General features: G+C 62.0%; 50 protein-coding genes and 9 pseudogenes (2 of these 59 running past the window's edge). 34 read left to right on the top strand and 25 right to left on the bottom strand.

The genetic code is table 11. The features are described 5' to 3' along the window. Positions 1-785 carry the 3' portion of a porin gene (locus QCE64_RS18515; RefSeq protein WP_310005358.1) on the top strand. It extends 358 nt beyond the left edge of the window, so the window shows 785 of its 1,143 coding nt (coding positions 359-1,143); its start codon lies beyond the left edge, outside the window; its stop codon occupies positions 783-785. Between the two features lie 63 nt (positions 786-848). Here the strand turns inward: QCE64_RS18515 and QCE64_RS37960 are convergent, their stop codons facing one another. Continuing rightward, positions 849-926, bottom strand: a complete 78-nt coding sequence (locus tag QCE64_RS37960) for a hypothetical protein (RefSeq protein WP_404987411.1) — start codon at positions 924-926, stop codon at positions 849-851. Between the two features lie 69 nt (positions 927-995). Between QCE64_RS37960 and QCE64_RS18505 the strand changes: the two are divergent. Both QCE64_RS18505 and QCE64_RS18500 read left to right on the top strand, forming a co-directional pair. Next, a pseudogene (locus tag QCE64_RS18505) lies at positions 996-1,781 on the top strand (type II toxin-antitoxin system HipA family toxin); the annotation flags it as partial. After that, a complete protein-coding gene (locus QCE64_RS18500) occupies positions 1,702-1,935 on the top strand; it encodes a HipA domain-containing protein (protein WP_310005356.1) in 234 nt (77 codons plus the stop codon). The pseudogene QCE64_RS18505 and the gene QCE64_RS18500, both read left to right, overlap by 80 nt. On the opposite strand, the gene QCE64_RS18495 is transcribed toward QCE64_RS18500, so the two are convergent. The 3 genes from QCE64_RS18495 to QCE64_RS18485 all read right to left on the bottom strand — a co-directional run bounded on the left by QCE64_RS18495 (position 1,833) and on the right by QCE64_RS18485 (position 2,969). Further along, the gene (locus tag QCE64_RS18495) at positions 1,833-2,180 is read right to left on the bottom strand and encodes a hypothetical protein (RefSeq protein ID WP_310005844.1); all 348 of its coding nucleotides are present in this window, start codon (positions 2,178-2,180) and stop codon (positions 1,833-1,835) included. The two genes, QCE64_RS18500 and QCE64_RS18495, sit on opposite strands and share 103 nt — an antisense overlap. Positions 2,181-2,453: 273 nt before the next feature. Beyond that, the gene (locus tag QCE64_RS18490; RefSeq protein ID WP_310005354.1) at positions 2,454-2,639 is read right to left on the bottom strand and encodes a hypothetical protein; all 186 of its coding nucleotides are present in this window, start codon (positions 2,637-2,639) and stop codon (positions 2,454-2,456) included. 135 nt (positions 2,640-2,774) lie between these two features. After that, complete coding sequence (locus tag QCE64_RS18485) at positions 2,775-2,969, bottom strand: CsbD family protein (RefSeq protein WP_310005351.1); 195 nt, start codon at positions 2,967-2,969, stop codon at positions 2,775-2,777. Between the two features lie 823 nt (positions 2,970-3,792). Between QCE64_RS18485 and QCE64_RS18480 the strand changes: the two genes are divergently transcribed. Continuing rightward, complete coding sequence (locus tag QCE64_RS18480; protein WP_310005349.1) at positions 3,793-4,197, top strand: hypothetical protein; 405 nt, start codon at positions 3,793-3,795, stop codon at positions 4,195-4,197. A 187-nt stretch (positions 4,198-4,384) separates the two neighbouring features. Here the strand turns inward: QCE64_RS18480 and QCE64_RS18475 are convergent, their stop codons facing one another. From QCE64_RS18475 to QCE64_RS18455, 5 genes are all read right to left on the bottom strand, one after another. Then, positions 4,385-5,923, bottom strand: coding sequence for a sulfite reductase subunit alpha (locus tag QCE64_RS18475; RefSeq protein WP_310005347.1), 1,539 nt, complete (start codon positions 5,921-5,923; stop codon positions 4,385-4,387). 71 nt (positions 5,924-5,994) lie between these two features. After that, positions 5,995-7,044 carry an FAD:protein FMN transferase gene (locus tag QCE64_RS18470; protein ID WP_404987391.1) on the bottom strand — a complete coding sequence of 350 codons (1,050 nt, stop codon included), beginning with the start codon at positions 7,042-7,044 and terminating at the stop codon, positions 5,995-5,997. Positions 7,045-7,051: 7 nt separating this feature from the next. After that, entirely contained in the window at positions 7,052-7,873 is an 822-nt protein-coding gene (locus QCE64_RS18465; protein ID WP_310005345.1) for a DUF4198 domain-containing protein, read from the bottom strand. Between the two features lie 27 nt (positions 7,874-7,900). Then, positions 7,901-8,434, bottom strand: coding sequence for a DUF2271 domain-containing protein (locus QCE64_RS18460; RefSeq protein WP_310005343.1), 534 nt, complete (start codon positions 8,432-8,434; stop codon positions 7,901-7,903). A 26-nt stretch (positions 8,435-8,460) separates the two neighbouring features. Beyond that, complete coding sequence (locus tag QCE64_RS18455; protein WP_404987410.1) at positions 8,461-9,111, bottom strand: PepSY-associated TM helix domain-containing protein; 651 nt, start codon at positions 9,109-9,111, stop codon at positions 8,461-8,463. A 520-nt stretch (positions 9,112-9,631) separates the two neighbouring features. Between QCE64_RS18455 and QCE64_RS37955 the strand changes: the two are divergent. Both QCE64_RS37955 and QCE64_RS18440 read left to right on the top strand, forming a co-directional pair. Further along, a pseudogene (locus QCE64_RS37955) lies at positions 9,632-11,997 on the top strand (catecholate siderophore receptor Fiu). A 68-nt stretch (positions 11,998-12,065) separates the two neighbouring features. Continuing rightward, complete coding sequence (locus QCE64_RS18440; RefSeq protein WP_310005337.1) at positions 12,066-12,752, top strand: Fe2+-dependent dioxygenase; 687 nt, start codon at positions 12,066-12,068, stop codon at positions 12,750-12,752. A 451-nt stretch (positions 12,753-13,203) separates the two neighbouring features. On the opposite strand, the gene QCE64_RS18435 is transcribed toward QCE64_RS18440, so the two are convergent. From QCE64_RS18435 to QCE64_RS18425, 3 genes are all read right to left on the bottom strand, one after another. Further along, positions 13,204-14,379: a hypothetical protein gene (locus QCE64_RS18435; RefSeq protein ID WP_310005335.1), complete on the bottom strand. Its 1,176-nt coding sequence runs from the start codon at positions 14,377-14,379 to the stop codon at positions 13,204-13,206. A gap of 74 nt (positions 14,380-14,453) precedes the next feature. Beyond that, a complete protein-coding gene (locus QCE64_RS18430) occupies positions 14,454-14,816 on the bottom strand; it encodes a ligand-binding protein SH3 (RefSeq protein ID WP_310005333.1) in 363 nt (120 codons plus the stop codon). Positions 14,817-14,834: 18 nt separating this feature from the next. Next, positions 14,835-16,256, bottom strand: a complete 1,422-nt coding sequence (locus QCE64_RS18425) for a UbiA family prenyltransferase (RefSeq protein ID WP_310005331.1) — start codon at positions 16,254-16,256, stop codon at positions 14,835-14,837. Between the two features lie 881 nt (positions 16,257-17,137). Between QCE64_RS18425 and QCE64_RS18420 the strand changes: the two genes are divergently transcribed. Further along, positions 17,138-17,692 carry a pentapeptide repeat-containing protein gene (locus tag QCE64_RS18420; protein WP_310005329.1) on the top strand — a complete coding sequence of 185 codons (555 nt, stop codon included), beginning with the start codon at positions 17,138-17,140 and terminating at the stop codon, positions 17,690-17,692. A gap of 47 nt (positions 17,693-17,739) precedes the next feature. Here QCE64_RS18420 and QCE64_RS18415 read toward each other — a convergent pair whose 3' ends face one another. From QCE64_RS18415 to QCE64_RS18400, 4 genes are all read right to left on the bottom strand, one after another. Further along, a complete protein-coding gene (locus tag QCE64_RS18415; protein ID WP_310005327.1) occupies positions 17,740-18,051 on the bottom strand; it encodes a type II toxin-antitoxin system RelE/ParE family toxin in 312 nt (103 codons plus the stop codon). Then, entirely contained in the window at positions 18,048-18,317 is a 270-nt protein-coding gene (locus QCE64_RS18410; protein WP_310005324.1) for a type II toxin-antitoxin system ParD family antitoxin, read from the bottom strand. The genes QCE64_RS18415 and QCE64_RS18410 overlap by 4 nt, the downstream gene beginning before the upstream one ends. Positions 18,318-18,684: 367 nt before the next feature. After that, positions 18,685-20,487: an ABC transporter ATP-binding protein gene (locus QCE64_RS18405; protein ID WP_310005323.1), complete on the bottom strand. Its 1,803-nt coding sequence runs from the start codon at positions 20,485-20,487 to the stop codon at positions 18,685-18,687. A gap of 277 nt (positions 20,488-20,764) precedes the next feature. Beyond that, positions 20,765-20,974: a dodecin gene (locus QCE64_RS18400; protein WP_309907899.1), complete on the bottom strand. Its 210-nt coding sequence runs from the start codon at positions 20,972-20,974 to the stop codon at positions 20,765-20,767. Between the two features lie 219 nt (positions 20,975-21,193). On the opposite strand from QCE64_RS18400, the gene QCE64_RS18395 reads away from it, so the two are divergent. Further along, entirely contained in the window at positions 21,194-22,087 is an 894-nt protein-coding gene (locus tag QCE64_RS18395) for an alpha/beta hydrolase (RefSeq protein ID WP_310005813.1), read from the top strand. 159 nt (positions 22,088-22,246) lie between these two features. Next, positions 22,247-22,450, top strand: coding sequence for a hypothetical protein (locus QCE64_RS18390; protein WP_310005320.1), 204 nt, complete (start codon positions 22,247-22,249; stop codon positions 22,448-22,450). A 27-nt stretch (positions 22,451-22,477) separates the two neighbouring features. Here QCE64_RS18390 and QCE64_RS18385 read toward each other — a convergent pair whose 3' ends face one another. Genes QCE64_RS18385 through QCE64_RS18375 form a run of 3 tightly spaced genes read right to left on the bottom strand, consistent with a single transcriptional unit; the run spans position 22,478 to position 24,207 of the window. After that, positions 22,478-22,792 (bottom strand): HU family DNA-binding protein, encoded by a 315-nt coding sequence (locus tag QCE64_RS18385; protein WP_310005810.1) that lies wholly within the window; start codon positions 22,790-22,792, stop codon positions 22,478-22,480. 39 nt (positions 22,793-22,831) lie between these two features. After that, entirely contained in the window at positions 22,832-23,143 is a 312-nt protein-coding gene (locus QCE64_RS18380) for a hypothetical protein (protein ID WP_404987390.1), read from the bottom strand. 47 nt (positions 23,144-23,190) lie between these two features. Further along, entirely contained in the window at positions 23,191-24,207 is a 1,017-nt protein-coding gene (locus QCE64_RS18375; protein ID WP_310005318.1) for a DNA-binding protein, read from the bottom strand. Positions 24,208-24,346: 139 nt separating this feature from the next. On the opposite strand from QCE64_RS18375, the gene QCE64_RS18370 reads away from it, so the two are divergent. Further along, on the top strand, positions 24,347-25,570 hold the full coding sequence (locus QCE64_RS18370; protein WP_310005316.1) for a tyrosine-type recombinase/integrase: 1,224 nt from the start codon (positions 24,347-24,349) through the stop codon (positions 25,568-25,570). Positions 25,571-25,655: 85 nt separating this feature from the next. After that, positions 25,656-25,925 carry a DUF1488 family protein gene (locus tag QCE64_RS18365; RefSeq protein WP_309839567.1) on the top strand — a complete coding sequence of 90 codons (270 nt, stop codon included), beginning with the start codon at positions 25,656-25,658 and terminating at the stop codon, positions 25,923-25,925. A 996-nt stretch (positions 25,926-26,921) separates the two neighbouring features. Here the strand turns inward: QCE64_RS18365 and QCE64_RS18360 are convergent. The 5 genes and pseudogenes from QCE64_RS18360 to QCE64_RS18340 form a co-directional block, all read right to left on the bottom strand. After that, positions 26,922-27,119 carry a hypothetical protein gene (locus QCE64_RS18360; RefSeq protein ID WP_310005314.1) on the bottom strand — a complete coding sequence of 66 codons (198 nt, stop codon included), beginning with the start codon at positions 27,117-27,119 and terminating at the stop codon, positions 26,922-26,924. Between the two features lie 276 nt (positions 27,120-27,395). After that, positions 27,396-27,783, bottom strand: a pseudogene (locus QCE64_RS18355) (DUF3175 domain-containing protein). 13 nt (positions 27,784-27,796) lie between these two features. Continuing rightward, entirely contained in the window at positions 27,797-28,420 is a 624-nt protein-coding gene (locus QCE64_RS18350) for a UdgX family uracil-DNA binding protein (RefSeq protein WP_310005312.1), read from the bottom strand. 219 nt (positions 28,421-28,639) lie between these two features. Next, positions 28,640-29,848, bottom strand: a complete 1,209-nt coding sequence (locus QCE64_RS18345) for a zinc-dependent alcohol dehydrogenase (RefSeq protein ID WP_310005311.1) — start codon at positions 29,846-29,848, stop codon at positions 28,640-28,642. Between the two features lie 96 nt (positions 29,849-29,944). Then, a pseudogene (locus QCE64_RS18340) lies at positions 29,945-30,604 on the bottom strand (flavodoxin family protein); the annotation flags it as partial. 213 nt (positions 30,605-30,817) lie between these two features. Here QCE64_RS18340 and QCE64_RS18335 point away from each other — a divergent pair. From QCE64_RS18335 to QCE64_RS18240, 20 genes and pseudogenes are all read left to right on the top strand, one after another. Beyond that, a complete protein-coding gene (locus tag QCE64_RS18335) occupies positions 30,818-31,135 on the top strand; it encodes a hypothetical protein (protein ID WP_310005309.1) in 318 nt (105 codons plus the stop codon). Between the two features lie 36 nt (positions 31,136-31,171). Next, positions 31,172-31,540, top strand: coding sequence for a hypothetical protein (locus QCE64_RS18330; RefSeq protein ID WP_309839558.1), 369 nt, complete (start codon positions 31,172-31,174; stop codon positions 31,538-31,540). Between the two features lie 948 nt (positions 31,541-32,488). Further along, the gene (locus tag QCE64_RS18325) at positions 32,489-33,187 is read left to right on the top strand and encodes a DJ-1/PfpI family protein (protein ID WP_310005306.1); all 699 of its coding nucleotides are present in this window, start codon (positions 32,489-32,491) and stop codon (positions 33,185-33,187) included. Positions 33,188-33,709: 522 nt separating this feature from the next. Beyond that, positions 33,710-33,934: a DUF2795 domain-containing protein gene (locus tag QCE64_RS18320; RefSeq protein ID WP_310005304.1), complete on the top strand. Its 225-nt coding sequence runs from the start codon at positions 33,710-33,712 to the stop codon at positions 33,932-33,934. 174 nt (positions 33,935-34,108) lie between these two features. Beyond that, positions 34,109-36,451 (top strand): annotated as a pseudogene (locus tag QCE64_RS18315) (membrane-bound PQQ-dependent dehydrogenase, glucose/quinate/shikimate family). A gap of 108 nt (positions 36,452-36,559) precedes the next feature. Next, positions 36,560-37,426 (top strand): glucose 1-dehydrogenase, encoded by an 867-nt coding sequence (locus tag QCE64_RS18310; protein WP_310005302.1) that lies wholly within the window; start codon positions 36,560-36,562, stop codon positions 37,424-37,426. A gap of 164 nt (positions 37,427-37,590) precedes the next feature. Next, the gene (locus QCE64_RS18305; protein WP_310005300.1) at positions 37,591-38,895 is read left to right on the top strand and encodes a cation:proton antiporter; all 1,305 of its coding nucleotides are present in this window, start codon (positions 37,591-37,593) and stop codon (positions 38,893-38,895) included. A gap of 495 nt (positions 38,896-39,390) precedes the next feature. Beyond that, positions 39,391-39,564 carry a hypothetical protein gene (locus QCE64_RS18300; protein ID WP_310005297.1) on the top strand — a complete coding sequence of 58 codons (174 nt, stop codon included), beginning with the start codon at positions 39,391-39,393 and terminating at the stop codon, positions 39,562-39,564. Positions 39,565-39,701: 137 nt separating this feature from the next. Continuing rightward, positions 39,702-40,076: a phage holin family protein gene (locus tag QCE64_RS18295; RefSeq protein ID WP_310005295.1), complete on the top strand. Its 375-nt coding sequence runs from the start codon at positions 39,702-39,704 to the stop codon at positions 40,074-40,076. Continuing rightward, positions 40,073-40,378, top strand: a complete 306-nt coding sequence (locus QCE64_RS18290; protein WP_310005293.1) for a hypothetical protein — start codon at positions 40,073-40,075, stop codon at positions 40,376-40,378. Before QCE64_RS18295 ends, QCE64_RS18290 begins: the two co-directional genes overlap by 4 nt. Positions 40,379-41,068: 690 nt before the next feature. Beyond that, positions 41,069-42,340, top strand: a complete 1,272-nt coding sequence (locus QCE64_RS18285) for a glycosyltransferase family 1 protein (RefSeq protein ID WP_310005290.1) — start codon at positions 41,069-41,071, stop codon at positions 42,338-42,340. Further along, positions 42,337-42,924 (top strand): annotated as a pseudogene (locus QCE64_RS18280) (D-glycero-alpha-D-manno-heptose-1,7-bisphosphate 7-phosphatase). The gene QCE64_RS18285 and the pseudogene QCE64_RS18280 overlap by 4 nt, the downstream one beginning before the upstream one ends. Further along, complete coding sequence (locus tag QCE64_RS18275; RefSeq protein ID WP_310005288.1) at positions 42,921-44,075, top strand: glycosyltransferase family 9 protein; 1,155 nt, start codon at positions 42,921-42,923, stop codon at positions 44,073-44,075. The pseudogene QCE64_RS18280 and the gene QCE64_RS18275 overlap by 4 nt, the downstream one beginning before the upstream one ends. A gap of 2 nt (positions 44,076-44,077) precedes the next feature. Then, a complete protein-coding gene (locus QCE64_RS18270) occupies positions 44,078-45,823 on the top strand; it encodes a carbamoyltransferase C-terminal domain-containing protein (RefSeq protein WP_310005286.1) in 1,746 nt (581 codons plus the stop codon). A gap of 32 nt (positions 45,824-45,855) precedes the next feature. Continuing rightward, positions 45,856-46,872, top strand: coding sequence for a glycosyltransferase family A protein (locus QCE64_RS18265; RefSeq protein WP_310005806.1), 1,017 nt, complete (start codon positions 45,856-45,858; stop codon positions 46,870-46,872). Then, positions 46,869-47,930 carry a glycosyltransferase family 9 protein gene (locus QCE64_RS18260; RefSeq protein WP_310005284.1) on the top strand — a complete coding sequence of 354 codons (1,062 nt, stop codon included), beginning with the start codon at positions 46,869-46,871 and terminating at the stop codon, positions 47,928-47,930. Before QCE64_RS18265 ends, QCE64_RS18260 begins: the two co-directional genes overlap by 4 nt. Beyond that, the gene (locus QCE64_RS18255; RefSeq protein ID WP_310005282.1) at positions 47,917-48,876 is read left to right on the top strand and encodes a glycosyltransferase family 4 protein; all 960 of its coding nucleotides are present in this window, start codon (positions 47,917-47,919) and stop codon (positions 48,874-48,876) included. Before QCE64_RS18260 ends, QCE64_RS18255 begins: the two co-directional genes overlap by 14 nt. Before the next feature lie 27 nt (positions 48,877-48,903). Next, positions 48,904-49,854, top strand: a pseudogene (locus tag QCE64_RS18250) (UDP-glucuronic acid decarboxylase family protein); the annotation flags it as partial. A 465-nt stretch (positions 49,855-50,319) separates the two neighbouring features. Beyond that, positions 50,320-51,489: pseudogene (locus QCE64_RS18245) on the top strand (zinc-dependent alcohol dehydrogenase). A 139-nt stretch (positions 51,490-51,628) separates the two neighbouring features. Further along, positions 51,629-52,166 (top strand): annotated as a pseudogene (locus QCE64_RS18240) (hemerythrin domain-containing protein). A 6-nt stretch (positions 52,167-52,172) separates the two neighbouring features. Here QCE64_RS18240 and QCE64_RS18235 read toward each other — a convergent pair. Further along, entirely contained in the window at positions 52,173-54,491 is a 2,319-nt protein-coding gene (locus tag QCE64_RS18235; RefSeq protein WP_310005280.1) for an FdhF/YdeP family oxidoreductase, read from the bottom strand. A 205-nt stretch (positions 54,492-54,696) separates the two neighbouring features. Between QCE64_RS18235 and coxB the strand changes: the two genes are divergently transcribed. The 3 genes in view from coxB to QCE64_RS18220 are tightly spaced (each overlapping or abutting the next) and all read left to right on the top strand, a layout consistent with a single transcriptional unit that may run on beyond the window. Then, positions 54,697-55,653, top strand: a complete 957-nt coding sequence (gene coxB / locus QCE64_RS18230) for a cytochrome c oxidase subunit II (RefSeq protein ID WP_310005278.1) — start codon at positions 54,697-54,699, stop codon at positions 55,651-55,653. After that, a complete protein-coding gene (gene ctaD, locus QCE64_RS18225; RefSeq protein WP_310005276.1) occupies positions 55,650-57,572 on the top strand; it encodes a cytochrome c oxidase subunit I in 1,923 nt (640 codons plus the stop codon). Before coxB ends, ctaD begins: the two co-directional genes overlap by 4 nt. Continuing rightward, positions 57,569-57,671, top strand: the beginning of a protein-coding gene (locus QCE64_RS18220; RefSeq protein ID WP_309839527.1) for a cytochrome c oxidase subunit 3. The gene runs 542 nt beyond the window's last position; only the first 103 of its 645 coding nucleotides appear in the window; its start codon is at positions 57,569-57,571; its stop codon lies off the right edge, out of view. The genes ctaD and QCE64_RS18220 overlap by 4 nt, the downstream gene beginning before the upstream one ends.

The following is a 57,671-nucleotide window of genomic DNA, read 5'->3' as shown; positions in this document are numbered from 1 at the left end:
ACGATCCGTTGCTGGATCTGGTCCAGCCGGTGCAAGGCGATTACTACCTCGGCAGCAACTTCTCCACGCCGGGCGACGTCGACGCCGCCGACTGGAACACGCGTTTCTCCAACACCATCAAATGGGCGAGTCCGACCTGGGGTGGCGTGAACATCGAAGCGATGTACGCGCTGGGCGGCGTGGCGGGCGCGACCGGTTCGGGACAGACCTATGCGGGCGCGGCGTCGTATGGCTACGGCCCGTTCCTCGCCGCTGCCGGGTATCTGCATATCGACAATGGCAACGCGCAGTTCGTCACGCGCGGCACGAGCACTGCCGATGTCAGCAGCCTCACCTACAGCGCGGTCAACAATGCGTATGCGTCCGCACGCAGCATCGATATCGCGCGGGGCGGCGCGCATTACGTGGTTGGCCCGGTCACGCTCGGCGGCTATTTCAGCCACACGGAATACAAGCCCGACAGCGCCTCCACCTACACCGTCACCGAGAAGTACAACGACGTCGGCGTGTACGGCTTCTGGCAAATCCGCCCGGATACGTCCCTCGAGATTGGCTACGACTATCTGAAGTCGAGCGGCGACTCCTCGGCACGCTACCACCAGGTGGGCGTGTCAGGCGACTACGTCATCTCCAAGCGCACCGACTTTTATGCGGTCGTCGGCTATACCCACGCCAGCGGCAGCAACGGCGCGGGCGCTGCGCAGGCCGTCGTCGGCGCCTACGACATCAACTCGGGCAAGAACTCGCAGGTGCTCGCGATCGTTGGCATCAAGCACGTGTTCTGACGCATGCAGCAGTGCCGCTGTGATTCCCCCAAAGTCGTGCGGTATCACAGCGGATGAGCTTGCTCAGGTGTTCGCCCCGCCATCGACGGTCAGCGTTGCGCCGGTGATATAGTCGGCATTCGCGCTCGCCCGGAAGACCACGGCCTGGGCGATATTCTTGCCGGTGCCGTAGTCGCCGGTGGCCGTCAGCGTTACCCGCTTGGCGACTTGGTGCCCCGGCGCTGCGGGACGCTCAATCTGATCGGCGGGCGACGATGCTTGTTTTCGTACGCTGAGCGCTGGCTGAGTGACCGGCGAGCCTTCCCGTTGTCGCCGGATTTGCCACTGCGCGCGGGTGCCTTTGAGCCGGAGACAGGGCTCGACCTACATCCTATCTTTGAGGACGCTGGCCCCGACCGATGGGGACGGCGCGTGATCGATACGGCCTTCCGACCGCAACGCAAATCGCCGATTGATTATCTAGCGCTCGCTGGCGAGGACCGCATCGGTGCGCTGGGTTTCTCGTGGTCAGCCGAGAACTATGAAACGCCCAAGGATCAGGCGTTCTATGCCGCCGATCTTGAAGCGTTGGTCAGTGCCGCCCATGCGGTTGAGGTTCATGAACCGATCGACGAACGGTTGCGACGACTCCTCCAGCCTGGCCGAAGCGTCGGCGGAGCGCGCCCCAAGGCAATCATTCAGAACGATCGCCGGTACTGGATCGCAAAGTTTCCCGCCGCCGGCGATGAGGTCGACGTCGGCGCCGTCGAGCACGCTTCGCTGCGCCTTGCGCAAGCTTGCGGCATCGAAGTGCCCGATTCGCAGCTGGTGACGCTACGCGGCAAAAGCGTGCTACTGGTCGAGCGCTTTGACCGCGCAGCCTCCGGCGTACGGCGGCACTTCGCGAGCGCGAAGACGCTGCTCGTCGCCGAAGGTCATGAAATCGAAGACGTCGCCTATGGCGATGTGGCGGAGGTGGCCCGACGCTTCTCACCTGATCCTCGCGCAGACAGTCGCCAGCTTTTTCAGACGCATGGTCTTCAACGTGTTGATGGAGAACACGGACGATCATGAGAAGAACCACGCGTTTTTGAACGACACGGCAAGTGGAAACGCTCGCCTGCCTACGACCTGCAGCCTCAGCTTCAGGGCATCGGCTATCAGCAATTGATCGTCGGCGCTCAGGCGCACGAGCCCTCGATTGAAAACGCCCTGTCGCACGCCGGTCGCTTCATGCTTACGAGCGCGGAGGCGAATGCCGAAGTCGAGCACATGCTGGTGGTGTTGTCGCGCTGGCCGGAGGCGTTTAGGCAGGCGGGCGTCAGTGACCGCGACATTGACGCGTGCCAACGGTTCGTTCTGGTTGATCGGCAGCTGGAAGCAGCATATGGAAGGCGCCCAATGCAGCAGTACCACCCAGCACTGCTCACGGCCAGTACGACGGCCGGATTGTCGCGCTGCGTCCAGATACGGTGTTTCAGGCATCCGATGACGGAGAGACGGTGGCCCACGCTCGCGACGCGCTGGCGAAGCTCGCGGATCTGAAGGTGGGCGCTGAATTACATGTGTCGTATCGAGATGGCCATCTACACAATGCGTCGATGGGCCGACCGGCGAAAACTCGCGGGGGCCGTCGGGGAGGATAGCGCGCCAGCATCCGATCGGTGGCGATACGCAAAGTCACTGCGGCTAATACACCTCGACATGATCAGGAAACACGCCGGTTTCCCGCGCCGCTTGCTCGACTGCCGCGGGACTGTCGCACCCGGCAACCGCGCCAATCTCCACCTCTCCGGCAAAGATGCGACCAGCCCATTGGCCCGAGGGTGCGCGGTAGATTCGTAAGGTGACGGTCCCGTCTGGGTCGTGTTCCATTCGAAGCTCCTTCTATAGGAAACGCGGCGGACTTCAATCGGAAGGGTAGCAAATGAAAGCGCCCGCTCAAAGCGGGCGCTGAAGGCGTCGCGCGCCAGACCACCGAGGCAGCTCGGCGGCTAGACGCAAATTGGATTACGGCTTCGCCGTATCGTCAGTGGCGTCTTTCAGATCCTCCTTGGCATCGCCGAGGTCCTTGCGCACTTGGCCTTCCACCTGTTGCGCGTCGCCCTTCGCTTCCTGCGCGGGATCGTTCGTCATCTTCCCGACGCCTTCGTTGATCTTACCTTTGACCTTCTCGCCGACGCCCTTCACCTGATCTTCGTTCATGATCGCCTCCGTTTCCCCTGCGGCATGCAGGTGTAACAAAGACAGCGCAAGGACGATGCCGCGTCGCGGTGGGTAGCTCGGACGCTGTGACCAGGGCCATTTTTACCGGTGAGAACGCCTCTCTTCCCGCGGTCCCGAAAACCGCACCGTTGATGACGAGAGAGTACTGATGCAAAGTAAATCTTATTGGTAGGTGTGTTGATTTGCACCGAAACCTGACCCACGGGCTGTTCGGTATAGGCTCACCCATTTGATGATCGCGTCGAGATGGGTTTGGTCGAGCTGGCTGCATGCAGTTCGCGAAGATCGCGGCCGCAACGTTCGGCGTGGTCGAAACCAAAGCCGTCAAACCGTGTGTCGTTGTTCGGTTTAAAGAGCTCCGTATGCGATACCATGGTCTCCCATCCGCTCTTGTGCAGTGCACGCGTCAGGCCACCGCTGCGTAGCTCGGATCTGCCTAAGCAGCAAGATCCACCTCCTCAAGTCGGGATTCGATCTTCGCGAAGAGTGTTGAGATTGAGGCTAGTTGCCCGGGCAGCAAATGTCGAGTGTCCAGAATTTGCGCGACGCGTCTATGCCAGTAGGCAGGCGGGAACACAGGGTGGGAGTTTGCTTAGTCTCGAAATACTGCTAGCAGCAGATGGCCCAGTTCCGCGTCGACGAGGCGGAACTCATATGCGCTCATAAGGGGATGATTTGGCGTGTCCATTCAACAGCTAACGGTATTCGACAACAGTTCTGAACGCAAATAGCTGCTTTTCCGCCACGGCGCAGTTGTCAGCGCGTTGATCAGTGCAGATCTTAGGGGCTGATCGCCGCACGGGTGAAAGGAAAATCGATTGGCGCTCAACAGGCTACCGCGCAGGCAATCTATGCGGAAGAACATCGGGCGCCCGCATGGCTCGCGTTGATGTGGCCGTCGGCCAATACAGTGACCGGTGCAGGCCACAAGGCGCCGGGCGGCAATGTGTCGGCGAACAACAGCGCGGGCATCGGCATCGGAAAATCAACTACCGGCGCGAAGCCCAAAGGACGCGAAGTCGCTCGCGGATATGCTGGCGACCGCACTGGACAAGGAACTCGCCGCAAGGTACGTTCGATCACGACGGCAGTTGCTTCGGAATCACACCAGACACACCATCTTCCCGCGCGAGTTCTTGAGACTGCGCCAGGCAAGCCTTACCTGACGCGAGTCCCGACCGACTCCGAAAGAGGCCGCGCGAAATGATCTGCCGACGTGGCGACTCTGGCCGGCCGGGATGGCGCCGACGGCGCGAAAATGAAGTTCGCTTCTCGCCCGGTGCCAGTGCACTAGAATGTCGTCCAGACGCTCGTCCGCCAGATATTCTCCCGCGCGCAGCGTGGACAAAAGGGCGTCGGCGTCTGTCGCCCGCAGCGGACCGACAGGCGTGGCCTCAATAAATATTGCGCCGATAGCGTCCGGCAACACGCAACGCGTCGAGTTCGGCACGCCCGAGAATCTCGGCGAGCGCCGTCTCCACGGAACGGCCCATGCGGGCTGCGCTGCCGCACACGTAAATCGCCGCATCGGCCAACACCCATTCGCGCAGCAGTGCGGCATGGATGCGCATAGCGTCGTGCACGTAACGCAGTCGGGCGCCATCGCGTGACCACACCAGGTCCAGCCGTTGCAGCATGCCTAGGTCCTGCCAGCGAGCGAGTTCGTCGACATGGAACGCATCGTGTGCCCGGTTGCGTTCGCCGAAGATCAGCCAGTTCGCGCCCCAGCCGCGCTCAATACGCGACTTGAGATGCGCCCGCAAACCAGCCAACCCGGTGCCCGCGCCAATGAGCACGAGCGGGCGATCATCGTCCGGCGCATGGAACGCGCGATTACTGCGCACGCGCACCTCGACGGATGCGCCCGGTGTCGCGTGCCGGGTCAGCCAGCCTGACGCGATGCCAAGCGAAACACCGTCGTAGGCGTCTGCGTCCGCATGCCGCGCCTGCCGCACCAGCAGTTCGATCCGCCCGTCCTCCGGTAGCGAGGAAATCGAGTAATCGCGTGTCGCAAGGGGTTTCAGCGTGTCGACCAGTTCCTGTGGCGTGTAACCGCGCAGTGCATCGACATCGGAGGGCAAAACGCGCGATGCCAGCGCGGCTTGCAGCGTCGTGAGCGCGCCTTCGCAGCGGATCGGCGCGTGCGCGTCGAGTGGCAAGCGGCGCAGCCAGGCCGACACCACCCCGGCCGCATGCCGCGGACGAATCTGCGCGATGTCTCCGGCCTGCCAGTCGAGCGCGCCGGCATTCATTGGCGTGAGACAGACGTGATAAGCAGGACCACCTACGCTGCCCGGGTTGAGCAACGTTCGCGCCTCGAGGGTCCAGGGGGAGAAGCCCAAGCGGTGCGAGGCCAAGTCGGGCTGCGCAAGGTTTCCCGCCAATGACGAGACCTGCGTGCTCCATCTGTGCAACGCGCCGGCATCGTTGTCGTCCACTTCGATCGACTCAAACAACGGCTTCGCGCCCTGCCCGCGCAGCCAGTCTTCGACCCGATGTCCGAACTCGCAAAACCCAGCATAGCGGCGGTCGCCGAGCGCGAGCATGGCGTAGTGAGGCATCGGTGGCATTGGCGGCGACGGCGGCGTCGCAGCGTCGGACGCGATTGCGCGGCCAGGAAAGCGCGCGGCGTGATCGGGCGCGTCGCCCTCCCCCGTCGTGCTGACAATAAACAGCGCGCGTTCATAGCCGCTCAGCCGGGCTGCGTCGATCACCTCCAGTGGTTCGAGGTCCACGGCAAGGCCCGCATAACGCAACGTCGCAGCGGACTGAGCGGCCAGTTCTTCCGAGCGGCCCGTCTGGCTCGCGTAGGCGACCAGCACGGACGCTGGCGTCTGTGATCCGTCGTTGGTCGCATGCGTCCGCCGATGCGTCGCGCGAACCGCCATGCACATTGCCGCGTACGAGAGGATCACGCCGCCTGCCATCGCCATGCGCGTCGGGCCGCAACACGCACCGACCGCGCCGCCGAGCGACACAGCGCCCCACGCCAGCGACGCCCGCATCATTCGAGCATCGCCGCGTAGGCGGGACTGACGCTTTCCGAGAAACCTTCGGGCGTACGCGCCACGCAACGCGCCGCCAGCCCCTCGCGCGCAGCGAACGCCATGCCCGCTTCGCGCCCGAGCACCATGAGCGCGGTCGAGTAAGCATCGGCGAGCATGCATTGCGGATGCAGCACGGTGACCGAAGCCAGTGCGTGACTCGCCGGATAACCGGTGCGCGGATCGACGATATGCATCTGCCGGCGCGCATCGGCGTCGAGGAAATAGCGGCGATAGTCGCCCGAGGTCGCTACCGCAAGCCCATGCAGCGCGATCAAGTCGTGTGCCGTCGTGCCTTCGCGTGCGCCGTCGCCAGGCGGCGTTTCGATTTCCACCCACCAGGGCATGCCGTCCGGCTTCACGCCTTCGCCGCGCAACTCGCCGCCGATCTCCACCAGCCGGTGCGCAATACCGATCTCGCCAAGCGACTCGCTCACGGCATCCACGGCATGGCCTTTCGCGATCGATCCGAGATCCAGCGATGCGCCGCCCGGTTGCCGCACTGCTTGCGCCGCGTGGTCCAGTTCAATGCGGCTCCATCCGCAGCGGCGTCGGACAGCTTCGACGTCGTCGGGACCGGGCGCGCGTATGCGCCGTCCCGACGGCCCGAAGCCCCACAGGTCAACCAGCGGCCCGGCGCTCGGATCGAATGCGCCGCCGCTCAGGCGCGCGGCGTTCAGCGCGGCCTCGACCACCTTGAAGCAGGCTGGCGGCAGGCTCACCCAACTGTCGAACAACGCGCTGTTGAAGCCGGAAATGGCCGAATCCGCGCGCCAGTTGCTCATCTGCGCAATCACCGAGTCCAGCACGGCGCGAATGGTCGCATCGATGACGTCGATCCGCTCCTGCGCCTCGCCTGCATCGACCACGCACGACACGCTCCGGGTCGTGCCCATCGTGTCGCCGCCGAAGCCGGCGATGCGCCCGTCCTCCGCCGGCGCGTCCGCACCGTTCATCGTCATCCAGGGCACGACGACTCGCCGTGCGTCCTCTGCTGCGTGTCGCCTCATCGCAACCTCATTGCGGCATCACTTCAAGCGTCGCCGCATAGGTCGCGCGGCGCGACGTGGCGCCTTTCACGTTCGTCTGCGCATCCTGCGTGCTCGCCTCCAGCCAGTACATGCCCGGTGCGGGCCACTTGACGGTGAAGCGTCCGTCCGCGTCCGTCGCGGTTTCGATGCCGCCCAACTGATCGCGATAGCGAATCCCGCCCGGCACCACCGACACCTTCACGTTCGCCGCCGGCCGGCCGTCGAGCAGAAGCCGGAAACGAGCAGGCGTCTGCGCCAGCAGGTCGTCAGGGTGCGTGTCCGGCGCCAGTTCGAGTCCATGCCCCGTGTTATGCAACGCGACAGTGGTCGGCTTGCCGCGCGTGACGAACGATTCGACGCGCGTCTCGCTTTCCGTCACCTTGAGTTCGTCTGAATTCGCGGGCACGTCCTTCGCGAACGATTCCGCCGTGCCGCGCCAGCGCTTCGTTTCGCCGTTCACCTTGTAGCTCGCGAACAGCGCATGCCCCGCGACCGCGATCCGATAGGTGCCTTCCTGCGTCAAGTGCACGTCGAATACGCTGCGATAGCGCAACGTGCTTGCGTTCTCCACCTTCACGGCGTTGCCATCGGGACCGGTGACGACAAGACCATCCAGGCGCAACGGAAAATGTTCGAAGTAAAAAAGGTCGTTCGAGACGGCAGCATCGACCGTGATCCACGGATCGTTGCCGGACAGGACTGTCGCGGACGGTAGCAGCCACATGCGATGCGCCTGCCCGGCGAGCGGCGCGAGCAGCGCTGACGCCAGCGCCGCCGTGAGCGTGAGTTTCTTCAAAGCAAAGTTCATGAGTTGACCTTGTCTACAGAGATGCAATTAAGGTTTGACCACCAGCGTGACAGGGCCGAGTTCATGCTCGCCCCGCGCCTGCGCGCTCGCCGATGCCGCTGCCGCTGCCGGCGGCCACGTGAACGGCACGCGCACGACTTCGTGTCCGCCGGTCTCGCGTGCCGCTTCCACGACCAGTTGATAGTCCCCCGGCGCCAGCTTGCCGAGCGGCGCGCGGCCGTCGCTGAAACTGATGACCTGTTCGGCGGGCGCGCGTGTTGCGCCGGAGATGCCGTCAGCGGGCATGTTCAGGTCGCGGCCCGCCTTGCGCCACCACTGACGCATGTCCTTCAGCCACTTGGTGCCTTCGCCGCCCTTCTTCTTGCCGTCGTACCAGACCGCGAGCGTCGCGACAGGCGTCTGGTCGGCTTTCTCGATCCACATCGATACATACGGCCGGTGATACTCGGCCACGCCGAGTGAAGGAATAGTGACCGTGACATTCATTTCAACCGCATGAGCGGCGCCGGCGAGCGGCGTGGTGGCCGCGCCCACGAGGGAGACGGCGAGCAATCGACGCATGTCGAACCTTTTTTCTGACTGAAGGGTTAGTGGATGAAAACGATGGCAAGCAGCAGCGGCACGACCACGCCCAGCCCGACCAGCGGCCACGTTGCGCCGCGATTGCGCGCATGCAGCTTGAGGAGGAACAGTCCGGTGACGCTGAAAACGAGGCAGGCGAACGCGAAGACGTCGATGAACAGATTCCACGCGCCACCCGTGTTGCGGCCTTTGTGAAGGTCGTTCAGGTACGACAGCCAGCCGCGCGTGGTCAGTTCGTATTGCACGTCGCCGGTCGCGCGGTCCACGCTCAGCCAGGCATCGCCGCCGGGCCGAGGCAATGCGATGTAGATCTCGCCGTCAGACCATTCGGCTTCATGGCCGGCGATATCGACGTTGAACCGACGCTCGATGAAGTCGGCCAACTCGGCCGGCACCGCACGCGGCTTTTGCCCGGTGTCATTGCTCATCGCATGCAAAAGAGCCGTCGGCAATCGCGCCGAACTGCGTGTCACGCGCGGATGTCCTTCGATACTGCTCGCGTGATTCAGCGTGAAGCCCGTGATCGCGAAACCCATCATGCCGATCAGGCACACCGCGGAACTGATCCAGTGCCAGCGATGAAGGTGACGCAGCCAGAATGCCCGGCGTTGCGAAGCATCGGCGCGTGCAGCGGTTTGCAGACATTGGGCGTTCATGATGGGCTTTCGAAGCGGCGTTCCGCCGGGTGTCATCTTGCTTCCGCGAGAGATGATAATCGTTCTCATTTGTAAGAACCAGACCAAATGATTACGAAATTTTTCGAAAGCAGCGCCGCTCAGCACCAACTGCGAACCCGCCAGACATTCTTGGAACTTTTCTTTTAAGGAGCTATTGACTTGCAAATGAGAACGACTTACATTTGTCACGCTTTCTTACAGCATGTTTCTGCAAGCATCGTGGGCGAGATGAAAGCGCTTCATCGTCGTCCGATGGGTGGCCGTTGACCGGCTACCAGGACCTGAATCACACCCGGACCCGTCTCGCATCGTCCGCACGCGTCCGGTCGCGCAGTCAGTTCTTCTGACGCCGATTCGCCGTTCAAATCCGGTCGCCAGCCATCGCGCGAGGGAACGCATCGACTGATCGCGCCCGGCCGCTTCAGCCAGCCACGCCGTGCCGGGGCTTATCCGGTCCATTGTCCTGCTCCCGCAGGATGACTAATCTTTCGAGCTGAAGATGGCCTACATTCGTAGTCGAAAACTCGCGCCCTGCCGCGCGGTTCCCACTGGTACGACCCTGAGCGGCGCAGCGGCACGCGCGACGATCGCAAGCGGAATCGCGCTCGGTTGCGCGCTGCCCGTCGCGGCTCAGACTGCGGACACGCAAACCCAGACGACCCTTGCCCAGTCCCAGGCAACAACGAGCCAAAACGCGACCCTGCCCGCCGTGCGCGTGACGGCGCAATCGAACAGCGACTACAAGAGCGAAACGTTGGCGTCGCCCAAGTTCACGCAGCCGATCGAAGACACGACGCAGACCATCACGATCATCAACAAGGACGTGATGCGCGATCAACAGGCAACCACGCTCACGGAAGCGCTGCGCAACGTGCCGGGCGTGGGCACCTTCTACGCGGGCGAAAACGGCAGCACCAGCACGGGCGACTCCATCTATATGCGCGGCGTGGATACGTCCAACAGCATATATATCGACGGCATCCGCGACACCAGCACGGTCTATCGCGACATGTTCAACTACGACCAGGTCGAGGTCATCAAGGGCCCGTCCGGTTCCGACTACGGCCGCAGCGCGCCGAGCGGCTCGATCAACCTGGTCACGAAACAGCCAAACCTCGACAACACTTTCGACGCCAGCCTGTCCGGCGGCACGTCGAACTACGCGCGCGGCACGCTCGACTGGAACCAGAAGCTCAACGACACTTCCGCGTTCCGCCTGAACCTGATGGGCCACAAGGCGGACGTCGCGGGCCGCGACGAAGTGGAGAACCAGCGCTGGGGCATCGCGCCCTCGCTGGCTTTCGGCCTGAACACGCCGACTACCGTCTATATCGATTACCTGCACGTCAAGCAGGACAACATTCCTGACGGCGGGGTGTCGACCATTGGCTTGCGGGTTATACCGCCCCGAGCGCGGCGCTCGGCGTGCTCAACACCGCGCCGAAGGTGAACACGCACAACTTCTACGGCACGGCATCCGATCACGACGATTCGACCACCGATATGGCGACGGTGCGCATCGAGCACAAGCTGAACAACGCGACGACCATCCGCAACATCACGCGCTGGGCCGAGACGAAGCAGGATTACATGCTGACCTCGTTCATGGCGGCGGCGACGAACCTGAGCTTGCCGAATCCAGCCAATCCCGCCACCTGGACCATGACGCGCACGCCGAATCTGCGCGACAGCAACAACCGCATCCTGACGAATCAGACGAACGTCACCAGCACGTTCAATACGGGTCCGGTCAAGCACGATGTGAGCGCGGGCTTCGAACTCACGCGTGAAGAACAGACCATCTACGGGCACACCACGCCGACCGAGCCGGCAGTCAGCATCTACTATCCGAACAGCGATGTGTTCGCGACTAACTACAGCCGCAACGGCGCGAATGCTACCGGCACGACCAACACCGTCGCGGCCTACGCGTTCGATACGATTTCGATCGGTAGCCGCATCGAGTTGAACGGCGGGCTGCGCTGGGATCACTACAACACCGACTACAACAGCGCGACTGCCTGCGGCGGCACGGGACGCACGGTGGTGGCTTGTCCGGGGGGCGCGGCTGCGGGCACGCCGGTCACGACCATTGATACCTCGACGAACGGCAACCTGATCGACTGGAAAGCGGGCGCCTTGTACCGGATCACGAACAACGGCAACGTCTACTTCAACTATGGCGTGTCGCAACAGCCGCCGGGCGGTTCGAACTTCGCGCTCGCCGCGGGAGGAACGGGCAACAGCGCGAATCGGATCGATTTCGCGCCGCAGAAGGCCAAGACCTACGAAGTGGGCACCAAGTGGGAGCTGTTCGGGCGCCGCTTGCTGGCGACCGCTGCGCTGTTCCGCACCGACATCACCAACGAAGTGCAGCTGCTCGATGACGGCACGTATGGACAGATTGGCAAGAAGCGCGTGCAGGGTGTCGAGTTGAGCGCGCAAGGCCAGATCACGCCGGCATGGTCGGTGATTGCCGGCTATACGTATCAGGATGCGAAGGTCGCGGCCGGTAGCCCCATCTCGCAGGACGGCTCCACGCTGCTGACCTACACGCCGCGCAATGCGCTTTCGCTGTGGACCACCTACAAGCTGCCGTACGGCTTTACGCTCGGCGGCGGCGCTCGCTACGTGAGCGGTTTGCAGCGCGGCACGGACGGCGCGGTCGGCACGCCCGATCACACCGATGCGTACTGGGTGTTCGACGCGCTCGCCACTTACAACGTCACCAAGCATCTGAACCTGCAACTGAACGTGTACAACATCTTCAACCGCAGCTATGTGGCGTCCATCAACAAGAGCGGCTATCGTTACTTCCCGGGCGCGCCGCGCACGGCGGTGGTCACGGCCAATCTGAGCTTCTGAGGCAGCACCCTCTCGTCGCGCATGCAGGCGCGCGGCGGGAGATGAAACATCGAACGGAGCAACGCATCATGATGCTGCATATCCCCGAGGTCCTGAACGCAGGCGAAGTGCAGCATCTGCGCACACGGCTCGATGTCGCGCAATGGGTCGACGGCCGCGCGACCGTCGGCTCGCAAGGGGCACAGGTCAGGCAGAACCGGCAATTGCCCGAAGACGCGGCCGACATGCCGCAACTGCGGCGCATCGTCGAAGACGCGTTGAAGCGCAATGGCTTGTTCTTTTCGGCGGCGCTGCCGTTGCGCGTGTCGCCGCCATTGTTCAACCGCTACGGGGGCGCCGAGCGTGAACACTATGGCTTTCACGTCGATGGCGCCGTGCGCGCGACGCCAGCGGATCCCGGCTGGATGCGCACGGATCTCTCGGCGACACTCTTTCTATCGGAACCCGACGAGTACGAAGGCGGCGACCTGACCGTACGCGATACCTATGGCGAGCATGAAGTTCGTCTGCCGGCGGGAGATCTCGTGCTGTATCCGTCATCGAGCCTGCATGGCGTATCGCCGGTTACGCGAGGTGCGCGCGTGTGCTCGTTTCTGTGGATTCAGAGCATGATCCGCAACGATCAGAAGCGCACGATGCTGTTCGAACTGGATCAGACCATCCAGACGCTGCGCAGCCGGCATGGCGAGAGTGAGGAAACCTTGTCGCTGTCCAATCATTACCACAATCTCTTGCGCGAGTGGTCGGAGATTTGATCTTGCTCGCCCGTCGCGGCATCAAACACGCACAACGCGCGTGTTGAGCAGACAAGCGCGTGCCCCCGTTTATCGCGACAGCAACCCCGAGCGCCTCCCGCTGGCTTTCAGTAAATCAACGGAAGATCAAAATGGACCCGTCGCAAGGTGCTCGGTTACGGTGACCTAAATCGAGTTGAACTGTCGTGTTGTTACGTGGACTTCGCGTAGATAAATGCCGTCTGCAGGCTTTCGCCAGAAGCAAGGGCTATCTCTGCATACGAAAGCTCCGCTGACTCCACGCCGCCTTGGCATGCCGCTCGAGAATCGCACTCGACCCTCCACCGCTCGAGCTGTCGGCCGTCTCAGCATCGAACGTCAGGGTCCGAGAGAAACCGCAGCGGCTGCCCAAAGGGTTATTGAGCCGGCCGATTTCCCGAAAAATACAGGAGGACCACCGCGTGCAGGCACCTTAGCGCGTGGCCACCGCCTGCTGCTTATGAGATATCCTCGATTCCAGATCCTCCAAGCTTGATTGCGACTTTGACTCGTTGTCGGCGCGCGCATGGGCTGCGGACAAAGCCACTGAGATTGTCGCGCAAACCGCGAGTGCGAATGTCATCCACATGAAGCTCAGGTTGCGAAGTTCGTCTCGGTAGCAGAAAGCGATGAATAGCGGCACGGTCAGGACGATACCAATCAAACCCTGCTGCCGAGCATGTCTCGGCAGACCCTGCCAGCCTGTCTTGAAAACCAGAGCGAACAATAGGAGATTAAGGAGATTGAATCCTTTGGTCGTCAACATTCCGTAGTTGATCTCCGTTCTCAGATAATTGCGCGGGTTGAGCAAATACTGAAGGTGTGACGACAACTGAAACTCAATGACGCCGCCGTTATTGAGCGCGTACTTGTGCTTGATTGCCATGTTCACCAAAGCCGCCAGGACAAGCAATCCCCCCGTAGTGACCGCCGTGCGTTTGATCGAGAAGCGCGTCATCATGAGCGGCATCAACGTCAGGAGAAAAAGGAGGTAGGATTCCTTGTTGAGCGTGGCGACGATCGTGACGATCGCGAGCATGACGGTCTTCCCCCTCGCGGCGAGCAAGGTACCCAGTGCCATGAACATCAGCTCCGGCATGTCATAGAAGTATCCGCCCTCCGTCTGGATGAGCGGAAAGATCAAGGCAATCACGAGCGGAGTCAGCGTCGCGGCCGTCTTGTCGAATTTCATTTCCAGACACACCGCGCGGACCAGGAACATGGCCATGAACATCGAAACGAAAGACAGCGCATAGACGACGAAGTAGCGCAGTGCGTAACGCGGATTCGCTGCATCGCTGGCATTCGGAAAGTATCGATGGATCGGGTTCGACACGGGCGGATCTTCTGCAAGCTTGTTCAAGAAGCTCGCTTGTACTCGCTCCGGAATCAGCGCGCCGACCTCATTGGCGACCATGGGCAATAGCTGGCGATAGACGAAGGGACGGTCCGCTGTTCCGTCGAGCATCATCGGGAGGGTGTAGCGTGTGCCTTCCGAGAATTGCCACTTCAGCATGAACCCGCCGAACGACGACGCGGCGGCGATGTAGTAGATGAAAACTAATAAAATCCAACCGCTGAGACGCGAAAATCTGGATTGCTGCAACATTGGAACGCCCTCGTTTTCTGTTTGTTATTCAAAGAAAGACGTGAAACGGCTTGCCGGGATAGGCTAACGACGCGTCATGCCGTCGCGGAACTCGGAGCGTAAAGCAACAACACGCTCACGATGAGAAGCGCGGCGCCGGCGAGTGTGCGTGGCGAAGCGCTCTCCCCCAACGCCGTGCCCAGCAGCATGATCTCGAGTATCGTGACAGCGACCATCATCGGATACGCGACGCTCAGTTCCAGGCGTTTCAACGCGATAGCGTACAGAATGAATCCGGCTCCGTAAGCACCAAGTGCGCCCAGTCGGTACAGCATCGGCCGAGTGACGAGGTCGAAAAACATCGTGCCACTATTCGCCGGCAGTTTCCCGGCAACTCGAAGAAGAATACTGGCGAGCGCACTGCAAGAGCCGCTGAGTAAGAGCGTGATATATGGCATGGTGATTTGGATCGGCAATTAGGCAGCCACAACGACCGTGGCGACGCACAGGAAAAAAACGAGCAGACTCAGACGGTTCTTGACCGCGTAGACAATCGGGTCGTCATGCATCTCGCCGCGGAATGCGAGCATCCACGCACGACTGATCCAGTACAGCAACAGGCCGAAGAGGATCCACAGCGCATGTGGGTGGTGATACAGAATCCGCACATCGGATGAGTTCACATAGAGCGCGAGAACGAGCACTGCGACATAGCCCGATGCAGTTCCAAATGAACGCAAGATGCCGAGGTCCTGCGTAACGTAGGCCCGGCCAGAAGCAAAGACCTTTCCGTTACGGAGCAACGCATCGAGTTCGGTGTAGCGTTTGATCATTGCAAGGCTGAGGAACATCAGCACGGAGAACATGATGAGCCAGTCCGACAACGGAATGTTGCCTGCAGAACCGCCAGCGACAATGCGGATCGTGTAAAGGCCGGCAAGGGCGAAGACATCGACGAGCAGGAGTCGCTTGAGTTTGAGCGAGTACAGAAGCGTGGCCGCGAAATAGCCTGCGATGACAAGCTGTAATTCCTGATCAAGCAGCAATGCAAGCGCCGCAGCAACGGCCAGCAACAGCACGGTGAGTACCATGCCGTATTTGAGCGGCAATTGCCCCGATGCGAATGGCCGGTTTCGCTTTTTCGCGTGCCGGCGATCTGCGTCCAGGTCGAGCATGTCGTTCAACAGATAGACCGCCGAAGCGCAGAAACTGAAGGAAAGAAAGGCGATCACCTCGGCGAGGACTGCCTTTGAGTCCGTGAAGCGATGCGACGCGAGCAGTGGAACGAAGATCAGCAGGTTCTTCACCCATTGATAAACGCGCATCTCCTTCAGAACAAGCCAAAGGAGCGAGCGTCTCTGTTCAAAAAAGACAATCCTAGTGTTTACTTTTTTAGCCGCTGCGGCGATATGACGATTACCGACTACGATCGCCTGACGTGCCTCTTTCCAGACCGGCAAGTCGGCTTTCTCGTTGCCGCAGTAGTCGAAGCCGCGCGGGCCGAATTTTTCAGTCAGCGCATGAGCCTTCTTTGAACCCTTGAGGTTGAGCTTTTCGCCGCTTGCGAGCACGCCCTTGAACAAGCCAAAATAGCTTGCGATCTGATCGACGAACTGTCGGTCCGACGCGGAGCAAAGGTAGAGATCCCGTCCGCTTTGACGTTGCTGTTGAAGATACTCGATGAAGGTCGCGTTGTAGGGCAGCACGGACACATCGATGGAGATGCGCCTTGCAATCTCGGATTTAAGGTAAGCCTTGCCGCGTAACAGCCAGACGACGCACAGAAACACGTACATCGGATTCTTCTTCATCAGCACGAGGAAGGACTCAACCAGCAAGTCAGTTGGTGTCAGTGTCCCGTCCAGGTCCACGCATAATGGAACGCCTGCTCCCGCCATTTCAGCTCCGTCTCACGAGTTGTGACACTCACGACATGGTCCGCGAGTCGTCTGATTGCTATTCTTTAAATTGATGCCAGAGGTCTCGCCGGCATCGGGATACCTTTCGGATCAAGGCGTCCGCGAGGAAGCCGCTAGGCAGGAGGTGCGGCCTTATAGCGGAATAGGGTCCTGAGAATCACAAGCGCGGCCAGCAGCCAGATCCAGCTCCCGACAAAGCGCCATGCGGGAATCCTTAGTGCCTCGAGAATCGTCAAGAATGTGGCGACCACAAGTAATACGTCGACGGCGCTCGATAGGCCGGGGGTGATTGACCGGGCTAAGGCGTGGCAGGCATATGCTGCGAATAAAAGTATTGCAAGGCTAGCAACTCTTAGACGAAGCGCCGTGGTAGTAACCCGCTGCGCGATGAAGCTTTGACTTTCCGTCGGCGCAGCAAAACCGTCTATCACCTGCCGCGAACGTTGCAGGCACTCCCCGTGATCTCGCCTCATATTCTTTTATCTCTTTCTTTTTATGAATTGTGTGCTTACCTATTTTCTCCATCAGCGCGCTGGCGCACGTTCCAGACATCAATATTCGCAGGCGTTGGCGATTGCGGCTGGCTCACGCAGAGTCAGCGCGTTCGTTCTTGAAAGCCACAGCAAGTGGCACGGCGTCGCGCCACCAAGCAGGTTGTTTGCAAATGAGATTTACAAGGGTGTCGTCAGACCCGGCTCCGCCAGCCTTAGACTTGCCCAGCAAATCCGTCGCGCTCGACAAGCGTCTAGAACGGAACAGCGGCTGAAGCAAGCGCACGGCGGCCGCGCGAGCTTTCTGCGCACGACGTTCACGCGCGCGATGTTATCTAGCGCGCAGTTCGGAGGGAGCTTGTTCGAAACATGCAATCTGTCGGGCGTGCGCTTCGACGCAGCGCGAGTGTTCCGTTGCGACGCAGTCGATTGCACGTTCGAGGAAACGAACTCAAGCGATGCGGATCTCACGCGCTTCACCGCGCGCAATGCCTCTCTGACGGGCGCGGTGTTCTCCGGCACGGCGCTCGCCCAGACGCTCTTTCTCGACGCCGACCTGAGCCGCCAGCGCTTCCCCGACGCGATCTGTCGCTGTGCCAGTTCACCGGCGCGACGCTTACCGGCGCGGACTTCAGGGATGCACGTCTCGTCCAGACACGCTTCGAAGGCGCTGTGCTCGAAGGCGCGTGCTTCGCCAACGCGACCGGCCGCTATGCCCGCTTCGGCGGCGCGCTGCTCGCCGCCGCCGACTTCACCGGCGCGGTCTTCACGGTGGCCGACTTCAACCGCGCGATCCTGACAGGCGCACGCTGCGACGCCGTGCAATGGGAGCAGGCCAATTTCACAGGCGCGCAATGTCAGCGGTCCACGCATGCGGGCGCGCGTTTCACTCCTCGCCCGCATGGTGCTCATTGTGTCACGTAAACCTGCTCGCCTGATGCATTGACCTCTACTCGCTGCTGGTTCACCCTCTACTCGTCATCCTGCGCAAGCGCCGCCTCGTAGTCTTGGCCCCCGTAGAAGACACCCACGACAGAGACGAGCTCCCTCTCCAAGATATAGGCGACGATCGCCTGCTTGCGGAGATGAGTGATCCGCAGTCCAGGCAGCAAGTCGTCGCGCGCAACACCTCGCGCTGCAAACGTCTCGAGCTTCATGCAGAAATCGACAATCGAATCAACGTATCGTGCGGCGGCCATCGGAGCGCCCGCGTCGACGATACGCTTTTCAAGTTTACGCAGTTGATCTAGCGCTTCGGGTGCAAACTGGACGCGCCAATTCATTCGTGGCGGGTGCGAGATTGTTTCAGCTCGGCACGTACCTGGTCGCCTGACAATGCACGGCTTGGATCGTCTCGAAGTGCTTGCGCTGCGGGAACCACTTCGTTTTGCAACCACGCTTCAACGGCACGGTCACGCTCGCGCAGCGCGCGAAGGGCATCTCTCAGCACTTCGCTGTCTGACGCATAGTCGCCGCTTGCGACTTTTGTGCGAACGAACTCAGCCATCTCGTTGGGCAAAGTGATGCTCATTTGCTGCGTCGTTCTCATGGCGGCCTCCAATCAGTAGGATTCAATCCTACTCGCTTCGACTAGGGTCTGCAACCGTCTTGCGCCGCGAACCCCTCCTCACCGAACTCCCGCAACCGTCGCTCGAAATGGGGTCAAATATCATCACTGCGGGCCGTTTTTCTCCCGCTAAAGTCGTTCGATGATGAACTGGCGGTGTTCGACCATCGCTGTGGCGGCACGCACACAGTTTACAGTTGCCGACGCGCATAGCTTCGCAACTGCTTAGTAGCCACAATCGGAAACACTGATAGTCGTTGGGCTCACCCTTTCTACGTCGTTCGTCGGCTCAGACGACATGCATTCAGACGCGCGGACGCATGAAATCTTCGAATCGCGACGGAATAGCCTACTGATAACCCTTAGCCTGCAGGCCGAATAAGTGCGCGTAGCGGCCGTTCCGGGCAAGCAGTTGCGCGTGGCTTCCACGTTCGAGTATCCGCCCTTCGTCCAACACCACTATCTGGTCGGCGCCTCGCACGCTTGAAAAGCGATGCGAAATCAGAATGGACATTCGCTGTCCGGACTGTGCCTGAAATTGCGCGAACACTCCGGCTTCGGCTTCGGGATCGAGTGCGGCGGTCGGCTCGTCGAGGATCAGGATATCGGCGCTCTCACGCATGTATGCCCTCGAAAGCGCAATCTTCTGCCATTGCCCGCCCGACAATTCCCGGCCGCCCGCGAACCATCGTCCAAGCTGGGTCTCATAGCCGTTCTCCATCTGCTCGATGAATGCGGCGGCCATCCCCTTGCGAGCCGCCTCACTCCAACGCGTCTTGTCCGAGAACGCTTCGATATCACCGACGCCTAGATTCTCCCCCGCCTTGAACTGATAGCGAATGAAGTCCTGGAAGATGACGCCGATCCGTCGGCGCAGCGCATATTCGTCCCACTCCCGAAGGTCTGTCCCATCTAGCAGGATGCGCCCGGAAGACGGGGTATAAAGTCGGGTCAGAAGTTTGATGAGCGTCGTCTTGCCAGAACCGTTCTCACCTACGAGGGCGAGAGTCTGCCCATGCTTCAATTCGAAGCTGATGTCCGTGAGCGCGGGGCGCTCGACTCCAGGGTAGGCAAACGAAACCCGGTCGAACTTGAGTCCCGAGCCCGGATGAAGCCCTCGTGTTAGATGCCCGATGCCAATGGTTTCCGGTTGCGCAAGAAACTCGAACAAGTCGCTCAGATACAGCCCATCTTCGTAGAGCCCTCCAATTGACGACAAACTGCTGCTAACCGCACTCTGTCCTTGTCTGAACAGAACCAGATACATCGTCATTTGCCCCAGCGAGATCGCTCCGTTGACGGTCTCGAGGACGATCCATGCATAGGCCGCATAGAATGCGATTGTCCCCAGCACGCCGAGGAGGAAGCCCCAACCGTCGCGCCGCAGTGTCAGCGCGCGGTCTTCTGCGTAGAGCTTTTCGAAAGTGTCCCGATAGCGTTGCAGAAGAAGCGGCGCGAAGCCGAAGAGCTTGACTTCCTTGATGTTGGCTTCGTGCGAGAGCAAGGACTCGATGTAGTTTTGTTGCCTGCTCGCGGGCGTCCGCCGCCCAAACAAGCGGAAGGCGCTTCCCGAAAAACGGGCTTCGGAGATAAAACTCGGAATGGCGCCCACCACCAATATCACGAGCGCCCACGGTGAAAACCTCACGAGCAATACCGCAAAGCTCGTCACCGCGATGACATTCTGAACCAGTCCGAGTGACTTCATTACGAGCGATAGGGGACGTGATGACGCATCGCGCCGTACCCGTACAAGGCGATCGTAAAACTCTGCGTCTTCGAACTGAACCAGGCTCAGCTTCTGAGCCTTCTCCAGGATGAGGAGATTGACTTTCTGCCCGAGGCGCGCGCGAAGTAGATTTTGCAGCAACGACAGAGCCCGCTGACTCGCCGCGAGGGCGACCAGAAGCAATGCCTCGAGCAGCAGATAGCGCGCGACAGGCCAGTGTAGGCCATGTACTGAGCCACGCGTCGCCGCGACGACGGCGTCCACGATCCGCTGCCCAATGACCGCCGCCACGGCAGGCAGCACGCCGGCGATAAGGGTCGCGATGAGCAGCCCAACGAGAAATGCGGGCGACGTGGCCCAGACGAGCAGGAGCGCTCGCCCGGCCCGCTTGAAAAACTCGCCAGTCTGCTGGAGAAGTTCCATGATGTCAGTCAGCCACAGCGACGGAGTGCGCCCGGATGCCGCCTACACCTCTTGCTCAAGGAGCTAGCGATGATGCCGGTGATGCGGATGGTGACGATGATGCGGGTGCCATTATGATGTCGGTGATGAGGGCGAGCCATGGCCACTGCCGTATCCGCGCAAACGGCAACCAGCAAGGCTGCCAAGCAGGTTTTCAAGGCGTTCTTCACCAGGCTGTACAGGACGAGAAAGATGTTGCGCACGATGCTTCGGCGGAGGCTTTACGTAGTCGCCGAATTCAGTCGTCGACCCGGAAGCCGAGCTTCAAGGTTACCTGCCAATGGAGAATCTTGCCGCCCTCGGTGTGTCCCCGGGTTTCCGTTACCTGGAACCATTCGATGTTCCTCACTGTGCCCGACGCCTTCTCGAGCGCCACCGCGACAGCGTTATCGGACGAAATGGGCGATGAGCCCGTGACTTCAAGCAGTTCATAGACGTGTTCGGACATGGAGCCTCCAAGGGGGATGTAGGGATCCGACGACTTGACCGGGTTCGCCGGGTGCCGGAGCAAAAGGTGTACCTCGCCAGTCTTTCGGATGGGTTCTGCGCGTTGACGATAAATGGCCTGCACGGCTGCGCAACCGCGCCGTTCGCGAGAGTTTTACTGGGATGACGCGCAAATCTTCTCGTTTGATGATCCCTTATGGAGTCGGTACTCTTCTCCACCATGCTCAAACACATCACCACCGATCTGCTGAAAATCGCCTACGACGAGCAGGGTGAGCCTGACGGCTGGCCAGTCATCCTGCTGCACGGTTTTCCATACGATGTCCACGCGTACGAGCACGTGGCGCCTCGCCTGACAGCACAGGGCGCTCGCGTCCTCATCCCATTCCTGCGGGGATACGGGCCCACGCGTTTCCAGTCCTCTGCCACGCTGCGTTCGGGCCAGCAGGCGGCGCTCGGCGCGGATCTGCTGGCGCTGCTCGATGTAATCGGGATCGAGCAGGCGATCATCGGTGGTTATGACTGGGGTGGCCGGGCGGCATGCATCGTGGCGGCGCTCTGGCCGGCGAGGACGCGCGGGCTGGTGTCCGTCAACGGCTACAACATCCAGAACATCGCGGCTGCTTCGCGGCCGGCCGATCCCGAGAAGGAACATCGGCTGTGGTATCAGTACTATCTTCATGGAGAGCGCGGCAGGACCGGGCTCGAAGGCAACCGGCGCGCATTCTGCCGACTGCTGTGGACACAATGGTCGCCGATCTGGTGTTTCGACGACGCAACCTTCGCACGCTCGGCTGCCGCTTTCGACAATCCCGATTTCGTCGATGTCGTCGTGCATTCGTATCGGCATCGTTTCGGGCTGGAAGACGGCGATCCCCGCTACGACGATATCGAGCGCCGCCTGTCCGTCCTGCCGCCCATCGCCGTGCCCACCATTACGCTCGAAGGCGAGACGGACGGCGTCTCGCCGCCCGGCGGCCGGTTGACGAACGCGACGCGCTTCACCGGCCGCCATGAGAACCGAGTCGTCGCCAATGCTGGTCACAATCTTCCGCAGGAAGCACCCGACGCCTTCGCCGAGGCGATCCTCAACATTCACGCCTGGACCGCCTGAGCGACCGCATTCGGCAATGACACTATTTGAACCTCCGGCCGAGAACCAACGGCTATGCGACGCACGTTGATGCCTTTAACTGTAGTTCAGAGATCACGCCTACGCGGGTAGCAAACGGGCCTTGGCATAATGGGGACGACGCAACAGCATTGACTGGCTATGCTCTCTTCGACCGAACGTCGCCCCATCAAGCGGAAGCCGCCGCGCGGCACCATCGCGCGTTATCGTGATCGCATCGTCGAAGTGCTGGGTGAAGCGCGCGGACAGCGCGTCATGATCAGGTCCATCCACGCAGACGGATCCGAACGCCTCACCGCGGTCAAGCTAATCAACCTTCTGCCGCTAGAAACTCAGCTTTTTTGACGTAGCTGGTTGGCAAACGCCTTTATTCTAGGAGTGGTTGACTGCGTCCTTGAACGCCTTGCCTGCCGTAAATTTGACTGTCTTAGCCGCAGCAATTTCAATCGTCTCGCCCGTCTGCGGATTTCGACCAGTCCGCGCGGCGCGTTCGCCGGTCCCGAACGATCCAAAACCGATCAGCTGAACAGCGTCTCCTGCGGCCACGGTTTTCGATACTGTCTCGAACACCGCATTGACTGCCTCTTCGGCTGCGATCTTGCTCATACCCGACTCGGACGCAACCGCGTCGATCAGTTCCTGTTTGTTCATTGATCTCTTCCTTTCTCTGTTGAAAACGAACGCGATCGTACCGAATTGCTTAAAAAAACTGAATGACCGCCGCTGCTAAGAAGCCGCGTCAGTCGCATTCAGGTCGAACAGATCTGCTGTCGTGCCGTATGCAGCGAGCAGTTCGGGCAAGTCACCCTGGCGAACCTTGGCCAGCGTGTCTGGCGCCAGCCACGTTTCTTCCATCGCTTCAATGCCTTCTTCGATCATCCGTTGCAAAAAGAACGACTGTTTGCGCCCTGAGGCCTGTGCCAGCACGCGCAACCGCTGTTCGATGACAGGGTCGATGCGTACCGCAACCACCTTCAACTTGTTCTCTGCTGATCTTCTCACCTGTTCCTCCTTTCGACCGTCGGCGCGGCTGGGCATCAGCCCGTCGTGGGCTGCGCCACTCGCCGGCGCCACTCGGTCATTATCTACGTGCGAGCTTTCGTCCTCGTCGTCTTGCCGACGACGGCCTTTCGGGCGGCTCGCCTGACTGGCGGACTCGATTCTGTCGTGGGCGAGCGCCGCGCCGACGGCCGCGCCGTTCCGTGCAGCGACTTCAACTGCGCTTGAAGCGACTGGTGAGCCGCTTCGAGCGCGCCGAGCTTGCCCTGCAGTATTCCGGTCTGATGGCGGGCGTCGCCCTGCTGCGCCTGCAGCGCTTCGATGGTGCGACGATGTTCGGCCTCTCGCTTGTCCGCGCGTTTGCCTGCCTCCGCCAGTTCTTTTTGAACCATGGCCACCGCGCCGCGTTCTCGATCGATCTCCAACAGCGCACGCTTCTCCGAAGCGCGTGAGCGCTCTTCGGCGCGGTTTGCCGTCTCCCGAAGTTTTTCCAGATCACGCGAGAATGTGTCGCGCACTTTCTCCAGTTCTCGCTCGCGCGCCACGGCCTCTTCGCCGAGACGCTTGATCTCTGCCTCCAGCGCTTTGCGCGTGGCGACCTCTTCCGCCTGCCGACGCTCCAGTTCGCGGATCTCGGCCTGGGCCGTCAGCAAAGCCGCGGTGCGCTGCTCGAGCGCCGTCTCGGTCCGACCTAACTCCTCGCGGGCTGCGATCAGCCTCTGTTCGGATTCAACTCGATGCGTTTCGACTTCGTCTCGCAGCGCGGTCAGCTCGGCGTGGGCGGACGTGGTCGCCCGCGTCCACAGGGTTCCAATCAGTTCGCCTGCGGCGGCGCTCAGATCCGTGGGTAGATCCGGATGCTCGATACGCACCCGGCTCTTCTCGCGCAGCTCCGCCCAGAACTCGCTCAATACCGACGCTGGTGTGCTCATCGTGCCGCGCCGCACCAGGTTGTAGAGGCGATTGGCGGTCGGCGCCACGCCGAAGCGGAAGAACAGCAGTGCGCACACCTCGCGATAGAGCTCCCGCGTCTTGGGGAATTCGACCTTGAGGCGCGCGATATCGGCCGCCAGGCGGGTTTCGTCGGAGAGAACGTCGGACATAAGCGCAAAAGGAGGACCCAATGTTCACATACTACAACGTATTCCAGCATGTATCTGACGCCGTTGCCGGCACAATTTGACATTAATCCTATAATGTCGAGGCTAGCGGTTTAGAATAGCGAAAACAAATGAGGTGATCTTGAGGCCCGCCCTCCCCCCGCCGACATCCCATGCACTGCAGCCTGCGCCGCTCGAAACGCTCGTCATCCCGCATGATTTGGATGGCAGCGCGGGCTTGAACCGCGCTTCGACGGGGCGCGCGCAGATCGCCGCGAACAACGACCTCGATGCGATTCGCGCGTGGCTGTCCCGCTTCGTCGATACGAAAACCACCTTCGAGAACTATCGCAAGGAAGCTGAGCGGCTTCTGCTGTGGTCGGTCGTCATGCTCGGCAAGCCGCTGTCCTCACTGACGCACGAAGACTGCCTGCGCTACCAGCAGTTCCTCGCCGATCCGCAACCGGCAGCCACATGGGTCGCGGGCCGCGGCCGCAAGCACGCGCGCAGCGACGCGCGCTGGCGCCCGTTCTATGGGCCGCTCTCGCCCGCCAGTCAGCGTCAGGCGATCGTCATTCTGAATGCGTTGTTTTCGTGGTTGGTCCAGGCAGGCTATCTCGCGGGCAATCCACTCTCGTTGTCCCGACAGCGCGCCAAACAGGCCGCGCCACGTATCACCCGTTATCTGGAGCCCAGCGTCTGGCAGGAGGTCAAGGACACCATCGCGGCGATGCCGCGCGACACCGATCGAGCAACGGCCCATGCGGTCCGGGCGAGATGGCTTTTCACCCTACTTTATCTGGGCGGCCTGCGCATCGCGGAGGTCGGCGCCAACACGATGGGGCAGTTCTTTGTCCGGCGTGATGCAGATGGCGCAGTTCGTTGGTGGCTGACCGTGCACGGCAAAGGCGGCAAGGAACGGCTGGTGCCGGCCACCCAGGAAATGATGACGGAACTCTCGCGGTACCGACAGCACTTGGGCTTGAGCGCGCTTCCGTCTTCGAACGAAGATACACCGCTCGTCTTGCCCATTGGCGCCACCGCAGCGAACCACGGCGCGCAGACCTGTGCGCCGTTGACCCGGGCTGCCTTGCACGCGATCGTGAAAGCGGTGTTCACGAGCGCGGCGGCCAGACTGCGTGAGCGCGACCCGTCTTCTGCCGCACGGGCCGAAATGCTCGAGCAAGCGTCGGCTCACTGGCTGCGTCATTCCGCGGGCTCTCACATGGCGGACCGCCAAGTCGACTTGCGGCTCGTGCGCGACAACCTCGGGCATGCGTCGTTGACGACGACAAGCCTTTACCTCCACATCGATGACGACCGACGTCATCGAGAGACCGACGAAAAGCATCGCATTGACTGGTGAGGTCGCTCGCAGCATCAACGAACGTATTCCCAAAACGTGCGACGCCATGCCAAAATCGTTTGCCCCCCGAGTCCGATCACTCGCCATGGAATCACTCGACCTTGACTCTCAAATTTCGGCGAATCAACGCGGCGTGAGTTTCGTTCTCGCCTCCAAGCTCGGCGCCATCGAATGCCTGATTTCGCGGGCTGTCCTAGAGGCATATTTTTGGCTGCCGGCCCAAGCGGACGATGCCAGGATGCTGAAGACTTTTCACGATGGCGAAAACCGCATCCGCGCGATTGCCCATCGAAAGCTGCTGGCACATCCCACGACGCGCTTTGAGCTAACGACGGCTGACTTCTCGCGAGGCTAGGTCAAGTGGCGTTACGGCGTCAACATTGCTTGGCGCGTTGCTGACGGCGCATTCGGTGAGGAGAACTTCGGATCGACAGTTAGTTGCGCAGTTTCGCTTCGGACGTTTTTAGCGCGGCTCATACGAAAAAGCGCAGCGAGGGGCAGTCCGTTGAATGCCGACCCGCCCGATTGCTGCGTTCGACGTGATAGCGTGCGTCCGCGGGCGGGCTCGACGCATCCACGGAGACCATCACGCAGCACGATCCCGATCTGCGTCGCGCATTAGCGCGTGAAGCGCGCCACCGCCCACGGTATGGACGAACCCGTCGGCCGCGACGAAACGCCGGATACGCCAGCCTCGCCGACCACCGACACGAGGCAGACGCAGTTAGACCCGGCGCGTAAAGCGCGCGCATGAGGCGGCGGACAACGAGTTGCCATCGACGCAGGACAAGAATCCGCATCCGCCCGGCTCCACGAAGCCCTAACCCTGATCCGACGCCGTGATCCCATGGCGGGACCTAGCACGCGAACGCGAAGGCCGACGCTGCGCTCCGGCAGCGCGGCGTGACGCAACGGCGTAGCGAGCCCGCCTCATCACACGCTCTCCGGCCGCGCCCGGTTCGGTGGATCTCCGATCGACGTACAGCTGCCTGGCCAGATGAGCGGCGTCGATCTGGCCGAGCAGATCCTGAAGCGCCTGCCATCAACAAGCATCGTGCTGATGACCGGCTTATGCGGACGAGCTCCAACGCGCGAAGCACCTCGGCATGCTGATACTCGCGAAGCCCTTTGAAATGGACGACCTGATCGCGCCGGCGTGCCGCATTGATGCATCGATGATGTCTTCAGCGCTTGCCTAACCCCAACGCGCGTGCGCCGACGAGCGGATTGAAAGCCTCCAGTCGATGCCGCTGCCCGCATAGGCCGCGACGACATGGTGCAGTACGGCGGCGACATCACGCCTGCATCGTAGAGCGCGACGATCTGTCGTTCCGCGAGCGCGGCCATCGGATCAACCGCCGCCGATGCCCTGTATGACCTTGCCCGTGCCGCCACAGGTCTTGCACTCGCTGCCATCGAGCTTGCCCGAGCCGTTGCAGTCCGGACAGATACCCTCGCCTGTGCTGGGCGCGCCGAGCTCGGCCTCGTCGCCGGGATTGAGTGGAGGTTGCTGCGCCATGGCCGTCTCCTTGCTCGAAGAGGTTTGCATCGCGTTCCGACGGCAATCGGCGTTCCTCGTCCCATTGCAAGGCTTACAGACCGGTGACATTTTTAGGCGAACAGTGCGATGGCCTGTACGCTGGAGCACGGCCAACGAGAAAGGTCACCGGGGCAATCGCAACAACAAGGCCAGCAGACCGGCCAGCGACAGGAGAATCAGCGGCTGCCACAGCATGAGGGCGGCCAGCGTCCGCCTTGATCAGTTTGAAAAGTGGGAGTAAGCAACGCGCGCGGTCTCCCTTTGTGGGCCGTGCGCGATTCGCATTCAGGGCTTGCGTCCGAACGCCTCGCGCAAGCGCTTCTTCGCGCGCTCCGACGTGCTCTTGCGCGACTTCGGCAGATTGCGTCCCGCGCGATTAATATTGAAGTTCAGCATCGACATCGCCGATTGAAACGGAGAGCCCTTGCGGCGCGTGCTGCGCGTCGCCGAGCGCTTGAGCGAACCCGTGATTTCCTATGCACTGCCGGCCGATATCGCGCTCGATATCCATCGCATCGCTCGTTTCCATCACATGATGCGACCAACGCTTCGGCGTCGATTGGCTCGCCTTCTTGCGGTCGCTCGCAAGCGTGTGCCGTTGCCGCGTGCTCGCATGCTTGCCGCCGCGTGTCTTGCGTGACGCGCTCTTCGTAGCTCGGGTGCTCGTTGCCATTGCTTGCTTTTCCTCAACGCGCTTTGTGATGACGCGAAACGAGCCGATGCGCCTCGCGCAACGCATCGACGATCGCCTTGTAGACCCGTTCGCGCGTTTCGGGGTCCGGTGCGCGCAACGCGAAGGAAGGGTGGTAGGTCGCGACGATCGCGTGGCCTTCATGCTCGACCGCATGACCCATCGTAGCCTGCAGCGTCGCCTTCGAGTTGCGCAGCACGGACTTGAGCGCGGTCGCGCCGAGCGCGACGATAACCTTCGGCCCGACATCGCCGGTCTCCTGCTCGAGCCAATAGCGACACGCATCGATCTCGCGCTGCGCGGGCGTCTTGTGCATGCGCCGCTTGCCGCGCGGCTCCCACTTGAAGTGCTTCACCGCATTGGTGACATACACCTCCTGGCGCGCGACGCCGGCCTCGACCAGCGCGCGATCGAGCATCGCGCCAGCGGGACCGACGAAGGGCTCGCCCTGCAGGTCTTCCTGATCGCCGGGCTGCTCGCCGACGATCATCATCGGCGCATGACGCGGCCCCGCGCCCGGCACGGCCTGCGTCGCATCTTTCCAGAGCGCGCAGCGCCGGCACTCATCGAGCGATTCGGGCGTCTGATCCGGCTCGACGCCGGGTTGCTTCGTCGCCATGTCCGATCATGCGTTGCCGACGCGCCGCGCCGCGCCCAGGCGCGCGACTCTTTTCAAGGTGGGGGACATCGCACTCTCCGCTGGGTGAAAGCATTGAAGCCAAACGAAAGGCGTATAGCAATTATCGGGCCGTGAGAAAGCGTTTTATCAAGGCACGTGTAATGATCGAGCGCCAGCAAAGACACCTCAGCCACGTCGGGCCTTACGAAAAAAGACGCTTCACGCCACCGGTTCCAGGGCAACCTTGATCCAACCAGGCTGGCGCTTGTCGAAGGCCTTATACGCGTCGATGACATGCTTCAGCGGCTCGCGGGTGGTCAGCACGCGCAGCGGATCGAAAGAACCGTTACGCACACGCTCGATCAACGCGGGCGTCACGGCGCGGTGGTTGCAGTTGCCCATCTTGATCATTACGTTCTTGTTCATCGCCACGCCGATCGGAAAGAAGCGATCGGTCAGCGGATAGACACCGATGATGCCAAGCGTGCCCGCTTTCGCCAGCGCAGCTATGCTCCAGTCGAGCGCTTGTGTGGGCGCGTCGCTGGGAATCCAGTTTCCGGCGGACACATTGCGTTCGGGCGTGACGGCGCGGCTTTCCGATTCACCCTGCGTGACGTTGTCAGCCGACGCGGCCGGGCCCTGCTGCGCGTGCACCGCATCGACTCCGACGGCGTCGATGGCGCGATCGACACCGACTCCGCCCGTCAGCGCGAGGATCGCCTGCACCGGATCTTCTTCGTCGAAATTCACAGCTTCCGCGCCTTGTGCACGCCCCATATCGAGCCTGTCCTTCAACCTGTCGACGACAATCACTCGCCCCGCGCCTAGCATGAATGCGCTCGCCACCGCGAACTGGCCGACGGGCCCCGCGCCGAACACGGCGACCGTATCGCCTTTCGTCACTTCGGCGAGTTGCGCGCCGAAATATCCGGTCGGGAAAATGTCTGACATGAGAATCGCCCGCTCATCGTCGACACCCTCCGGCAGCTTGATGAGACTCGCGTTCGCATGCGGCGTGCGCGCGTATTGCGCCTGCAAACCATTGATTGGATCGGTCGATTGCGGACCGCCGAAAAACGCCGTGCCTGCCGCTGCACCGTTCGGGTTCGCTTCATCGCATTGCGCCGTGTAGCCCTTGCGGCAGTAGGAACAAAAGCCGCATGAAATCGTCGACGGAATCAGCACGCGGTCGCCGCGTTTAAAGTTGCGCACACCTTTGCCGATTTTCTCGATAACGCCTACCCCTTCATGACCGAGAAGCGTGCCGGGTTTCATGCCGGGTAACGTTCCGCGCACCATATGCAGGTCCGTTACGCAAACCGCGCTGGCTGTCAGACGAACCACGGCGTCCTGGTCGTGCTGAATCGTCGGGTCGGGAACGGTGTCGAGCGAGATGTTGCCGACTGAGTGAAAAACGACCGCTTTCATCGCGTGCTCCTTTGCTCGGTGTGGACATGGTGCGCTTCGAGCGAGCGCTACGCCCGCGTCTGGACCCGCCTGCCTGCCTGAGTTCTCAGTTCGAATCTACTTGGACCTCGGCTGTTCAAGATGCTCATCAGGCTCGAATTCTCCTCTGCGTATCTGCGCGACTTTCGCAGCCAACGCGAAAGCGACGTTGTCCACTTCCGCTTGCACGCATGTGTCGGCGGCGAGTGATTGGTGAATCGTCGCATACGGCTCGTAGTACCCGATGAACCGATCCAGACAAGAGAGTGCGCCCGATTCGACGAAACCCATCCAGTTCAGCCAGTCCGTCAGCGAGCGTCGCGATCCCTCGATACCCGCGACGTCGCCGTGAACAACAAGTCCATAGGCGCGACCCGCTAAATGCTTTGGATAGTCCCAACCGTCGAGTTCGAGTTTCTTGGCTTCCGCTGGCGTCTTGCCGTGCGTCGAGCTCGAATCGGGATTGCCTCCGTCGGCGCACACGAGTCGATCCATCATTAGCTTGATCAGACTGCTTACCTGGTACCAATAAACCGGCGTAACAATTAGCAAGCCGTGGCACGCAGCGATTCGCTCGTAGATCTCGTTCATCCAATCGTTCACAAGCCCGAGGGAATGATTTGGATACTAACTGCACGGCCAGTGGCACAGCGGCATCGCGGTCGAAACACAGCCTTTGCACGGATGGATGTGCAGGTCGTGCTCGGAGTTCAGACGCGAAAGGTCAAGCATGTCGACTTCGTAAGAGGCGCGGTGTAGCGCGGCCTCAGCACGTTGCCCCAGGCAGCGGCACGGGGTGAAGCGTTCTGCTCTTTCGACTTGACCATGATGTTCCCGCTCAAGTGATGCAGCAGCGAAGCATGCCGCGTTCCTCCGTGCGGGGCACGTGCGTTGCGCTTTTCTCGACCTCAACTCGCAAACGCGCGAAGCTGGACGACTAAGGATGCGGCCATGAACATATATGACGATGATCAGCACGTGAGGCGAGTATCGGCCGAGATTGCGGTGTTGGCCGAGCGCATCCGACGACAGCTCGGGGACGTTGAGGTCATGAAGCTCGACAGTCGGGAACGCGAGATAGCACTGAGGCGCCTGTTCGTACTACGCGAATATCATTACGTGCTGGTCGAAGACAAAGCGATGATGCTTCGGCGCATGGCACTCGGCGCAGTTCAATCACACGCGATCTTCGACATCAGGATCACTGAATGGCGATGCGGACTGAAGAGAACAGCGCGTCTGCGGGGCATGTCGATTGCAAGGACGTAGCGCTTATCTGATGGTTCATGTTCCGGAGAGCGAAAGATGGAGAGCGGAAGTGCGGGATATGTGTACCTCGGAATCCCAGAACGATTAGCCGAGGTGCTGTGGACAACGGTACATGAGATGCAGGGAAGTCTGTCTGCTAAGGACGATCGAGCCTCACAACTGGCCGGCGCAGCGCTCAGTCGCTGCGTGCAACACTTTGCCTGCGTGCATCGCGAGCATGGCGAAATTGACCTGTACCCGGAAGTGTCGTGCTCTGAAGTCTTTCACTTGTTTGCCGAACAATTGATGCAAGACACGACCGCGGACGAATGGTGCGTACCGCGTCACATGGTTCCGGTGGTGTCGAGCATTCTGGTCGCCTGTGGGCAGCTCGTCGTGGATCGAATGAGCCACGACGTGAAGTGAGCCGTACTGCACTAGGACGACGCGTCGCTCATGGTGAAATGCTGCTGGCTCGCGGCGGCAGCGACATAGGGCAATGGCGCGTGCTATAGGCGGCCGTACACGGGCGCATCAATAGCGGACTAGCCGAGCGAAAAAATCGAGACGCTTTTTGATCGGGACGCTAAACAAAACGGGGCGAAAAAACCGCAGCAAAGACAAACTAATGACCGCAAGACAGCCATATCCATGAAACGTTAGATCGGTGCCTAACTTCAGTTAAGCCTCATCCGGGAAACGGATGCCGCCCTAGCTCTCGCCTGCACGCGCTACCTCAGAGCTAAGCGCTTTCTGTCCTTCGGTTTGTTCTATCCCGTATTCGATCGCGAAACGCTTCGCTTCGCACGGGCTCTCGAAGATGCCAAGTACACCGCTAGCGCGCTGAATACCGCTCGGAAATTTTATGATCAACATCGCAGCGAAAGCGTTGCCCTCGGGCACGGCGAGCCCTGTCAGAACGTGTTGCCTGAAAGCGAGCTCATAACAGCCTTCCATAATCTTTCTATCGCTGGTCACCCTTGCGATCATTGTTCGCGTCATGACTGACGATAGAAAGCGGGTTTACCGCCGTCGGGAGGCGTACTCTTACCATGGGTTTTTGAACGCCCTCATCGTCAAGGCGGCCGGTGGACGGCTGCGGCAATTCAACGCCACGGCGTCCGGTCGGTGGGCTTTTTAGCCAGCCGGCCTATCAGGGTAACTGCGCGCTATAGGGCGACGCTGCCGACTGCTCAAGGCAAACCAAATCGAATAGCGGCTCTCGCGCCGCCGGCGGCCGTGCCGTGACGGCTGCGTCGCCTCAGACCATTCGACGTCGATGAAGAGATCGACCCGCGCAAACTGGCGGACGCCGTTTACTGACAGCACCGTTTCTCTCCGACATCGATCGAGTTCATCGGGCGCCGCGAGCAGTTGAACGAACTGTCGTCCACGTTGCGGCGCCAACGCAAGGCGGGCACCATTGTGGCGGCTTGTTGCACGGCCAACTACCTGCTCGCCGAGGCCGGCCTGCTGGATGGCCGTGCCGCAACGACGCACTGGGCGAGAGCGTCGGACTTTGCACGCCGTTATCCGCCGGTCGAAGTCCGCGCCCGCGAACTGCTGATCGAACAAGACGGCATCATCTCAGGCGATTCCGTGACGTCGTACCTGAACCTCGCGGTGCGGCTCGTGGAAACATGTGCGGGCGAAAGACTCGCCACGACGACCGCAAAGGCGCTGTTGATCGACATGAACCGGACTTCCCAACGTCTTTTGCCACCCTTGTCGACAACATGGGCAGACCGACAAGCTCGTCCCACCGCCCAGCAGCAGATGGAGGCCACGCTGCAGCAAGGGTTCCGGTTGAGCGATCTGGCAGCCGCCCTTGTGGAAGCGAACGCACGTTCAACCGTCGTTCCAAGGAAGCCGTCGGGATCCCACGCTCGCGCATCTGCCGAATCTGCGCATCGAGGTCGCGAAGCGCTTGCTGGAAACGCGGCCAATTGGACCCATCGCCACGTTTCATCAACGTTCCGGTCAGCGCGCACACGTCGCTCGCCGCGCGCGAGTGCAGGAACGGGAGCAGGCCGCTCAGATCGGTGCCTATTGCCGAAAAGGCAAATCGCCTAAGTTGGCTCCTGAGATTGATCGAGCACCTCGCGCCAACCCGGCACTAATTCGGTAGTTTATCCAAACGCTTGCCGCGGCGCGATTGCGGGACTATGCGTCACTGGATCGGCGGCACGACGCCGTGCTTTTCGGCCAACATCCGCTCGTAGACACCGCAGTGCAGATCGACTTCCTCTTGCGTGACCACGGTCACCGAAATCTCTATCAGCGCGGGCTGTGGCTTTTTCCGAGCGGGACGCAAAGGTGCTATGGCCCTCACGCACAGCTTCCAATCCGACGGTCGACCCGCCGAATGGTGCGCATATAGGGCGTCCTGTCCCGCGGCCCCCGAGTCCATCGGCGCGCGTGCCGCAATCTCAGTTGGCGTGCGAGCCGTTCATGCGAAGGCTGCGCTCGAGCACCTTGCAGGCAACAGAGATGTTTGGTCGATCCTGGGGACCCGCTAACGAGGACTTCTAACCGACGGACACAACGACTGCTTTGGCAATTCGTGCGTCGATCTTTCTTCAGGGAGCGAAGACCATGGCAAGCGGAAGCGGAACATCCCGCGCGGCTCCAACAGTGTTTATCGAGATGCAGAAGGCATTGAAGGGCGTTGACTATCCCGCGGACAAACAGACACTCGTCGAAATGGCGCGCAGCAATGGCGCAAGCGACGATGTCCTTTCGGCGCTTGATGGGCTGCCTGAGGGGCAGTTTCAGACCCCCGCCGAAGTCTCGAAGGCAGTCGGCCAAGAAGAAGACTGAGTCAAATTTTGGCCATCGCGGTCTCTTTAGCCGGCGGCACGCCTGCAGTCGGCGTCCGCACTTATGGGTTACCGAATGAACAGTTCATCTTTGCCGCCTCACGCACGGCCGCACGCCCCGTTTCCTGTGGCGAAGTGGATCACCTTCGCTTTCTCCGTGCTGTCGGGTGCTTACATGATTATCGGCGGCGGGTGGCTCGTGGCCATCGGCGGTTCGCCGTATTACGTCATTGCCGGCATCATGATGCTGGCGATCGCCCTCCTCGTCGGGCGCAACGATCGCCGTGCGCTCTGGCTTTACGCGCTGCTGCTGCTCGGCACGCTGATATGGGCGCTCGCCGAGTCCGGGTCTGATTTCTGGGCGCTCGTTCCGCGGCTGGACGTCCTGATCGCCGTCGGCATCTGGATGGTTCTGCCGTTCGTCTGGCGCTCGTATGCAGCACCCGCGGCAGCGCCCCCGCGGGGCGGTCTTATCGCAATCGGGGTGACGGTCGTGCTGTGCTGCATCGCGTTGGCCTATGCGTGGTTCAACGATCCGCAGCAGATCAATGGCACCGTCCAGGCGGCCGCATCGCCGTCCACGACGGCGCCGGCAGCTTCCGTTGCGCGTCCGGGCGACTGGCTCGCCTATGGAAACACGCAGGCGGGCACGCGCTATTCCCCGCTCGCGCAGATCAACGACAAGAACGTGCACGAGCTGAAGGAAGCATGGCGCTTTCGCACCGGCGATATGAAAGGCCCGAACGATCCGCTCGAAATCACCGATGAAGTGACGCCGCTTGCCGTCGACGGCGCGCTCTTCTTCTGCATCAGAACGCGATCGCGCTGGATGGCGCGACCGGCCAAGAACGGTGGCGCTTCAATCCGGAGCTCAAGCCTGACCCAAGCTTCCAGCATGTGACCTGCCGCGGCCTCTCCTACTTCGAGACGCCCGCCGCAACCCACGCGCGCAACGCCGGCAATGTCGCGAATCTGCCGCTGTGCGTGCGCCGCGTCCTCCTGCCCGTGAACGACGGCCGCCTGTTCGAGCTCGACGCCGCCACGGGCAAACGCTGCCCCACCTTCGGCGCGAACGGCATGCTCGACCTGCAACATCTGCAGCCGGTCACGACGCCGGGTCAATACGAGCCGACATCGCCGCCCGTCGTCACCGCGAAGGTGATCGTAGTCGCGGGCGCGGTCACCGACAACTTTAGCAATCACGAGCCTTCCGGCGTGATACGCGGTTTCGACGTGGACACCGGCAAACTGCTGTGGGCCTTCGATACGGGCGCGGCCGATCCGAACGCGATTCCCGCCGATCAGCGCAGCTTTACGCCGAATTCCCCAAACTCGTGGGCACCCGCGGCCTATGATCCAAAGCTCGATCTGGTCTACCTGCCGATGGGCGTGAAGACGCCCGACATCTGGGGCGGCGACCGCATGCCCAATCTTGAGCGCTATGCAAGCGGCCTGCTCGCGCTCAATGCATCGACGGGCAAGCTCGCGTGTTTTATCAGACCGTGCACCACGACCTGTGGGACATGGACGTGCCCGCGCAGCCGACGCTCGCCGATATCCGCGACCAGAGCGGCAACATCGTGCCGGCGATCTATGTGCCTGCAAAGACCGGCAACATCTTCGTGCTGGACCGGCGCAACGGCAAGCTCATCGTGCCCGCGCCGGAGCAGCCCGTGCCGCAGGGCGCGGCCAGGGGCGATCGTGTGTCGCCGACGCAGCCTTTCTCGCAGCTTACGTTCCGCCCCCAAAAGAACTTGACTGGCGCCGACATGTGGGGCGCGACGATGTACGACCAGTTGATGTGCCGCGTCATCTTTCACCGGCTACGCTATGAAGGACCGTTCACGCCGCCTTCTGAGCAGGGCACGCTTGTCTTCCCAGGCAATCTCGGCATGTTCGAATGGGGCGGCCTCGCCGTCGACACCGACCGGCGCCTAGCCATCGCCAATCCGATAGCGCTGCCGTTGGTCTCGAGCCTCATCCCGCGCGGGCCGGGTAATCCGATCGAGCCGACGCATGCGGGACAGGGCGGCACCGGCACTGAGTTGGCATCCAGCCGCAGTACGGCACGCCGTACGGCGTGGAGCTGGACCCGTTTCTTTCGCCTGTGCGCCTACCGTGTAAGCAGCCGGCTTGGGGGTATGTGGCCGCGCTCGATCTGAATACAAACAAGGTGATCTGGAAGAAGCGCATCGGCACGACGCGCGATTCATCGCCGATTCCGCTTCCGTTTAAGATGGGCATGCCGATGCTCGGCGGACCGGTGACGACGGCGGGCCATGTGTTCTTCATCGGTGCGACGGCGGACGACTATCTGCGCGCATTCAGCACCGATACGGGCGAGAAGCTTTGGCAGGCCCGGTTGCCCGCCGGCGGACAGGCGACGCCGATGACGTATGAGGCGAATGGCAAGCAATACGTTGTTATCGCGGCGGGCGGACATGGATCGTTCCTGACCAAGCTCGGCGACTATGTCATTGCCTATACGTTGCCAGCGACCACTGACAGCTCTCGCTGAAATGACGGGACGAAGGGTAATCAAAGTCCCATCGCTTGGGCTGTCCCCGATCCGGGCCTAGTGCTTGCTGGACGAGGCCAAGCCCCGACTCTCTCAGTGAGAACATCCATGAACGCCGATGCCTATCCGACCCCACCTTTTGCCGAGCAGCAGCAAAGCCGAATCCCCGGTCTGACCGAACCGATGGATCCCAAGCCCGACCACGGCGAGCGGACCTACAAGGGTAGCGGCAGGCTGACCGGAAAAGCGGCGCTGATCACGGGCGCCGACAGCGGCATCGGGCGCGCGGTCGCGATCGCCTATGCGCGTGAAGGCGCGGATGTCGCCATTGCTTATCTGGACGAACACGACGACGCGAAGGAAACCGCGCGCTGGGTCGAAGAGGCCGGGCGCAAGGCGCTGCTCCTGCCAGGCGACATCACCGATCGCCAGCATTGCAAGACTCTTGTCGAAAAGACGGTGGAAGCATTCGGGCGCATCGACGTGCTCGTGAACAACGCGGCGTATCAAATGACTTACGACCGCCTTGAGGATATCAGCGACGACGAATGGGACAAGACCTATTCGACGAATATTGGCGCGATGTTCCGCATCACCAAGGCGGCGCTCGCACACATGAACGCAGGCGGGGCGATCGTCAATACGACGTCCGTGAACGCCGACAATCCGAATCCGGGCCTGATCGCATACGCAAGCACAAAGGGCGCGATCCAGAACTTCACGGGCGGCCTTGCGCAACTGCTGGCCGAGCGCGGTCTCCGGGCGAACTGCGTCGCACCGGGCCCGATCTGGACGCCGCTCATTCCGTCGACGATGCCGCCGGAAAAGGTCAAGAACTTCGGCTCGCAGGTGCCCATGAAGCGCGCTGGCCAGCCCGCCGAACTCGCCGCCGCCTATGTGATGCTCGCGTCGGACGAGGCCAGCTACATTTCGGGCGCGACCGTCGCGGTGACGGGCGGCAAGCCGATCATTTAAGAGGTTTGCCGAAATCTGCCTGAGCCCTATATGCTCGTGGCGCCATGACTTGCTAAGGCCTTCCGGCCTGACGTGCGAGCGTCCGCCCGTGCTATCGCACAGCGACTGAGCCCTTTCATCGCCGCAGAGGTACTGCGCGCACTGAACCGTGCACTGGGGGCAATTTGACCGTTGAAGCCGTTTGGTTCCTCATAGTCGGGACCCTACTGATCTTGATGGCGGTCGGCCGTAAGATCGTGGAACAATTGCCGATGACCGGCGCTATGGTCTATCTCGTCGTCGGGTTTCTGCTTGGACCAGCGTGCGCGAATTTGCTCGCGATCGACACTCAACGCGACGTCACGCTGTTGCGCATGCTGACTGAGGCGGGACTGGTAGTCTCGCTGTTCGCGATCGGCATGTACCTGCGCATCAAACTTTCGGATCCGCTTTGGCGACTGACTGTTCGACTCGCTGTTCCCGCGATGCTTCTCACGATCGCTATTATGTTCGTCGCCGCCCGGTGGGGCCTTGACCTCCCCGTCGGTCCGGCCTTGTTGATGGCCTCCGTTCTCGCACCGACCGATCCGGTTCTGGCCAACGAACTCCGGGTCGAAGAGGCGGGCGACGATGAACCGCTACGCTTCGCCTTATCATCGGAAGGCGGTCTGAACGACGGCACCGCGTCGCCGATGGTCTTTGTTGCATTGGCGCTGTGCGGAGTCGAAAGCGTAGGCAGCGCGAATCCGTGGACGTTTTCGCTGGCGATCGCCTGGGGGCTAGTCAGCGCGGTGTTCATCGGCTGGGCCTTGGGAACGGGCATCGTAATCCTGGTGACCTGGCTTCGTACGCATTATGACCACGCGCTCGGGCTCGAGGGCTTCCTCGCGCTGGGCCTCGTTGCGCTGGCGTATGGTGCGACGTCGATCGTCGATGGTTATGCCTTCATCGCGGTGTTTGTCGCCGGCGTCTCCCTTCGGCGTCAGGAATTGAAGGCGACTGGCGAGAAACTGCCGAGCGAGGCGCTCGACTCAGTAGAACGCGGCGAGCGGGAAGAAGCGGCCAAGGATCCCGAACTGGCTCACGCGTACATTGCCGAGAAGATGATGGGATTCTCGGTCGAGGTGGAGCGCTTCATCGAGTTGGGCCTGATGGTCATCATTGGCAGCATCGTTTCGGCTCACTGGCGCGATCTCATTCACTGGTCGATCGTCTGGCCGGTCCTATTTTTGTTCGTCGTCGCTCGTCCGCTCAGTATTGGCGTCTCGCTCATTGGCTCAACGATGCATCGTCACCAGCGTGTGTTGTCCGCCTGGCTGGGCTTACGCGGCGTCGGAGCGTTCTACTATTTGCTATTTGCGCTGGAGAAGGCGGGTAACGGCATCGTTGGCCAACTCATGCCCGTCATCCTCGCGGCGATCGTAATGTCAGTTTTTTTGCATGGCGCCACTGCTACCACCCTGCTCGCCCGGTATCTCAAGGCGAGATAACACACTCGAACCGTCAGTCAACGCTATTCTCGGCGACCAGGGCGCCCATAGCTTCTCGAAGGCGCTGAATTTCGCGTGCTCTCGACGCGATGTTCCGCCGTTGTTTAAGGCCAACCGGCTTATGAAAGCGCGCCGTCTATTGAGTCGGCAAAAACCCGGCACACTCAATGCTCCAAACGTTGGTGCGAGCCGACCGGAACCAGCGTGACCGTCGGTCGAAGAAAAATTGCGAAGTGAAGCACTTCGCTGGGAGCGGATGTACAGGTGAATTCGCGCAAGTACGCCATCTAATGTTGTGGAATTGAGATCATTGGCCTCAGAAGCATCGCGAGTTCCGTCCAACGAGCGCTTCAACGACATTTCAATGCTCGCCCCGCAGAGCGCTGCAGAAGGAAGAGTCCACCGATGAGACGTTAACGCAGTTCGCCAAGCAGGCAGTCCCCACGAGGCGAAGGCGTCGACATTGTTCCGAAGTTGCTAAAAGGAGTTATCGATATGAGTACCGCACCGAACAAGCCCGACGCGCAAGACGAATCCGCCGCGAGCGACGTAACCTTCACAACCGACATTTCGGAAAACGACGACGAAGGCACGTCAGTGCGTCAGGCCGAAGTCAGGACCGACGATCTGTCGGAGACGAAGCAAACGGAGGGCGATGCCAATTCCTAACGCGGGGCTTCGGACGCGGCATCATGATTGCTGGCCTCGCACATCGCCGCCACCGGAGCCGGTCGAATGCCCATGAGTCCTGCTATGGCAACGGCGTCCGCGCTGCATCTCCCTTCAACGTCGCTGGAGCACTCGCCATGACCATTCAGAAAAGGATCTCGAGCTGGCGCAGCATCGGCCGTTTCTGCACGGCGCGTCTCGTCGATTACGGCGAGCTGATTCCCATCGAGCTTGCCGAGACGAAGAAGCGCGTGCTTCACGAAGTGGTCGCGATGGTCGCACTCGCGATCGGCGCGCTATTCTCGCTGTCGTTCGTATCGATCGCCGTGATCGTGACGGCGGTCGGCACGCCGCATCTAGTGCTGGCAGCGTGGTGCGTGGCGGGCGTGTGGCTCGCCATCGCCGTAATCGCGGTTATTGTGATGATGTCGCGCAAGCCGGCCGAGCCCTTCCAGTTGCTGCGCGATGAGTTGCGGCGCGACGTCGACACGATCAGGGAGGCGGCGCAATGAAACATTCCGCGGCTCAAGACATGACCCTTGCACGGATGGCGGAAACACGCGCGGAACTGGTGGCGGCGCATGCGCTGGAAGAGCCCGTGCGCGTCGCTCGTGTGCCTCGCACCCGAACGCTGACCTCGACAAACGCCGCGCCGTGGTTTCTCCGCACGCCGAATGCCGAGCTGATCGCGCTGGCGCTCATCGGCGTCGCGATCCTCGGCTTGCGGCGCACGGTGCAGACGGCGGTAAGCGCGGGATTGAGCGCGTCGACGCACCGCGTGTTCGGCGATTTCCTGAACAGCTTGCGCGGATAACTTCGCGCGAGACGCTTGCGGCCTAGCGCTTGCTGAGGGCTGTTTCGGCTTGCCCCGCGCGAGCGCGGTCGACCGGAAGATAGCGAGCCTGCAGCTCCGCCAGCGCTGCAGCACGGCCACGCGGCAACACGGGAAAGCGACCTGCTCGGACAGAGGCTTCCCGAGCCATGGATTTGTCAAATTTCGCCTTCGGCATGCGTCGCGCGATGCGAGGCCTCCTCGGTATCTTGGGATTCTCGCTGCCCCCTCGCTGTATCAGCTTTTCTGCCGAGCGCATCCACATCCCTAAGGACTTGCGCCACTCCGACAACCAGATTGAATTGTGCGCCCGTCAACGCATAGGGAACGACATCATATGCATGCGCGTCCCGATTGCATGCCTTTCGTCGTTTCGGGACGGGCGCTGCGACTCCATCGCTGGGCGGCGCCCCCGTGGACCCCTCGTCCTTCGCATCGAGCCGCCATGTCGTATTCATCCGCAACGTCCGCAGGGATGACGAGCAGAAATTCGAGGCGACTCCCGAGAACATTCATCACGAGAAAGGAGTGGATGTGCGCCTAAAATTTGGTTCGCTTTGTAGCGAACCGCACTTCGTTTCTCACTTCGCCAAAGGAACGAAACGAGCGGCACGACGAATGCTGTCCCCTTGAAGATTAGAGTTCTTCGCCGTACCGTTCGGGGAGCCTTTCGTGAAAATCGCATTGATCAGTGAACACGCGTCGCCGCTAGCCATCGCGGGCGGCGTAGATAGCGGCGGGCAGAACATCTACGTCGCGAATGTCGCGCGTCAGCTCGTGGGCATGCGTCACGATGTCGATGTCTTCACGCGCTGCGATCGTTCCTTATTGCCGCTCGTCTCGCGCTTCGACACCATCCGTGTGATAAACGTACCGGCCGGGCCTCCCGTGCAACTGCCGAAGGAGCAGCTTCTGCCGCACATGGATGCGTTCGCGCGCTTCATGATCGAGTACATGAAGCACGAAGCCGTGCCACATGACATCGTGCACGCGAACTTCTTCATGTCGGGACTCGTGGGCCTGCGCATCAAGGACGCGCTCGGCGTGCCGCTCGTTACGACGTTTCATGCGCTCGGGCGAGTGCGGCGCTTACATCAGGGAGAATCGGACGGCTTTCCCGATGCGCGCTTCGATATCGAAGACGAGCTCGTGCAGCGTTCCGACTCGGTGATCGCGGAGTGTCCGCAGGACCGGAACGATCTCATCAATCTCTACGAGGCCGATCCCGCGCGCATCGATCTCGTGCCGTGCGGCTTCGATCGCGCGGAGTTTCATCCGCTCGACAAGGCGCGCGCCAGAGAGATGCTCGGCTGGCCGCAGGATCGCTTCATCGTGCTTCAATTGGGGCGTATGGTGCCGAGAAAGGGCATCGACAATGTCGTGCGCGCGCTCGGCTTGTGCCACGGGGAACATCGCGAAAGCGCCGAGCTTTATGTGGTCGGCGGCAACTCCGACGAAGCCAATGAGATCGCGACGCCCGAGATTGGCAGGCTGCGTGGCATCGCGCGCGAATGCGGTATCGAGGAGCACGTGCATTTCGCGGGACGTCATGGGCGAAACGATCTGAAGCTCTTCTATAACGCCGCCGATGTGTTCGTGACCACGCCGTGGTACGAGCCCTTCGGCATCACGCCGCTCGAAGCGATGGCGTGCGGCACGCCCGTCATCGGCGCGGATGTGGGCGGCATCCGCTATTCGGTCGCGCACGGCGAAACGGGTCTACTCGTGCCGCCGAAGCATCCGGCCGCGCTCGCGCACGCGATCGCCACGCTGAAGCGCGATAGCGCGCTCGCACGACGCATGGGCGCGGCGGGACTTATGCGCGCGCAAGCGATGTTCACGTGGTCGAGCGTCGCGCAGGCGCTCGCGCAGGTCTATGAGCGCGTGAGCGGCCCGCAGTTGCAGGACGCAGCACGCGCAGCGATAAGCGGAGGATCGCGATGACGGACGTAACACCGACGTCGCGCGCCGCCGTCTTCATCGACAAGGACGGCACGCTGCTCGATGATGTGCCCTGGAATGTCGATCTGCATCAGATGCGTCTCGCGCCCGGCGCGCTAGATGCTTTGCGCCTGTTCGCATAGTTCGACGTGCCGCTTTTCATCGTCAGCAATCAAAGCGGCGTGGCGCTCGGCAAGTTCGCGCCGCATGCGCTCGATGCGGTCGAAGCGCGTCTGCATGAACTCGCCGCGGAAGCAGGGGCGACGTTCGCGGATGTGTACTGGTGCCCGCATCATCCGCAAGGCATCGTGCCCGAGTACACGCGCCCATGCGATTGCCGCAAGCCCGCGCCGGGGATGCTGTTGCGCGCGGCGCATGAGCATGGCATCGATCTGTCTCGAAGCTGGTTCATCGGCGACATTCTCGACGACGTCGAAGCGGGCCACCGCGCAGGATGCCGCAGCGTGCTCATCGACAACGGCAACGAGACCGAATGGCTGGCAGGCGCTGGACGCGCGCCGGACATTGTTGTCAAGAGCATGCATGACGCGGCGATTGCGATCATCAACGCGGAGTGTCCCGCATGAAACGCGATCCGGTGAATCCATCGGCGCTGCCGCCGGTCGTCGAGGCGCATGCGCGCAAGAGCGCGGCGAGCACAGCGCGCGACTGGGGCGCGGACGTGAAGCGCATTCTCTGCATCCGTCTCGACAATCTCGGCGACGTGCTGATGACCACGCCCGCGCTGCACGCGTTGCGCTCGGCGCAGCCGGGCCGGCATCTCACCTTGCTCGCATCGCGCGCGGGCAAGGCAACGGCGCCCTTCATCGATTCTATCGATGACGTGATCGAATACGACGCGCCGTGGGTCAAGCAGGATGCGCCGATCGACGCACTCGCCGATCTCGCGATGCGCGCGCGCCTCGCCGCATCGCACTTCGATGCCGCCGTGATCTTCAGCGTCTATAGCCAGAATCCGCTGCCCGCCGCGATGCTGTGCCATCTCGCGGGCATACCGCTGCGGCTCGCGCATTGCCGCGAGAATCCCTATGGTTTGCTGACCGACTGGGCACAGGAAACCGAGCCGCAGCACGGTACGCGTCATGAAGTCGAGCGGCAGCTCGCGCTCGTTGGACGAGTCGGCGCGCGCACGACGGATACGCGCATGCGCTTCAACGTGCGTTCTGAGGACGTGGCATCGCTCTCGCAAAAGCTGCATGAACGCGGCGTCGATCCTGACGCACCGTTCATCGTCGTGCATCCGGGGGCGAGCGCCGAGTCGCGTCGATATCCGGTCGAGCGCTTCGCGCAATTGATCGAACGTCTCGGTACGCATCTGCAATGGCCGATGCTCGTGACCGGCTCGCGAAGCGAGAGCGCGCCGTGCCGCGCGGCATGCGGCGCGAGTCCGCATGCACACGATCTGTCGGGCGCGCTCGAACTCGGCGAACTCGCGGCGCTCATCGAACGCGCGCGCGGGCTCGTGTCGAACAACAGCGGACCGGTGCATCTTGCATCGGCGCTGAACACGCCTGTCGTCGATCTCTACGCGCTCACGAATCCGCAGCACATGCCGTGGCAAACGCCGCATCGCGTTCTTTATCACGACGTGCCGTGCCGCTGGTGCTATCGCAGCGTGTGCCCCGAAGGGCATCACGCGTGTCTCGCGGGCGTCGGCGTGGAAGAAGTCATCGATGCCGTCATGGAACTGATCGACACAACCATAAAGGCCAGTTAGTCATGTACACATTGGGAATCAATGCGGTTTATCACGACAGCGCGGCCGCGCTCGTCAAGGATGGCGTCGTCATCGCGGCGGCCGAGGACGAGCGCTTCACGCACGTCAAGCATGCGAAGCGTCCCGTGCCGTTCTCGACATGGCAGCTTCCCTTCGACGCCATCGACTATTGCCTGAAGGAAGCGGGCATCGAATTGGCCGACATCGACTACATCGCGTATTCATACGATCCGCATCTTTTCTCCGGCATGCTGAAGGACGCGAAGGCGACCATCGCGCTGCCGATGACGCCCTCTGAACAGGCGATCAGCAATCCGTCGGAATCGCCGTGGGACCCGCTGTTTCTGAGCTATATCGTCAATGCGAAGGGGCAGTTGATCGACGGCGCGCCGCATCATCTGAGGAAACGCTTCGCGAGCGGCGGGCGCGCGCCGCGCTTCACATGGCACAACGTCGATCATCATCTGTGTCATGAAGCGAGCGCGTTTCTCGCCGCGCCCTTCGACGATACCGCCGTGCTCACGATGGACGGTCGCGGCGAAGGCGTCACGACGAGTCTCGGGCAATTCGTGAACGGCGAGTATCAGCGGTTGAAGCAAGTGGAATTGCCGCATTCGCTCGGCCTGCTCTATGAAGCCGTGACGGGTTATCTCGGCTTTCTGCATTCGTCGGATGAGTACAAGGTCATGGCGCTCGCATCGTTCGGCAAGCCCGCCTATGTCCATCAATTTCGCGAGGTCGTGAAGTATCGCCACGATGGCAGCTATACCGTGGAGGCGCCGCGTCTCGTCGAACGCTTCGGTCCCGCGCGCGAGCGCGGCGGCCCACTCACGCAGCATCACTTCGATATCGCGCATTCGCTGCAAGTGGTGCTCGAAGAAACCGCGCTGGAACTCGCGAGATGGCTGCATGAAAAGACGGGTCTTGCGAATCTCGCGATGGCCGGCGGCGTCGCGCTCAGTTGCGTGATGAACGCGCGGCTGCGCGATCGCGGACCATTCGAAGAAGTGTGGGTGCAGCCCGCCGCGGGCGACGCCGGCACCGCGCTCGGCGCCGCGTTGTGGACGGACTATCGCGAGCGCGCGAAGGCGGGCGATCGCAGCCGCAAGTGGCAAATGAATCACGCGTATCTCGGCCCCGAGTTCGGCGACGAAGAGATCGAAGCGTTTCTCAAATGGACGCGCGCGCCGTATCGCAGGCTCACGAATATCGCGGATGAAACCGTGGACATTTTCGCGCAGAACCGCGTGATCGGCTGGTATCAGGGGCGCACCGAATTCGGGCCGCGTGCGCTCGGCGCGCGCTCGATCCTCGCATCGCCGATTCATGCGGACATGCAGGCGCGTACGAACGAGATCAAGGATCGCGAGGACTTTCGTCCTGTCGCGCCCGTCGTGATGGAAGAGCACGCGGCCGACTGGTTCGTCGATGCGCGCGTCGCGCCGTTCATGCTCTTCGTGTTCGATGTGCGTCCCGAGATGAAGGCGCTCATTCCGGCGGTCACGCATATCGACGGCACCGCGCGCGTGCAGACCGTCAATCGCGCGCAGCACGCGCCTTACTACGATCTGCTGGCCGCGTTCAAGGCGCGTACGGGCGTGCCGGTGCTCGTCAACACGTCGTTCAATACGCGCGGCGAGCCGATGGTCAACACGCCGCGCGATGCGCTCGAATCGTTTTGGACGTCGCCGCTCGATGCGCTCGTGATCGGTTCGTTTCTCGTCGAAAAGCCGGGGGCGCGCACATGAGCACCTATACCGGCCTCTTCGTAAACGGCGAGATGAGCGCGACGGATGCGTCCGCTTTCGCGCGCGGCGATTTCATTCCCGACGTGTCCGTGATCGTGCCGACGTATCGCCGCCCCGCGATGCTCGAACGTTGCGTGAGCGCGATCGCAGCGCAAGCCTACGATCCGGCGCGCTATGAAATCATCGTATGCGACGACGGCCCCGACGATGCCACCAGGGCATGCGTGCAACGTCTCGCCGCATCGCACGCGCAGCATGGGCCGAACATCCGCTACGTGCCGGTGACGGGCACACAAGGCCCGGCGGGCGCGCGCAATGCGGGCTGGCGCGCATCGCTGGCACGACGCATCGCCTTCACCGACGACGACACCATTCCCGATCCGCAATGGCTCGCGAACGGCATGCGCGCGCTCGATGAAGGCGCGGACGCGGTATCAGGGCGCATCGTGGTGCCGTTGCCGAAGCGTCCGACCGATTACGAAGTCGATGCCGCCGGACTCGCGCACGCGGAGTTCGCCACCGCGAACGCATTCGCGACACGCGCCGCGCTCGAACGCGCGGGCGGCTTCGATGCGCAATTCACGTCCGCATGGCGCGAAGACTCCGATCTGCAATTCGCGTTGATGCGCGCGGGACTGTCGATTGCCCGCGCCGAAGACGCGATGGTGCTGCATCCCGTGCGCCCCGCGCGCTGGGGCGTGAGCATCGCGCAGCAGAAGAAGAGCCAGTTCGATGCGCTGCTCTACAAGAAGCATCGCGCGCTCTTTCGCGAGCGCATCCGGCGCAGTCCGCCGCTTCTTTACTATGCGATGCTCGCGGCGCTCGTCGCGGCGATCGTGTCGATGTTCGCGGGCGCGCCGCGCGTTGCCGCAATCGCAGCACTCGCATGGGCCGCGATGACGCTGTGGTTCAGCATGCAACGCCTGAAGACGACATCGCGCGCGCCCGCGCATATCGCGGAAATGCTGTGGACATCGACGATCATTCCGACGCTGTCGATCTACTGGCGCATACACGGCGCGTTCAAGTTCAGGGTGCTCTTCCTATGATCGAACGCATCGTGATCTTTCGCGCGCTGCAAATCGGCGACATGCTCTGCGCCGTGCCCGCGTTGCGCGCGCTGCGGCGTGCGAATCCGCGCGCGCATATCGCGCTGATCGGCTTGCCGTGGGCGCAGCGTTTCGTCGAGCGATACGCGCATCTCGTCGATGAACTGATCGTTTTTCCGGGCGCTATCGGCTTTTCCGAGCATGAAGAAACGAACGCGCATCTGCCCGCGTTTCTTCATGCGTTGCGCGAGCGCCGCCTCGATCTCGCGATTCAGTTGCATGGCAGCGGCGGCGTGGCGAACGATATCGTCGAAGGCATGGGCGCGCGTCTGAACGCGGGCTTTCTCAAGCACGGCGAGCGCATGCGCGAAGGCGTCTTCATGCCGTGGCCCGACGATTTGCCCGAGCCCGCGCGATACGCCGCGCTGATGCAGCGTCTTGGCATCGACGTGCATGACCTCGATCTCGAGATTCCGCTGACACAAGACGACAGGCACGAATGCAATGCGCTCATCCACGCCTGCGCGCTCGATTGCGACAAGCTCGTGCTCGTGCATCCCGGCGCGCTGTTACCCTCACGCCGATGGCCCGTCGAGCGCTTCGGCGAAGTAGCGCGCGCGCTGTCGCAAGCGGGCTGGCAGATCGCCGTCACCGATAGCGCGAGCGAAGCGCCGCTCACCGCGCGCATTGCAGGCGATGCGGGCGCGCATGCCATCGATCTCGCCGGACGCACATCGCTCGGCGCGCTCGCCGCGCTCGTCGCGAAAGCGAGGCTCGTCGTGTGCAACGACACGGGCCTTTCGCACGTCGCCGCCGCGATGCGCACGCGGAGTGTCGTGATCGCATCGGGCAGCGATACGCGCCGTTGGGCGCCGCTCGATCACGCACGGCATCGCGTGCTCGCGGACTGGCCCGCGTGCCGCCCGTGCGCGTTCCGCGAATGCCCTTACAGCCACGAATGCGCGTTCAATATCAGCGTGCAATCCGTGCTCGATGCGGCCTTCGGACAGCTTCAGGAAACCGTTCGAGAGGAGACGCCTGTTCATGCCCACGACTAGTTCCCGGCGCTTGCGTGTGCTCACGTGGCATATCCACGGCAATTACCTGTATTACCTGAGCCAGGCGCCGCACGATTTCTTTCTCGTCACGCGTCCCGGTTATCCGCCGGGCTATGCGGGCACGGCCGGCGCTTTGCCGTTCGGCTCGAACGTGCATGAAGTGCCCGCGAGCGAAGTGCCGTCGCAGAGCTTCGATGTCGTCCTGTTTCAGCACAAGCATCAATGGGACGACGACCGCCTCAATCTTCTGACCGATGCGCAACGCCGCCTGCCGTGCGTCTATATCGAGCATGATCCGCCGCAGGAGAATCCCTTCGGGCAGAAGCATTGGGTGCAGGAACGCCACACGCTGCTCGTGCACGTCACGCACTTCAACCGGCTGATGTGGGACAGCGGCGAGACGCCCACGCGCGTCATCGAGCATGGTGTCGTCGTGCCGAAGGACGTGCGCTACAGCGGCGAGATTGAACGCGGCATCGCAGTGATCAATCATCTCCGCCAGCGCGGCAGAAGGCTCGGCAACGATGTCTACACGCAAGCGGCCGCGCGCGTGCCGCTCGATCTCGTCGGCATGGATGCGCAGTCGGCGGGCGGCATCGGCGAAATCGGCAATCCGGACCTGGCGGCATTTGTAGCGCGTTATCGCTTCTTCTTCAATCCGATTCGCTGGACGAGCCTCGGCCTCGCGATCGTCGAGGCGATGACCATCGGCATGCCGATCGTCGGGCTTGCGACCACCGAGCTTTCCACCGTGATCCGCAACGGCGAGAGCGGCTACATCGATACGAATGTGCAGGCGCTCATCGACGCGATGCAGCATCTTCTGCGCGATCCCGCCGAAGCGCGGCGGCTCGGCGAAGGCGCGCGGCGGACCGCGCTCGAACGCTTTCACATCGCCCGCTTCGCTCACGACTGGGACGAGGCGCTGCGTTACGTGTGCAGCTAGCGAATAATTCCGACAGGACAGAACGACATGAGAGAAGCGTATAGAAAGCGGATTCTGGTGACGGGTGGCGCAGGCTTTCTCGGCTCGCATCTGTGCGAGCGGCTGCTGGAACGGGGCCATGACGTGTTATGCGTCGATAATTTCTATACCGGCACGAAGGACAACATCGCGCATCTTCTGGACAGCCCGAACTTCGAACTGATGCGGCACGACGTTACCTTTCCGCTCTATGTGGAAGTGGACGAAATCTATAACCTCGCGTGCCCTGCTTCGCCGATTCACTATCAGCACGATCCCGTGCAGACGACGAAGACGAGCGTGCACGGTGCGATCAACATGCTCGGCCTCGCGAAGCGCGTTCACGCGCGCATCTTTCAGGCATCGACGAGCGAAGTCTATGGCGACGCCAACGTGCATCCGCAGCAGGAAGCGTACTGGGGCAACGTGAATCCGATCGGTCCGCGCTCGTGCTACGACGAAGGCAAGCGTTGCGCCGAAACGCTCTTCATGGATTATCGGCGGCAGCATGGGCTTTCAATCAAGATCGCGCGCATCTTCAACACGTATGGGCCGCGCATGCATCCGTCGGATGGGCGCGTGATATCGAACTTCATGATGCAGGCGCTTTCCAGCCAGCCCATCACCGTGTACGGCGAAGGCACGCAAACGCGCTCGTTCTGCTATGTCGACGATATGGTCGATGCGTTCATCCGTCTCATGAATACGCCCGACGAACTGACCGGCCCGATGAATCTCGGCAATCCGCACGAGCTTTCGATGCTCGATATCGCGCGGCGGATCATCGAACTGACGGGGTCGTCGTCGGAGATCGTGTTCAAGCCCTTGCCGTTGGACGATCCGTGGCATCGTCAGCCGGATATCTCGCTCGCGCGCGATGCGCTCGGCTGGTCGCCCTCCACGCCGCTCGACCAAGGCCTGATGCGCACCGCGCAGCATTTTCGCCGGGTGATCGAAGCCCTGCAAGTGCGCAACGCTCAGTCCCCTCAGGCCATGGCGCAGGCGCCCAGCACCCGGTCGGAAGGTGTCCATGTCTCCCAAATCGCGGATGCACGACGCGCGAGGCATATCGATTGCTCGAATCGTCGGCAATCAACCTCAACAGTTTTGAAGGACCCAGCGATGCAAAACGAACCATCTGATCCCGTCGAGCGTGCGGACGAACGCCGAAAGGTGCTTGGCGGAGGCGATGTCAAGGAAAAGCGCGACGGCCCCATCGAGCAGCGCGAGCACGGGAACATGGACTCGAGCCTTGTGCCGAAGGGCAAGTATCATCCGGAGGAAGGCCCGGACGTCCCCGAACACGATCATGTCGATCCGGACGTCGAGCCCGCGAGCCGAAGCGGCAGACCGGGCAAGTCCGACAACGAAGCCTAGGCTCACGAGCGCGCACCACTTATTGCAGCAACACCGCACGAGGCGTCCATGAAAGCACTCATCTGGCACGGCAAGAAGGACATTCGATACGACACGGTTCCCGACCCGCGCATCGAGCATGGCCGCGACGCGATCATCAAGGTTTCGACCTGCGCCATCTGCGGCTCCGATCTTCATCTGTTCGATGACTTCATGCCCGGCATGAAATCGGGCGACGTCATGGGTCACGAATTTATGGGCGAGGTGGTCGAGGTAGGCCGCGACAATTCCGCGCTCAAGATCGGCGACCGTGTGGTCGTGCCGTTCACGATCATCTGCGGCGAGTGCGACCAATGCAAACGGGGCAATTTCTCGGTCTGCGAGCGCTCCAATCGAAACAAGGACGCTGCCGATAAGCTGTTTGGCCACGCTACGGCGGGCTTGTTTGGCCACACGCATTTGACCGGCGGCTATCCCGGCGGGCAGGCCGAATACGTGCGCGTGCCTTTCGCGGACAAGACGCATGTGAAAATCCCGGACGGGTTGAGCGACGAGCAGGCGCTGTTTCTCGGCGACATCTTCCCGACGGGGTGGCAGGCGGAGGTGCAATGCGAAATCGAGCCGACCGATACCGTCGCGATCTGGGGCGCCGGTCCCGTCGGACAAATGGCGGTACGCAGTGCCCTGCTGCTCGGCGCGAAACAAGTCATCGTGATCGATCACGTGCCCGAGCGTCTGGCCATGGCGCGCGCGGCCGGCGCAATCTCGATCGACTTCAAGGAAGAAAGTGTGGTCGATCGCCTGCGAGACCTGACGCAGGGCAAAGGTCCGGAGAAATGAATTGACGCTGTGGGCATGGAATCGCACGCGACGCGCTCGTTCGACGCCCTATACGATCGCGCCAAGCGGGCGGTCATGTTGGAGACCGACCGGCCGCACGTGCTTCGCGAAATGATTTACGTCTGTCGTCCGGCTGGCACGCTGTCGGTGCCGGGCGTGTATGGCGGACTGATCGACAAGATACCGTTCGGCGCCGCGATGAACAAGGGCCTCACTTGGCGCATGGGTCAGACGCACGTCAATCGCTGGACCGACGATTTGCTGCGCCGTATTCAGGAAGGACAGATCGATCCTTCGTTTGTCATCACGCACCGCATGCGTCTGGAGGACGGTCCCTCGATGTACAAAACGTTCCGCGACAAGGAAGATGGCTGCATCAAGGTAGTCCTTAAGCCCTGACGGCGGCGCAGCCCACCATGTTCACGGAAAGCCGATCGCTAACTCGAAAGTCCCCATTATCACAGCAGCCCCGCCATGCGGCTGAGGAGTCACAGTGGACATGCTATCCTGCTCCCCTTCCATCACGACGATGATCCGCATGGATCACACCCATGTGATGGCGGTTTTTCATCGCTACCACGCCGAAATGTCGTGGTGGAGAAAGCGCGCCATCGTCGAGCTCGCCTGCACGGCGCTGGAAATACATGCGCAACTCGAAGAAGAGATCTTCTATCCCGCGCTTGGCGAGGCGATGGCCGGAGACGAACGCCTCACGAAGAGTAAGCCCGAGCACGACAAGATGCGCGAAGATATCGCCAAGCTGCGCGCGATGTTACGACGCTGCCTACGATGCGCGCTTCATGCAGCTCATGCGTGAAGTGATGCATCACGTCGCGGATGAGGAAACGGTGTTGCTGCCCACCGCCGAGCGCGCGCTCGCCTCTCGTCTATCCGAGCTCGGCATGCGCATGACGAAGCGGCGTATGCAGCTCGTCGCGCAACGCCGGCCCGGCGCGATCGCGGCGAATACCGTGGGCACGTTTCCGCTCGCGTCGTTCACGTTGATTTCCATCGGCGTGCTCGCGCTCGCGCACTGTCTGAGGCCTGCTTCCGCGCGCCGCGGATATCGCGCGTAACGGCGCTCAAGGCTCGCGCGGCGTGCCGTTCACCTCGACGATATGAACCGGGATGGACTTCGCGCCGGGCACCTTGCTGTCCTTCGCGTAGTGCCATAGCGGCATCAACGGATTGCACTCGGGGTAATAGCCGGCAATGCATCCCTGCGGTATGTCGTACGGCTCGATGCGCAGGCCCACGACGCGCCGCTCGAAGCCGTCGTCGGCGATCGTTCGCAAAGTCACGCGATCATTTTTTTTAAGACCGTGGCGCGTCATGTCCGCCTCGCACATGAGGATCACCATGCGGCCGCCGCTGATGCCGCGAAAGCGATCGTCGTGGCTGTAGATCGTCGTGTTGAACTGGCTGTCGCTGCGCAGCGTCATGAGCCGCAGCGATTGCGGCTCGCGCTCGGGAATGTCCGGATCTTCACCGATGGTCTCGGGCACGAAGAACTCCGCCTTGCCGCTCTTCGTCTTCCACTTGCGCTCGCGCGCGGGCAGATCGCGCGGGAAGCCGCCAGGGGTCCACATGCGCGCATTGAAGTCATGAAAGGTCTCCGGATGCGTTTTCGCGATCTCATCGCGTACGAGCGCATAGTCGTCGCGCCAGCGTTCCCAGTCGACGGTCGAACGCTCGCGGAGCGTATGTTTTGCCAACTCGGCGACGATATGGGGCTCCGAGCGCGCATCGGCCGATGCGGGCTCGGCCACGCCGCGCGAGCCGTGAATGCAGCCCGTGCTGTCTTCCATCGACACCGCCTGGGCGCCGCTTGCCTGCGTATCGATCTCAATGCGGCTCAGGCATGGCAGAATGTAGGACTTCTCGCCGTGCACGAGGTGACTGCGATTGAGCTTCGTCGCGACATTGACCGTAAGCTTCAGATTGCGCCACGCTGGTTCAATGCGCAGACGGTCCGGCACCGATCGCACGAGATTGCCGCCGAGATTGACGACCGCGCTCACCTTGCCATCGAGCATTGCTTCGAAGGTCTCGACGATATTCATGCCTTTCTCGCGTGGCGGCTCGAAGTTGAACTGGCTCGCGAGCTTGTCGAGCGGCGCGAGCTCCGGCTTCTCGGTGATGCCGACCGTGCGCTGTCCTTGCACGTTCGAATGCCCGCGAACGGGCGAGGGCCCCGCGCCCGGCTTGCCGATGTTGCCGCGCAGAAAGAGCAGATTGCATAGCATGCGCACGTTCTGCACGCCCTGCCTGTGTTGCGTGATGCCCATGCCGTAATGCGCCATCACCGCGTTCGCGCGCATGTACTCGGCGGCGGCGGCTTCGAGATCGGCACGCGGCAAACCCGCCACACGTTCGATATCGTCCCACGACGCGGCGCGCACGTAATCCGCGAATGCTTCGAAGCCCACCGTATGCGTTTCGATGAACTCGACATCGAGCACGCGGGGCTCGACGAATTCCTTCGCGCGGTCGTCGGCGTGAACGACGGCCTTGCACATGCCGAGGATCGCGGCCGTGTCGCCGCCGGTCTTCACCTGATGATATTGCGTGCTGATCACCGTATGCGCCGGTGTCATCATCTCGAGCGGCGATTGTGGATTGGCGAACTTGATGAGCCCCGGCTCGCGCAAAGGGTTAAATGTAATGATCGGCACACCGCGCTTTCTTGCGTCTTGGAGCTGATGCAGCATGCGCGGACTATTGGTCCCGACGTTCTGCCCGAAAAAGAACATGAGATCGGTCTTCTCGAAGTCCTCGAGCCTGATCGTGCCGACGCCCACGCCGATCGCGGCCTTCAACCCGACGCTCGTGCTTTCGTGACACATGTTCGAGCTGTCGGGCAGATTGTTGGTGCCGTACATGCGCGCGAAAAGTTGGTACATATACGACGTTTCGAGCGATGCCCTTCCCGATGCATAGAACGACACGCGCTTCGGATCGAGCGCCCGCAACTCGCGACCGATGTCCTCGAATGCTTCGTCCCAGGTGACGCTCACGTACTTGTCGGTGGCGGCGTCGTAGCGCAGCGGCGCGGTGAGACGCCCCGCGTCTTCGAGATCGTGGTCGTGCCATGCGCATAGCTCCGTCACCGTGTGCAGCTCGAAGAACTGCGGCGTCATGCGCTTCGCGGTCAGGTCCCACGCGGTCGCCTTCGCGCCGCTCTCGCAGAACTCGAAGGTATGCGGGTCCGCCGGCTTGGCCCAAGAGCAGCTCACGCAGGCGAAGCCATCGGGCTTATTCTGCTTGAGCAGGACCGTGCTGTCCTTCAGCGGCACCTTTTCCTGGACGAGCGCGCCCGCAACCGCTTTCAGCGATCCCCATCCACCCGACGAATACGGGTATGCGGCGCTCTTGCGAACGCCGTTGTCTGATTGGGCCATGTTCTTTGCCTCCCACGTGTTCGATGTGTTTGCATCACGCGCGAGCAAATGGCGTTCCCTTTCGAGGGCCTTCGGCAAAGCGACCCGCTTGTGCACGATATTCGCGAATTTCCGTTGGAACAACGATTGCTTGGTCGAGCGTGGCTGTCGGGTTTCTGTCCATTTCCGACGCCGCGCACCCCCTTAGGACAATGGCCGACGTACCATGCAAAGCGCCCTGATCCCCGCCGGCATCCAGGCCAGCCGCATCCTCGATCTCTGGCATCTGACACTGGCAGTCTGCTGCATCGTCTTCGCGGCGATCCTGCTGGCCTGTCTGATCGCGATGGTGCGCGCCCCGCGCGCCACCCGCGCGACGCCAGCGGACGCATCCACGGTGAATCGGCCGCAACCGCGCACGCGCTTTTGGATGACTGCGGCGACCGGGCTTTCAGTCCTCCTTCTGTTTGGACTCGTACTCGCTGACGTCCTCACCGACCGTGCGTTGTCCCGTATGCCGGTCGACCATGCGCTGCGCATCGAAATGACGGGCTATCAGTGGTGGTGGCAGGCGCGCTATCTGTCCGACGGCGGTGCGCCCGGCTTCACGCTCGCCAACGAACTTCATGTTCCCGTGGGTCGCCCGGTCGTCGTCGCGCTAAAAGCTGCCGATGTCATCCACACGTTCTGGGTGCCGAACCTGCACGGCAAGAAGGACATGATCCCGGGACGCGACGCGACCATCGAGTTTCGCGCGGACCAGCCGGGCGTCTATCGCGGTCAGTGCGCAGAATTCTGCGGCTACGAACACGCGCTGATGGCCTTCTCCGTCACCGCCGAGCCGCCCGCGCAATACGAAGCATGGGCCGCACGGCAGCGCGCGCCGGCGGCGGAAGCGTCGGACAGTCTCGCCGCGCGCGGCCGCGACGTGTTCTTGACCCAGGATTGCGCGCGCTGCCATAGCGTTCGGGGCACGCCCGCGCAGGGAACCATCGGTCCGGACCTGACGCACGTCGCGAGCCGCCAATTCCTCGCCGCCGGCACGCTCGCGAACAATCGCGGCAATCTCGCTGGCTGGATCGTCGATCCTCGCACGCTCAAGCCGGGCACGGTGATGCCACCCACACGCCTGCCGCCCGACGACCTGCAGGCGCTGCTCACGTGGATGGAGACCTTGAAATGAGCGATACGCGACTGACGGACGGTCCGCGCGCAGCGCCCGAAGCGCGCGACGCGCTCGCGAGAACCTGGAGCGATTCGCCCGGCTTCATAGGCATGTTGAGCGCTAACAATCACAAGACGATCGCACGGCGTTTCATCGTCGCGACGTTCGTGTTCTTTCTGCTCGCCGGATTGCTCGCGCTCATTATGCGCACGCAGCTCGCGCGTCCGGATCAGCGCCTGATCGGACCGAACCTCTACAACGAGCTCTTCACGATGCACGGCACCACGATGATGTTCCTCTTCGCCGTGCCGGTGATGCAGGCGGTCGCCGCCTATCTCGTGCCGCTCATGATCGGCGCCCGGAGCATCGCGTTTCCGCGCATGAACGCCTATGCATATTGGGTGTTCCTGTTCGGTGGATTCCTGTTGTTCGGCGCGCTCGCCGTAAACACCGCGCCCAACGCCGGCTGGTTCAGCTACGTGCCGCTCGCCGGGCCCGACTACTCGCCCAACAAGGGCGCGGATATCTGGGCGCAGATGATCACCTTCACCGAACTGTCCGGCTTGCTCGAAGCGGTCGTGCTCATCACGACGATCTTCAAGATGCGCGCGCCCGGCATGTCGCTCAACCGCATGCCGCTGTTCGTCTGGGCTACGCTCGTCACACAGTTCATGGTGATCTTCGCGATGCCCGCTGTGATGCTGTGCAGCACCGCGCTGATTCTTGACCGGCTCGTCGGCACGCATTTCTATAACCCGGCAAAAGGCGGCGATGTCTTGCTATGGCAACACCTCTTCTGGTTCTTCGGTCATCCGGAGGTGTATCTGGTCTTCATCCCGCCGCTCGGCTTCATTTCGTCGATCATCCCGACCTTCGCGCGCCGTCCGGTGTTCGGCTATCCGGCGATGGTGCTGTCGCTGATCGCCACCGCGTTCCTCGCGTTCGGGCTGTGGGTGCATCACATGTTCGCGACGAACATCCCCGAGCTCGGCAAGAGCTTCTTCACCGCCGCCAGTCTGATGATCGCGATTCCGTCGGCGATCCAGATCTTCTGCTGGATCGGCACGCTCTGGACCGGCAAGCTGAATCTGCGCGTGCCGCTGCTCTTCGTGCTCGCGTTCTTCTTCATCCTCGTGATGGGCGGCATGACCGGCATCATGGTCGCGTCCGTGCCGCTCGATTTGCAGGTTCACGACACTTACTTCGTCGTCGCGCATTTGCATTACGTGCTGTTCGGCGGGGGCGTATTTCCGCTCTTCGGCGCGTTGTTCTACTGGTTCCCCAAGTTCGCGGGACGCATGCTCGACGAGCGTCTCGGCAAGTGGCAGTTCTGGCTCTTCTTCATCGGCTTCAACGTGACCTTCTTTCCGATGCATCTGCTCGGGCTCGAAGGCATGCCGCGACGCGTATGGACCTATCCGCACGGGCTCGGCTGGGACGGCATGAATTTCACCGCGACGATCGGTGCGTACATGATCGCGCTCTCCGTGCTGCTCTTCATCGTCAATGTCATGAAGAGTGTGCGCAGCGACGAACGCGCTCCTGCGGATCCATGGGGCGCGGGCACGCTCGAATGGAGCGTGCCGTCACCGCCGCCGCCGCATAACTTCGATGCAATACCGGTCGTGCACGGCCGCGATCCGCTGTGGGAGCCTTCCGCGCAGCCCGTCTTCGTCGCGGGGCTCGCCGCCGACGCACGCGAGGTGCTGGTCACGAGCGTTCTCGATGCGCAGCCCGATTACCGTCCGCTGTTTCCGAAGCCATCCGTGTGGCCGTTCGTGAGCGCCGTGGCGACGACCGTACTTTTCATCGGTTCGATCTATACGCCGTGGGCGATCGTATGGGCATCGCTCCCCGTTGCGGTCGCGATGATCGGGTGGTTCTGGCCGAATCGCGCGGAGAACCGGCTCGCCGTCGCCCGGGAGCGCCAGCCATGAGCGCCGAAACACGCACGGCCACATCGCGCCCCGAGGAGAACGGCACTGGCCAGCTCGTGCTCGACGTACGAGCCCTGCCCACCTTCGCCTTCAGTCATC

It is taken from the genome of Caballeronia sp. LZ043, assembly GCF_031451075.1.
In the GTDB taxonomy this organism is placed as follows: domain Bacteria; phylum Pseudomonadota; class Gammaproteobacteria; order Burkholderiales; family Burkholderiaceae; genus Caballeronia.
Note: the sequence above shows the minus strand (reverse complement) of the source record. Positions and strands in the feature narration are given on the sequence as shown.

Coding starts and splice junctions, on each gene's coding strand:
- QCE64_RS18455 (WP_404987410.1), bottom strand. CDS start 9,111: ATGAACGCCCAATGTCTGCAAACCGCTGCACGCGCCGATGCTTCGCAA.
- QCE64_RS18415 (WP_310005327.1), bottom strand. CDS start 18,051: ATGAATTGGCGCGTCCAGTTTGCACCCGAAGCGCTAGATCAACTGCGT.
- QCE64_RS18390 (WP_310005320.1), top strand. CDS start 22,247: ATGCTCTCTTCGACCGAACGTCGCCCCATCAAGCGGAAGCCGCCGCGC.
- QCE64_RS18405 (WP_310005323.1), bottom strand. CDS start 20,487: ATGGAACTTCTCCAGCAGACTGGCGAGTTTTTCAAGCGGGCCGGGCGA.
- ctaD (WP_310005276.1), top strand. CDS start 55,650: ATGAGCGATACGCGACTGACGGACGGTCCGCGCGCAGCGCCCGAAGCG.
- QCE64_RS18270 (WP_310005286.1), top strand. CDS start 44,078: ATGTACACATTGGGAATCAATGCGGTTTATCACGACAGCGCGGCCGCG.
- QCE64_RS18420 (WP_310005329.1), top strand. CDS start 17,138: ATGCAATCTGTCGGGCGTGCGCTTCGACGCAGCGCGAGTGTTCCGTTG.
- QCE64_RS18255 (WP_310005282.1), top strand. CDS start 47,917: ATGCCCACGACTAGTTCCCGGCGCTTGCGTGTGCTCACGTGGCATATC.
- QCE64_RS18345 (WP_310005311.1), bottom strand. CDS start 29,848: ATGAAAGCGGTCGTTTTTCACTCAGTCGGCAACATCTCGCTCGACACC.
- QCE64_RS18375 (WP_310005318.1), bottom strand. CDS start 24,207: ATGTCCGACGTTCTCTCCGACGAAACCCGCCTGGCGGCCGATATCGCG.
- QCE64_RS18470 (WP_404987391.1), bottom strand. CDS start 7,044: ATGAGGCGACACGCAGCAGAGGACGCACGGCGAGTCGTCGTGCCCTGG.
- QCE64_RS18360 (WP_310005314.1), bottom strand. CDS start 27,119: ATGCAAACCTCTTCGAGCAAGGAGACGGCCATGGCGCAGCAACCTCCA.
- QCE64_RS18365 (WP_309839567.1), top strand. CDS start 25,656: ATGGAATCACTCGACCTTGACTCTCAAATTTCGGCGAATCAACGCGGC.
- QCE64_RS18490 (WP_310005354.1), bottom strand. CDS start 2,639: ATGGAACACGACCCAGACGGGACCGTCACCTTACGAATCTACCGCGCA.
- QCE64_RS18435 (WP_310005335.1), bottom strand. CDS start 14,379: ATGTTGCAGCAATCCAGATTTTCGCGTCTCAGCGGTTGGATTTTATTA.
- QCE64_RS18465 (WP_310005345.1), bottom strand. CDS start 7,873: ATGAACTTTGCTTTGAAGAAACTCACGCTCACGGCGGCGCTGGCGTCA.
- QCE64_RS18320 (WP_310005304.1), top strand. CDS start 33,710: ATGGCAAGCGGAAGCGGAACATCCCGCGCGGCTCCAACAGTGTTTATC.
- QCE64_RS18310 (WP_310005302.1), top strand. CDS start 36,560: ATGAACGCCGATGCCTATCCGACCCCACCTTTTGCCGAGCAGCAGCAA.
- QCE64_RS18485 (WP_310005351.1), bottom strand. CDS start 2,969: ATGAACGAAGATCAGGTGAAGGGCGTCGGCGAGAAGGTCAAAGGTAAG.
- QCE64_RS18425 (WP_310005331.1), bottom strand. CDS start 16,256: ATGGCGGGAGCAGGCGTTCCATTATGCGTGGACCTGGACGGGACACTG.
- QCE64_RS18410 (WP_310005324.1), bottom strand. CDS start 18,317: ATGAGAACGACGCAGCAAATGAGCATCACTTTGCCCAACGAGATGGCT.
- QCE64_RS18395 (WP_310005813.1), top strand. CDS start 21,194: ATGCTCAAACACATCACCACCGATCTGCTGAAAATCGCCTACGACGAG.
- QCE64_RS18380 (WP_404987390.1), bottom strand. CDS start 23,143: ATGCCCAGCCGCGCCGACGGTCGAAAGGAGGAACAGGTGAGAAGATCA.
- QCE64_RS18350 (WP_310005312.1), bottom strand. CDS start 28,420: ATGGCGACGAAGCAACCCGGCGTCGAGCCGGATCAGACGCCCGAATCG.
- QCE64_RS18260 (WP_310005284.1), top strand. CDS start 46,869: ATGATCGAACGCATCGTGATCTTTCGCGCGCTGCAAATCGGCGACATG.
- QCE64_RS18475 (WP_310005347.1), bottom strand. CDS start 5,923: ATGGCGATGGCAGGCGGCGTGATCCTCTCGTACGCGGCAATGTGCATG.
- QCE64_RS18265 (WP_310005806.1), top strand. CDS start 45,856: ATGAGCGCGACGGATGCGTCCGCTTTCGCGCGCGGCGATTTCATTCCC.
- QCE64_RS18295 (WP_310005295.1), top strand. CDS start 39,702: ATGACCATTCAGAAAAGGATCTCGAGCTGGCGCAGCATCGGCCGTTTC.
- QCE64_RS18440 (WP_310005337.1), top strand. CDS start 12,066: ATGATGCTGCATATCCCCGAGGTCCTGAACGCAGGCGAAGTGCAGCAT.
- QCE64_RS18235 (WP_310005280.1), bottom strand. CDS start 54,491: ATGGCCCAATCAGACAACGGCGTTCGCAAGAGCGCCGCATACCCGTAT.
- QCE64_RS18400 (WP_309907899.1), bottom strand. CDS start 20,974: ATGTCCGAACACGTCTATGAACTGCTTGAAGTCACGGGCTCATCGCCC.
- QCE64_RS18290 (WP_310005293.1), top strand. CDS start 40,073: ATGAAACATTCCGCGGCTCAAGACATGACCCTTGCACGGATGGCGGAA.
- QCE64_RS18460 (WP_310005343.1), bottom strand. CDS start 8,434: ATGCGTCGATTGCTCGCCGTCTCCCTCGTGGGCGCGGCCACCACGCCG.
- QCE64_RS18335 (WP_310005309.1), top strand. CDS start 30,818: ATGAACATATATGACGATGATCAGCACGTGAGGCGAGTATCGGCCGAG.
- QCE64_RS18300 (WP_310005297.1), top strand. CDS start 39,391: ATGAGTACCGCACCGAACAAGCCCGACGCGCAAGACGAATCCGCCGCG.
- QCE64_RS18275 (WP_310005288.1), top strand. CDS start 42,921: ATGAAACGCGATCCGGTGAATCCATCGGCGCTGCCGCCGGTCGTCGAG.
- QCE64_RS18500 (WP_310005356.1), top strand. CDS start 1,702: ATGAAATCGAAGACGTCGCCTATGGCGATGTGGCGGAGGTGGCCCGAC.
- coxB (WP_310005278.1), top strand. CDS start 54,697: ATGCAAAGCGCCCTGATCCCCGCCGGCATCCAGGCCAGCCGCATCCTC.
- QCE64_RS18430 (WP_310005333.1), bottom strand. CDS start 14,816: ATGCCATATATCACGCTCTTACTCAGCGGCTCTTGCAGTGCGCTCGCC.
- QCE64_RS18330 (WP_309839558.1), top strand. CDS start 31,172: ATGGAGAGCGGAAGTGCGGGATATGTGTACCTCGGAATCCCAGAACGA.